At 71.8% G+C, this 55,326-nt stretch carries 52 protein-coding genes and 5 pseudogenes (1 of these 57 cut by a window edge); 32 read left to right on the top strand and 25 right to left on the bottom strand.

Annotation, left to right across the window (positions count from 1 at the left end):
• Positions 1-560, top strand: the final stretch of a protein-coding gene (locus tag ACFVYL_RS07920) for a tetratricopeptide repeat protein (protein ID WP_389713657.1). Its footprint begins 757 nt before the window's first position; the window shows 560 of its 1,317 coding nt (coding positions 758-1,317); its start codon lies off the left edge, out of view; its stop codon occupies positions 558-560.
• Positions 557-1,687 (top strand): tetratricopeptide repeat protein, encoded by a 1,131-nt coding sequence (locus tag ACFVYL_RS07915; protein WP_389713656.1) that lies wholly within the window; start codon positions 557-559, stop codon positions 1,685-1,687. The genes ACFVYL_RS07920 and ACFVYL_RS07915 overlap by 4 nt, the downstream gene beginning before the upstream one ends.
• Positions 1,688-1,711: 24 nt before the next feature.
• On the opposite strand, the pseudogene ACFVYL_RS07910 reads toward ACFVYL_RS07915, so the two are convergent.
• Positions 1,712-2,110 (bottom strand): annotated as a pseudogene (locus ACFVYL_RS07910) (ATP-binding protein); the annotation flags it as partial.
• A 126-nt stretch (positions 2,111-2,236) separates the two neighbouring features.
• Between ACFVYL_RS07910 and ACFVYL_RS07905 the strand changes: the two are divergent.
• From ACFVYL_RS07905 to ACFVYL_RS07895, 3 genes are all read left to right on the top strand, one after another.
• Positions 2,237-3,022, top strand: coding sequence for a Scr1 family TA system antitoxin-like transcriptional regulator (locus ACFVYL_RS07905; protein WP_389713654.1), 786 nt, complete (start codon positions 2,237-2,239; stop codon positions 3,020-3,022).
• Positions 3,019-3,270 (top strand): DUF397 domain-containing protein, encoded by a 252-nt coding sequence (locus tag ACFVYL_RS07900; RefSeq protein ID WP_389713652.1) that lies wholly within the window; start codon positions 3,019-3,021, stop codon positions 3,268-3,270. Before ACFVYL_RS07905 ends, ACFVYL_RS07900 begins: the two co-directional genes overlap by 4 nt.
• Before the next feature lie 100 nt (positions 3,271-3,370).
• Complete coding sequence (locus ACFVYL_RS07895) at positions 3,371-3,805, top strand: VOC family protein (protein WP_389713650.1); 435 nt, start codon at positions 3,371-3,373, stop codon at positions 3,803-3,805.
• On the opposite strand, the pseudogene ACFVYL_RS07890 reads toward ACFVYL_RS07895, so the two are convergent.
• The 3 genes and pseudogenes from ACFVYL_RS07890 to ACFVYL_RS07880 form a co-directional block, all read right to left on the bottom strand.
• Positions 3,791-4,283, bottom strand: a pseudogene (locus tag ACFVYL_RS07890) (IS5 family transposase); the annotation flags it as partial. The gene ACFVYL_RS07895 and the pseudogene ACFVYL_RS07890 sit on opposite strands and share 15 nt — an antisense overlap.
• Positions 4,250-5,071 (bottom strand): alpha/beta fold hydrolase, encoded by an 822-nt coding sequence (locus tag ACFVYL_RS07885; RefSeq protein ID WP_389713648.1) that lies wholly within the window; start codon positions 5,069-5,071, stop codon positions 4,250-4,252. The pseudogene ACFVYL_RS07890 and the gene ACFVYL_RS07885, both read right to left, overlap by 34 nt.
• A gap of 177 nt (positions 5,072-5,248) precedes the next feature.
• A complete protein-coding gene (locus tag ACFVYL_RS07880; protein ID WP_389713970.1) occupies positions 5,249-5,419 on the bottom strand; it encodes a hypothetical protein in 171 nt (56 codons plus the stop codon).
• Here ACFVYL_RS07880 and ACFVYL_RS07875 point away from each other — a divergent pair.
• From ACFVYL_RS07875 to ACFVYL_RS07845, 7 genes and pseudogenes are all read left to right on the top strand, one after another.
• A pseudogene (locus tag ACFVYL_RS07875) lies at positions 5,406-5,510 on the top strand (transcriptional regulator); the annotation flags it as partial. The gene ACFVYL_RS07880 and the pseudogene ACFVYL_RS07875 sit on opposite strands and share 14 nt — an antisense overlap.
• Positions 5,507-5,683, top strand: coding sequence for a DUF397 domain-containing protein (locus ACFVYL_RS07870; protein ID WP_389713647.1), 177 nt, complete (start codon positions 5,507-5,509; stop codon positions 5,681-5,683). The pseudogene ACFVYL_RS07875 and the gene ACFVYL_RS07870, both read left to right, overlap by 4 nt.
• Before the next feature lie 6 nt (positions 5,684-5,689).
• Entirely contained in the window at positions 5,690-6,319 is a 630-nt protein-coding gene (locus ACFVYL_RS07865) for a DUF7019 family protein (protein ID WP_389713645.1), read from the top strand.
• Position 6,320: 1 nt separating this feature from the next.
• A complete protein-coding gene (locus ACFVYL_RS07860) occupies positions 6,321-8,255 on the top strand; it encodes a HEAT repeat domain-containing protein (protein ID WP_389713643.1) in 1,935 nt (644 codons plus the stop codon).
• A gap of 29 nt (positions 8,256-8,284) precedes the next feature.
• Positions 8,285-8,668 (top strand): VOC family protein, encoded by a 384-nt coding sequence (locus ACFVYL_RS07855; RefSeq protein ID WP_389713642.1) that lies wholly within the window; start codon positions 8,285-8,287, stop codon positions 8,666-8,668.
• A 223-nt stretch (positions 8,669-8,891) separates the two neighbouring features.
• Positions 8,892-9,416 carry a hypothetical protein gene (locus ACFVYL_RS07850; protein WP_389713641.1) on the top strand — a complete coding sequence of 175 codons (525 nt, stop codon included), beginning with the start codon at positions 8,892-8,894 and terminating at the stop codon, positions 9,414-9,416.
• On the top strand, positions 9,413-9,760 hold the full coding sequence (locus tag ACFVYL_RS07845) for a hypothetical protein (RefSeq protein ID WP_389713640.1): 348 nt from the start codon (positions 9,413-9,415) through the stop codon (positions 9,758-9,760). The genes ACFVYL_RS07850 and ACFVYL_RS07845 overlap by 4 nt, the downstream gene beginning before the upstream one ends.
• 63 nt (positions 9,761-9,823) lie before the next feature.
• Here ACFVYL_RS07845 and ACFVYL_RS07840 read toward each other — a convergent pair whose 3' ends face one another.
• Entirely contained in the window at positions 9,824-10,978 is a 1,155-nt protein-coding gene (locus ACFVYL_RS07840; protein ID WP_389713639.1) for a S1 family peptidase, read from the bottom strand.
• A gap of 227 nt (positions 10,979-11,205) precedes the next feature.
• On the opposite strand from ACFVYL_RS07840, the gene ACFVYL_RS07835 reads away from it, so the two are divergent.
• Positions 11,206-11,586, top strand: coding sequence for a VOC family protein (locus ACFVYL_RS07835; protein WP_389713638.1), 381 nt, complete (start codon positions 11,206-11,208; stop codon positions 11,584-11,586).
• 115 nt (positions 11,587-11,701) lie between these two features.
• On the opposite strand, the gene acnA is transcribed toward ACFVYL_RS07835, so the two are convergent.
• The 3 genes from acnA to ACFVYL_RS07820 all read right to left on the bottom strand — a co-directional run bounded on the left by acnA (position 11,702) and on the right by ACFVYL_RS07820 (position 16,228).
• Positions 11,702-14,422 carry an aconitate hydratase AcnA gene (gene acnA / locus ACFVYL_RS07830; RefSeq protein WP_389713637.1) on the bottom strand — a complete coding sequence of 907 codons (2,721 nt, stop codon included), beginning with the start codon at positions 14,420-14,422 and terminating at the stop codon, positions 11,702-11,704.
• 206 nt (positions 14,423-14,628) lie between these two features.
• Complete coding sequence (locus ACFVYL_RS07825) at positions 14,629-15,303, bottom strand: formylglycine-generating enzyme family protein (RefSeq protein ID WP_389713635.1); 675 nt, start codon at positions 15,301-15,303, stop codon at positions 14,629-14,631.
• 16 nt (positions 15,304-15,319) lie between these two features.
• Positions 15,320-16,228: a class I SAM-dependent methyltransferase gene (locus ACFVYL_RS07820; protein WP_389713947.1), complete on the bottom strand. Its 909-nt coding sequence runs from the start codon at positions 16,226-16,228 to the stop codon at positions 15,320-15,322.
• Positions 16,229-16,364: 136 nt separating this feature from the next.
• Between ACFVYL_RS07820 and ACFVYL_RS07815 the strand changes: the two genes are divergently transcribed.
• Together ACFVYL_RS07815 and ACFVYL_RS07810 are read left to right on the top strand one after the other, a co-directional pair.
• Positions 16,365-16,958, top strand: a complete 594-nt coding sequence (locus ACFVYL_RS07815; protein WP_389713633.1) for a TetR/AcrR family transcriptional regulator — start codon at positions 16,365-16,367, stop codon at positions 16,956-16,958.
• Between the two features lie 74 nt (positions 16,959-17,032).
• Positions 17,033-17,539 (top strand): hypothetical protein, encoded by a 507-nt coding sequence (locus ACFVYL_RS07810; RefSeq protein WP_389713632.1) that lies wholly within the window; start codon positions 17,033-17,035, stop codon positions 17,537-17,539.
• A 44-nt stretch (positions 17,540-17,583) separates the two neighbouring features.
• Here ACFVYL_RS07810 and ACFVYL_RS07805 read toward each other — a convergent pair.
• Positions 17,584-17,763: pseudogene (locus ACFVYL_RS07805) on the bottom strand (transposase); the annotation flags it as partial.
• Positions 17,764-17,805: 42 nt separating this feature from the next.
• On the bottom strand, positions 17,806-18,801 hold the full coding sequence (locus ACFVYL_RS07800; RefSeq protein WP_389713631.1) for a LacI family DNA-binding transcriptional regulator: 996 nt from the start codon (positions 18,799-18,801) through the stop codon (positions 17,806-17,808).
• 94 nt (positions 18,802-18,895) lie between these two features.
• Between ACFVYL_RS07800 and ACFVYL_RS07795 the strand changes: the two genes are divergently transcribed.
• The 4 genes from ACFVYL_RS07795 to ACFVYL_RS07780 all read left to right on the top strand — a co-directional run bounded on the left by ACFVYL_RS07795 (position 18,896) and on the right by ACFVYL_RS07780 (position 24,775).
• Positions 18,896-20,806 carry an amidohydrolase gene (locus tag ACFVYL_RS07795; RefSeq protein WP_389713630.1) on the top strand — a complete coding sequence of 637 codons (1,911 nt, stop codon included), beginning with the start codon at positions 18,896-18,898 and terminating at the stop codon, positions 20,804-20,806.
• Positions 20,807-20,910: 104 nt separating this feature from the next.
• A complete protein-coding gene (locus tag ACFVYL_RS07790) occupies positions 20,911-22,440 on the top strand; it encodes a helix-turn-helix domain-containing protein (RefSeq protein ID WP_389713629.1) in 1,530 nt (509 codons plus the stop codon).
• A 291-nt stretch (positions 22,441-22,731) separates the two neighbouring features.
• Complete coding sequence (locus ACFVYL_RS07785) at positions 22,732-23,853, top strand: FAD-dependent oxidoreductase (RefSeq protein WP_389713627.1); 1,122 nt, start codon at positions 22,732-22,734, stop codon at positions 23,851-23,853.
• Positions 23,854-23,950: 97 nt separating this feature from the next.
• The gene (locus ACFVYL_RS07780) at positions 23,951-24,775 is read left to right on the top strand and encodes a class I SAM-dependent methyltransferase (protein ID WP_389713626.1); all 825 of its coding nucleotides are present in this window, start codon (positions 23,951-23,953) and stop codon (positions 24,773-24,775) included.
• On the opposite strand, the gene ACFVYL_RS07775 is transcribed toward ACFVYL_RS07780, so the two are convergent.
• The 3 genes from ACFVYL_RS07775 to ACFVYL_RS07765 form a co-directional block, all read right to left on the bottom strand.
• Positions 24,747-25,499: a hypothetical protein gene (locus ACFVYL_RS07775; protein ID WP_389713625.1), complete on the bottom strand. Its 753-nt coding sequence runs from the start codon at positions 25,497-25,499 to the stop codon at positions 24,747-24,749. The two genes, ACFVYL_RS07780 and ACFVYL_RS07775, sit on opposite strands and share 29 nt — an antisense overlap.
• A 147-nt stretch (positions 25,500-25,646) precedes the next feature.
• On the bottom strand, positions 25,647-26,048 hold the full coding sequence (locus ACFVYL_RS07770; RefSeq protein WP_389713623.1) for a RidA family protein: 402 nt from the start codon (positions 26,046-26,048) through the stop codon (positions 25,647-25,649).
• Positions 26,045-27,367 (bottom strand): acyl-CoA dehydrogenase family protein, encoded by a 1,323-nt coding sequence (locus tag ACFVYL_RS07765; protein ID WP_389713622.1) that lies wholly within the window; start codon positions 27,365-27,367, stop codon positions 26,045-26,047. The genes ACFVYL_RS07770 and ACFVYL_RS07765 overlap by 4 nt, the downstream gene beginning before the upstream one ends.
• Positions 27,368-27,476: 109 nt before the next feature.
• Between ACFVYL_RS07765 and ACFVYL_RS07760 the strand changes: the two genes are divergently transcribed.
• The 3 genes from ACFVYL_RS07760 to ACFVYL_RS07750 are packed head-to-tail and all read left to right on the top strand — an operon-like array spanning position 27,477 to position 30,505.
• Complete coding sequence (locus tag ACFVYL_RS07760) at positions 27,477-29,111, top strand: AMP-binding protein (RefSeq protein ID WP_389713621.1); 1,635 nt, start codon at positions 27,477-27,479, stop codon at positions 29,109-29,111.
• Between the two features lie 9 nt (positions 29,112-29,120).
• On the top strand, positions 29,121-29,936 hold the full coding sequence (locus ACFVYL_RS07755; RefSeq protein ID WP_389713620.1) for a PaaX family transcriptional regulator C-terminal domain-containing protein: 816 nt from the start codon (positions 29,121-29,123) through the stop codon (positions 29,934-29,936).
• Positions 29,933-30,505 (top strand): HutD family protein, encoded by a 573-nt coding sequence (locus ACFVYL_RS07750; RefSeq protein WP_389713618.1) that lies wholly within the window; start codon positions 29,933-29,935, stop codon positions 30,503-30,505. The genes ACFVYL_RS07755 and ACFVYL_RS07750 overlap by 4 nt, the downstream gene beginning before the upstream one ends.
• Here ACFVYL_RS07750 and ACFVYL_RS07745 read toward each other — a convergent pair.
• Positions 30,480-32,822: a bifunctional salicylyl-CoA 5-hydroxylase/oxidoreductase gene (locus ACFVYL_RS07745; protein ID WP_389713617.1), complete on the bottom strand. Its 2,343-nt coding sequence runs from the start codon at positions 32,820-32,822 to the stop codon at positions 30,480-30,482. The two genes, ACFVYL_RS07750 and ACFVYL_RS07745, sit on opposite strands and share 26 nt — an antisense overlap.
• 2 nt (positions 32,823-32,824) lie before the next feature.
• Complete coding sequence (locus tag ACFVYL_RS07740; protein WP_389713615.1) at positions 32,825-33,652, bottom strand: enoyl-CoA hydratase family protein; 828 nt, start codon at positions 33,650-33,652, stop codon at positions 32,825-32,827.
• 265 nt (positions 33,653-33,917) lie between these two features.
• On the opposite strand from ACFVYL_RS07740, the gene ACFVYL_RS07735 reads away from it, so the two are divergent.
• Positions 33,918-34,364 carry an ATP-binding protein gene (locus ACFVYL_RS07735; RefSeq protein WP_389713945.1) on the top strand — a complete coding sequence of 149 codons (447 nt, stop codon included), beginning with the start codon at positions 33,918-33,920 and terminating at the stop codon, positions 34,362-34,364.
• Here the strand turns inward: ACFVYL_RS07735 and ACFVYL_RS07730 are convergent.
• From ACFVYL_RS07730 to ACFVYL_RS07710, 5 genes are all read right to left on the bottom strand, one after another.
• Positions 34,330-35,784 carry an amino acid permease gene (locus tag ACFVYL_RS07730; RefSeq protein ID WP_389713614.1) on the bottom strand — a complete coding sequence of 485 codons (1,455 nt, stop codon included), beginning with the start codon at positions 35,782-35,784 and terminating at the stop codon, positions 34,330-34,332. The two genes, ACFVYL_RS07735 and ACFVYL_RS07730, sit on opposite strands and share 35 nt — an antisense overlap.
• Before the next feature lie 161 nt (positions 35,785-35,945).
• Positions 35,946-36,944: an ornithine carbamoyltransferase gene (gene argF, locus ACFVYL_RS07725; RefSeq protein WP_389713613.1), complete on the bottom strand. Its 999-nt coding sequence runs from the start codon at positions 36,942-36,944 to the stop codon at positions 35,946-35,948.
• 84 nt (positions 36,945-37,028) lie between these two features.
• On the bottom strand, positions 37,029-38,261 hold the full coding sequence (locus tag ACFVYL_RS07720; protein ID WP_389713612.1) for an arginine deiminase: 1,233 nt from the start codon (positions 38,259-38,261) through the stop codon (positions 37,029-37,031).
• Positions 38,262-38,337: 76 nt separating this feature from the next.
• Positions 38,338-40,965: a polynucleotide kinase-phosphatase gene (locus ACFVYL_RS07715; protein WP_389713611.1), complete on the bottom strand. Its 2,628-nt coding sequence runs from the start codon at positions 40,963-40,965 to the stop codon at positions 38,338-38,340.
• Positions 40,962-42,587 (bottom strand): 3' terminal RNA ribose 2'-O-methyltransferase Hen1, encoded by a 1,626-nt coding sequence (locus ACFVYL_RS07710; protein WP_389713609.1) that lies wholly within the window; start codon positions 42,585-42,587, stop codon positions 40,962-40,964. Before ACFVYL_RS07710 ends, ACFVYL_RS07715 begins: the two co-directional genes overlap by 4 nt.
• A 260-nt stretch (positions 42,588-42,847) precedes the next feature.
• On the opposite strand from ACFVYL_RS07710, the gene ACFVYL_RS07705 reads away from it, so the two are divergent.
• The 5 genes from ACFVYL_RS07705 (at position 42,848) to ACFVYL_RS07685 (ending at position 46,851) form a co-directional block, all read left to right on the top strand.
• A complete protein-coding gene (locus tag ACFVYL_RS07705) occupies positions 42,848-43,699 on the top strand; it encodes a hypothetical protein (protein ID WP_389713608.1) in 852 nt (283 codons plus the stop codon).
• Between the two features lie 238 nt (positions 43,700-43,937).
• Entirely contained in the window at positions 43,938-44,483 is a 546-nt protein-coding gene (locus ACFVYL_RS07700; protein WP_389713607.1) for a hypothetical protein, read from the top strand.
• Between the two features lie 105 nt (positions 44,484-44,588).
• Complete coding sequence (locus tag ACFVYL_RS07695; protein WP_389713606.1) at positions 44,589-45,506, top strand: LysR family transcriptional regulator; 918 nt, start codon at positions 44,589-44,591, stop codon at positions 45,504-45,506.
• A 25-nt stretch (positions 45,507-45,531) separates the two neighbouring features.
• Entirely contained in the window at positions 45,532-45,870 is a 339-nt protein-coding gene (locus ACFVYL_RS07690; RefSeq protein WP_389713605.1) for a DUF6233 domain-containing protein, read from the top strand.
• A gap of 408 nt (positions 45,871-46,278) precedes the next feature.
• Entirely contained in the window at positions 46,279-46,851 is a 573-nt protein-coding gene (locus ACFVYL_RS07685) for a suppressor of fused domain protein (RefSeq protein ID WP_389713604.1), read from the top strand.
• 91 nt (positions 46,852-46,942) lie between these two features.
• Here ACFVYL_RS07685 and ACFVYL_RS07680 read toward each other — a convergent pair.
• Together ACFVYL_RS07680 and ACFVYL_RS07675 are read right to left on the bottom strand one after the other, a co-directional pair.
• A pseudogene (locus ACFVYL_RS07680) lies at positions 46,943-47,020 on the bottom strand (AAA family ATPase); the annotation flags it as partial.
• A gap of 189 nt (positions 47,021-47,209) precedes the next feature.
• A complete protein-coding gene (locus tag ACFVYL_RS07675) occupies positions 47,210-47,737 on the bottom strand; it encodes a DapH/DapD/GlmU-related protein (RefSeq protein WP_389713603.1) in 528 nt (175 codons plus the stop codon).
• Between the two features lie 114 nt (positions 47,738-47,851).
• Here ACFVYL_RS07675 and ACFVYL_RS07670 point away from each other — a divergent pair, with 114 nt between their 5' ends.
• A complete protein-coding gene (locus tag ACFVYL_RS07670) occupies positions 47,852-48,781 on the top strand; it encodes a LysR family transcriptional regulator (RefSeq protein WP_389713602.1) in 930 nt (309 codons plus the stop codon).
• 41 nt (positions 48,782-48,822) lie between these two features.
• Here ACFVYL_RS07670 and ACFVYL_RS07665 read toward each other — a convergent pair whose 3' ends face one another.
• The 3 genes from ACFVYL_RS07665 to ACFVYL_RS07655 form a co-directional block, all read right to left on the bottom strand.
• Entirely contained in the window at positions 48,823-49,668 is an 846-nt protein-coding gene (locus tag ACFVYL_RS07665) for a SigB/SigF/SigG family RNA polymerase sigma factor (protein ID WP_389713943.1), read from the bottom strand.
• A 172-nt stretch (positions 49,669-49,840) separates the two neighbouring features.
• Complete coding sequence (locus tag ACFVYL_RS07660; RefSeq protein ID WP_389713601.1) at positions 49,841-50,788, bottom strand: VOC family protein; 948 nt, start codon at positions 50,786-50,788, stop codon at positions 49,841-49,843.
• A 207-nt stretch (positions 50,789-50,995) separates the two neighbouring features.
• Positions 50,996-51,649, bottom strand: coding sequence for a DNA polymerase ligase N-terminal domain-containing protein (locus ACFVYL_RS07655; protein ID WP_389713600.1), 654 nt, complete (start codon positions 51,647-51,649; stop codon positions 50,996-50,998).
• Positions 51,650-51,844: 195 nt separating this feature from the next.
• On the opposite strand from ACFVYL_RS07655, the gene ACFVYL_RS07650 reads away from it, so the two are divergent.
• The 3 genes from ACFVYL_RS07650 (at position 51,845) to ACFVYL_RS07640 (ending at position 55,267) form a co-directional block, all read left to right on the top strand.
• Positions 51,845-52,531, top strand: a complete 687-nt coding sequence (locus ACFVYL_RS07650) for a response regulator transcription factor (RefSeq protein WP_389713599.1) — start codon at positions 51,845-51,847, stop codon at positions 52,529-52,531.
• A 64-nt stretch (positions 52,532-52,595) separates the two neighbouring features.
• Complete coding sequence (locus tag ACFVYL_RS07645) at positions 52,596-53,234, top strand: DUF4255 domain-containing protein (protein WP_389713597.1); 639 nt, start codon at positions 52,596-52,598, stop codon at positions 53,232-53,234.
• Positions 53,235-53,245: 11 nt separating this feature from the next.
• Positions 53,246-55,267, top strand: coding sequence for an AAA family ATPase (locus tag ACFVYL_RS07640; RefSeq protein WP_389713941.1), 2,022 nt, complete (start codon positions 53,246-53,248; stop codon positions 55,265-55,267).
• The last annotated feature ends 59 nt before the right edge of the window (positions 55,268-55,326 follow it).

The raw sequence follows: 55,326 nt of genomic DNA, 5'->3' as shown, positions 1-55,326 counted from the left end.
TCCTCTTCCTCGACGAGCTGGACGCCCTCGGCGCCAAGCGCAGCCGCACCGCGCACAGCGGCATGCGCAACACCGTCAACCAGCTTCTCACCGAGCTCGACGGCATCGACGCCGGTGCCAACGAGGGCGTGTTCGTGCTGGCCGCCACCAACGTCCCCTGGGACGTCGACAACGCCCTGCGCCGCCCCGGCCGCCTCGACCGCACCCTCCTCGTGCTGCCGCCCGACGCCCCCGCCCGCGAGGCCATCCTCCGCTACCACCTGCGCGAGCGCCCCGTCGCCGGCATCGACCTGCGCAAGCTGGCCAAGGTCACCGACGGCCTGTCCGGCGCCGACCTCGCCCACCTCTGCGAAGCCGCCGCCGAGCGCGCCCTGCTCGACTCCGCGCGCACCGGCACCGTCCGCATGATCGGCATGACGGACCTGATGGACGCGGCCGCCACGATCCCGCCCTCCAGCGACCCGTGGTTCGCCTCCGCCCGCAACGTGGCGATGTTCGCCAACGAAGGCGGTATGTACGACGACCTGGTCACCTACCTCAAGAAGAAGCGGAAGCTGTGAGCACTGACACTGTGCACCCCGCCGTGGAGCGGGCCGACGGGCTCATCGAGCTCAAGCGGTACGAGGAGGCCGAGGCCCTGCTCGGGCAGCGGCTCGCCGAGGATCCCGACGACATCCGGGCCTGGGCCAAGCTGGCGCTCTGTCACGTACGGGCCGAGCAGCACGAGAAGGCCCTCGAAGCGACGGACCGGGCCCTCGCGCTCGACCCCGAGGACGTCGGCGCCCTCATGATGCGCGCCCACGCCCTGCGCGGCCTGGGCGGCGGCCGCTGGCAGGAGTCCGAGAGCGTGCTCCGCGAGGCGATCCGCCTCGCCCCCGAGTACTGGTACGCGTACGCCTTCCTCGCCGACGTCGTCTGGCGCATCCGCCTGGTCCGCATCGGACAGGCGGGCGGCGGCACGATCACCGCGGCACAGATGGAAGCCCCCCTGCGCGAGGCGGGCGACCTCGCCATGGAGGCGCTGCGCCTCGGCCCCGAAGAGGTCTACGCGCACGAGGTCGCCTGGCAGATAGCCGACCTGGCCAGCAACAGCACGGTCGCCGACCAGCTGGACCACGCCATCCTCCGCCTCGACCCCAACCACCCCTACGCGCTCGCCCGCCAGACCCAGAAGGCGGCCGCCGCACCCGGCGTCAGGGCGACCGAGGCCGCCACGCTGTACGCGGACGCCCTGGCCGCCGCCCCGGACTCCCGGACGATGCGGCAGGGCCTCGACGACGCCTCGTACCGCATGCTGCGCGGCATCCGCTGGCTCGCCCTGCTCTGCCTGGCCCTCACCGCCGCGGGCCTCGACGTCTTCGTCACCGAGGGCGAGACCCCGCGCGACCTCCCGGTGTCACTCGGTCAACGGCTCTGGTTCCTCGTGCCGATGACCGCGATCTGGGCCGTGGGCGCCCTGCTCCGGTACCGCCGCCTGCGCGCGGGCATCCAGATCAACCTGCGTTCCGTGATCCACCGCCGCAAGTGGCCCCGCGTCGTCCTCGCCCAGGCCGCCTGGGCCATGCTGTGCGCGCTGCTCCTCGCGGAGGTCCCGTGGTCCGAACGGGCCGTGCCCCAGGCGCTGTTCTGGGCGGGTCTCGTCCCGACCCTCGCCACGGTCTGGTTCGACCGCAAAAAGAAGGCGTGACGCGGAGAGGGACGACGCGAGGACGAACTCGCACCACACCGTCTTGCCGGGAAGCCGCTCCGCGACCCCCCACTTGTCGGACAGTGCCGCCACGAGCAGCAGCCCGCGCCCCGACTCCGCGTCCTCCCGCTCTTCGAGATCGAGCCGCGGCCACCCGTCACCGCTGTCGTGCACCGCGACACGGAGCACGCCCGTCTCATGGCCCAGATACAGCCGGAACCCGCGCCCCGGCGGGACGCCGTGCAGCAGGGCGTTGGTCGCCAACTCGCTCACGCAGAGCGTGATGTCGTCCGCCCGCTCGCCGTCGATACCCCAGTCCACGAGGGCGGCGGCGGTGAAGGCACGGGCCGCGGGGACGGACCGGCGTTCGCGCCGGTAGAAACTTTCTCGGTTCACGTGACGAGAGTCACTCTCCGTGCCCATGATGAAGCAGTACGTGAACCCGTACGGCTGAGCTGTACGGGTTCGCTGTGTGAAGGCACGGCCTCTGGTGGGGAGTTGCACCGTATGAGCAGCCCAAAACGACGATCACGCAGGAACGCGTCAGCGATGCGGATGGTGGGCGCGCTGCTGGCGGTCCACCGGGAGGCAGCGGGGTACACCCAGCGGTCGCTGGCCCAGCAGTTCCTCATCAGCGAGGAGCTGATCGCCTCCGTCGAGCAGGGGCGGCGGCCGTTGAAGATGGACCTGGCGGTGCAGCTGGATGACTTCCTGGGTACGAAGCGGACGTTGCAGACGGCGGTCGACCACATGCCGGAAGTGGATCTGATTCCGCGGTGGGCGGAGGAGTTCCTGGATCGTGAGCGGGAGGCTATTGCGATCTCCTCGTATGAGAACCAGGTTCTGCCGGGGCAGCTACAGACCGAGGCCTACTCGCGGGCCGTGTTCCGCAGCCGCGTACCCGTCTTCGACGAAGACGAGATTGAGCAATACGTCGCGGCCCGGATCGAGCGCCAGGAGATCCTGCACCGCAAGGTCCCGCCGACCACCAGTTTCGTGATCTGGGAGGCGGTGCTACATGACCGACTAGGCGGCCACGGCGTCTATTCCGAACAGCTTCGCCGCCTTCGCGAATACGCCGAACTACCCGGTCTCGCTCTGCAGATCCTCCCGTTCGGGCGCACCGCTCACGCAGCTCTCGATGGACCATTCGTACTCCTGGAGACCCCCGAACATCAGCGGCTCGCCTACACCGAGACGCAGCGGGGCAGCCAACTGATCGCAGACCCCGATGAGGTGGCGATCCTGACGCAAAGGTGTGCGATGCTGCGGACACAGGCCCTCAACGCTGAGGACACCAGAGGGCTGTTGGACCGCATGCTAGGAGAACAATGAGCGTCGGCACCTCACTTGGGTGGTTCAAGTCCAGCTACAGCGGCAGCGATGGCGGCAACTGCCTCGAAGTCGCCTGCGCGTGGCAGAAGTCCAGCTACAGCAGCGAACAGGGCGGCGCCTGCCTCGAAATCGCCGCCCACCCCACCGCCATCCACATCCGCGACTCCAAGAACCCGGACGGCCCGCACTTCACCGTCGCCCCGGACACCTGGACCGCCTTCCTGCCCCTCCCCCAGGCCCGCGCCTAGCGACCCGGCCCAGGTCCTGTCCGGCGGATCCCGATGGACTGGCGATAGCCGCTCCGTTGGGCCATGAAGGATTGTCAGAGGCGCGCAGTACGGTCCTGCCATGGCAGCCAGAATCGATCTGACACTTGATTGCGCGGATGCACAGCTCCTTGCTGCATTCTGGAAAACGGCACTGGGCTACGTCGACGAGCCACCGCCCGCTCCGTTCAAAACACGCGAGGAGTGGCTTGCGCAGTTCGACCTCCCGGAAGAGGACACCGAGGACGATGGTGCGTGGCTCTGCGATCCCGATGGCGCCGGCCCTCGCCTGTCCATCCTCAAAGTCCCGGAGCCCAAGACGGCAAAGAACCGGCTCCACATCGACGTCCGGGTGCCTGGACACGGCAGCCCCGAGGAGCGGTGGGCGCGGATCAAGGCAGAGTCCGGGCGTTTGGTGAAGGCGGGCGGGAGGGTCCTGAAGGAGTGCGACGGACACCACGTTGTGATGGCCGACCCGGAGGGCAATGAGTTCTGCGTTGCCTCAGCGAAGCCATAGTCGCAGCGCGACAACGGTGACCGTGCCGTGGAAGACGTATGCGCGCTTGTCGTATCTGGTGGCCACTGCCCGGAAGTTCTTGAGCGCGTTGATCGTCCGTTCAACTTCGTTGCGGCGCAGGTCAGTCCGCCCCGGGAGCGTCCGAGTCCCTCGTCGGGGCGGTGCTGCTGGGGCGTGCGTCTTTTCCCGGTACTCGTGGCGGTCTCTTGCGTGCTCCGGCGGCGTGCTGGTGGGCGCGGCAGGACGTCGAGTCCACGCTCACCATCGACCAGTCGATGCGGCCGTCCACGTCAGCGTCCGCCTGGACGGCCGCAAGGATTGTGTCCCACGTGCCGTCCGCCGGCCAGCAGCGGTGACGTTCATAGACGGTCTTCCACTTGCCGAAACGGGCGGGCAGATCCCGCCACGGCACTCCCGTCCGCTGGCGGTAGAGGATTCCGTTGATCACCCTGCGGTGGCTGTTCCAACGTCCGCCCCGTTAGCGGCCCGGCGGCCGGCGCGGTTGGCGAGCGCCGCGGCCACGGCGTGGGCGAAGGCTTGCGGATTGTCCAGCATGATGTTGTGCCCGCAGTCCGGGACCGGGACTACGGACACCCCGGCTTCGGCGAGTGCGTCGGCGCCCGGGAGCGGACCGTCGGCCGCGGGCAGCAGGTAGGTGCGGGGGATCGTCAGATCCAGCAGGAGTTCACGCATGGTGGGGACGGTGCCCCGGATGAGATGGGTGGCGCTGCGGTGCAGGGCTTCGAGGCCGGCCAGACGCATCGTGGACCACCAGTGAGGGCCGACCCGGTCGCGGACTTCCTCCCAGCCTCCTGCCAGGAACTCCTCCTCGGAGTACGCAGCGACACCGCTGCTGCCACTGGAGCCGGGTGTGCGCGGGATCGGGTCGAGGTTGGCGTCGACCAAGACCAGGCGGGAGACCAGGCAGGGGTGCCTCGCGGCCAGGACGATGGCCACGGAGCCGCCCATACTGTGGGCGATCAGCTCAGCACCGGTGACACCCGCGGAAGCAAGGGCCGCGGCGAGGGCATCGGCGTGCGATTCCAGGGTGTAGTCGAAGCCGGTCGGCCGGTCACTGATGCCGTGCCCGAGCAAGTCGATCAGCAGTGAACGGTGACCGGCCAGCAGAGGGTGGACCGCGGCCTCGGCGAAGTAGGCGGGCGACGTCGCCCCCAGTCCGTGCACGTAGACGCGCGACGGCTCCCGCCCCGGCAGCTCCACCCAGCGGATCTGGTCGCCGTCGGCCGTCACGGTGGCGGTACGCACTGTCTGCTCCCCTGCATTCAAGGTCGTTGGCGAGACGAGGGTAACCACGCGACTCAACACGTCACCGCTGGCCCCCGGCGCAGACCCGCACCCGACCCCGGCCGAGCCACACCCTCCCATTGCCCGTTTCGTCGGCGGCCCTGGGGTCGCATTCCCCAGGGCCGCCCTTTGCCTGTCTCAGATGGTGTGGGCGGTCCAGCCGATGGTCTCCGCCGCGTGCTTTCCATCAGCCGAGACGCCGCCACCGAGGATCTCGTTGAGGCGGATTTGGAACCCGGTGTTGCTCACGTGGTGCAGCCGGGCACCCGGAGTTTCGGGCCCGTTGGACGCGACGGACGAGGTGTCCATTCTGGAGCGCGAGTATGCGATGCTGCGGACACAGGCCGTCAACACCCGTGAGACCAGGCGCCTGTTGGACCGTTTACTTGGAGAGCAATGAGTGGCACCGCGCTTACCTGGTTCAAGTCGAGTTACAGCGGTAGCGAGGGCGGCAACTGCCTCGAAATCGCCGCCCACCCCACCGCCATCCACATCCGCGACTCCAAGAACCCGGACGGCCCGCACTTCTCCGTCGCCCCGGACGCCTGGACCGCCTTCCTGAAGCTCCCCTGACGCCACGTGAGGTATTACCTCTACGTCTCCGGCACCAAGCTGGACATGCTGTACGAGCAGATCCCGCCGAAGCTCCTGAAGCGGCTCGCCGTCGAGGCGAAGGTCGACCTCAAGGTACTCAGCGTGGCCTTGCAGTCGCCGCTCAGGGAGACGACCACGTACGACAGGCTGGACATCGTCGAGGCATACCTGGAGCGGGAGTTCGACGTCAGCTGGATGACGGAGCCGAGGCCCTGGTTCCGGGGTGATCTGGCGCTGCGGATCGCCGGGTACGGGTCGCCGGACGGGCCGACGTTCATGACGGGACGCGAGGGCGACACCGTCGTCGCGCTCATCGGGTCGGCGCACCACCTGCTCGGGCAGCGGACCCCGCCCGACACCATCCAGGCCTCGCACTCCATGCTGCCGTCGTTGTTCCGCCTCCTGGGGGACACCCCGTCGCACGAGGAGGAGGCGGCGGCACAAGTCCTTGAGTTCTCACGGTCGTTGAAGGAGCCGCCGGTCTACGGCGAGTTCCTCGCGCGGCGTCTGCTGCACTCCACCGCCACCGGAGAGGACGGGCGGCAGGTCGAGATCGTGGTCGGCACGCCGTTGTACGTGGCGATGGCGGACGAGGACACGGGCCGGGGCGCCTGAGGTGGAACCGGACGTCGTGGGGATGCGGCTGGAGCGGGATGTCGCGGGCCTGAGCGAGGTCATGAGGTCGGGCCCCTCTCCGTACCACGTCTGGGCTGTCGACCTGCTGGGGGACATCGGCGGACGGGAAGCCGCCGACGCGCTCCTCCACTGTGTGCAGCAGCCCGACGACCATCCCCGCTACCTGCCTCTGCACGCCCTGTCCACCCTGGCGAAGCTGCGGGACCGCCGTGCCGTGCCCATGATCCTCGGGCGGTTGAGGAGTGCGGACGAGCGGGCCCGGACGGCCCGGATGTACGAGGACCTGGGCGATGTCGGCGGGCCCGAGGCGGTCCGTGAACTCGTCCACCGGCTGGGTGACCCGAAGCCCGCGCGGGGAGTCGTCGAGGCGGTGGCCCGGCTGCGCCCGCCGGAGGCCGTGCCCGTGCTGATGGCCGCGCTCTGGTCGCTGCTGCCCGGCGACGAGATGCACACCATGGAGGCGCTGCGGGCGATGCGCGACCCTCGTACCGGACCTGCCCTGCTCTTCCTGGTGCAGTCGGAGGGAACCTCTCCCCAGCTGCGCAGGGCGGCGGTCCTGGCACTCACGGATCTCCCGGAGGACTCCTGGCCGCCCCCGGCCGGCTGGGCCCCCGAGGTCATGCTGCGGCGCGCGCTGCGCGATCCGGACGCGGCGACCGCGCGCCCCGCGGCCGCACTCCTGGCCCGGACACGCACCGGCCTGAACGAGCTGCGGGGCCACCTCGTGGACGCGTCGCCCCGGCGCCGAGCCGCCGACCGCGCCCCGTCCTGCGCCGCCGTGACGGTCTGCGCGCTCATCCAGGAGCGGCCCGAACTCTTCGGCGAGGCCGAGGACGAGCGGGACGTCGCCGCTCTGATCGACCTGCTCGACGAGGGGTCGGTGCCGCCCGTGCGCAGGGCGGCGGCGGGCGCGCTCGGCTCCGTCGGGGGCGCGGCGGCGACCGGCGCGCTCCTCGCCGCGCTCGGCGACGAACGGATCGGTGACGCGGTGGCGCGGGCCCTGGCCACCCTGCCCGAACCGCCCGTGCGGGAGCTGCTCGCGGCGCTTGCCGACACCTCGCGACCGGGCGGCGCCCGACGCCGGGGCGCGGCCGTGGCGTTGGGCCTGCTGAAGTGCGCCGACGCGGCGTCGCCGCTCCTCGCCGCGCTCGACGCGGAGAACACCGCGGGCGTACGGGCGGCCGCCGCCGACGCGCTCGGCGCCCTGCGGCACGAACCGGCTGCCCGCCCTCTCGCGCTGCTCGCGGGCGACGGCGAGGAGCCCGGCACGCTCCGCGCCCGCGCCGTGCACGCGCTGGGGCTGATCGGCGCGAGCGATTCGCTGCCGGTGCTGCTGGCCGCCGTACGCGATCCGTCCGAGCCGGTGCGGGTGCGGGCGGCGCGGGCACTGGGCCGGTTCCCGGTGGCCGAGGCCGCCGACGCGCTCGGGCAGGTCGCCTCGGGGGACGCGAGCCGGGATGTCGCGCGGGAGTCCGTTCGGGCCCTGGCCCGGGCAGGCGCCCCTGGCGCACACGTCCTCGCCTCACTGACGGAGCGGCTCCGGTGGGACGTCGCACGGGAACTGATCACCGCACTCGCCGGGTGCCCGGGGGCCGGAGCGACGGCCGCCCTGGCCAGGTTGGCGACCTCGCCCGAAACGGAAGATCTCCATCTGCCCGCGACCGAGGCGCTGGCCGACCGCCGCTCCCCCGAGTGCGCCGCGCCCCTGGCGGCCGTCCTCGCCGCCGGCCCTCCCGCCCACTGGCACGGCGTCGCGCTGCGCGCTCTCGCGGCGCTGGGCACGGACGAGGCGGACGCGCACGTGCTCGCGTACTGCCGGAAGTACGGCCTCGTCAGCGAGGACCGCCGTGCGGCGCTCCGGAGTGTCGCGGAGCGCCGGGCCGGGCGCCCGGCCCGCCCGTCGTCTCACCAGTAACTCCCGTACTGGATCAGTACACTGCCGCCATGGCATGCCGCATCAGTGAGCTCGTCCTCGACTGCGCCGACCCCGAGCGGCTCGCCGCGTTCTGGTGTGACGTACTCGGTTACGTGGAACTCGGCCGCGAGGACGACGGAAGCATCGAGATCGGGCCGCCCGGCGTCGGCTCCGGCGGTCCGCAGCCCACGCTCGTCCTCAGTCCCAGCAGCGAACCCAGGACCGGGAAGCTGCCGCTGCACATCGACGTCAACGCCACCGACCGCGACCAGGACGCCGAGTTGGAGCGGCTGCTCGCCCTCGGGGCCAAGCATGCGGACGTCGGCCAGACCGGCGAGGAGAGCTGGCACGTTCTGGTCGATCCCGGAGGCAATGAGTTCTGCCTCCTGCGGCGTCGGCTCCAGCCCCTCTGACGTCGGCCGGTGTCTCACCGGCGTGAACAGTGGTCAGACGGCCTGAACACGCCCTCGGTTGCTTCCGCACAGCGTGATGATCGACATGCCGAGGCACCGACTGATCGTCGCGCGTTCAGGAAAAGATGACCTTGCCCCTGACCACGGGGTTCTGAACGATGTCAGCAAAACGAGGGTTCATCACATGGAAAAGTCTGCGCGTCGCATCTGCTACGGCGTCGGGATGTCCGCTTCTCTCATCGGAAGCCTCCTCTTCGCCACCTCCGCGGGAGCGGTGGAAGCGGGGCACAGCGGCGGGGAACGCGTGCGCGGCGAGGGCGGTTCGGCGCAGACGGTGATCACGGAGATCGCCGCTCCCACCGCTGCGGGTGCGCCCACGAAGCGGGACGTGAAGCAGGCCTACTGCAAGGTCACGGCCGACACCCCGCACTGGTCGAAGGGTGCGAAGAGCGTCATCTACAAGACGCGGGTGCAGTGCTTCGGCAACATTCCCACGGTCCGGGTGAAGGTGACCGGGAAGCTGAAGTACTACTCGGGCCAGTTCGAGCAGACCGCGGCGACGTCCTCGGAGACGCGCAAGATGGGCACGCTCGGCAACACTGCCACGTTCTACACTCCGGTGACGAACGGCAAGAAGGTCAAGTACTCGGCGAACTTCTGGGGCCACTCGACCGCCCAGATCGTCTCCCCGTACAAGGGGACGAGCGCGAAGGCCGACAGCAAGCAGCGCTACGTGAAGGCGCCGTGACCGCAGCGGAAGAGGGTGCGCGCGTGGACGCGTGGGAAGTGCATGTCGAGCTGCTCCTGACCACTCCCGCCCCGGACGCGGCGGGGTTGTGCGAGCGGCTCATGGACATCATGGACGGGTCCCACGAGTTCGCCGCGACGGCCACGGCCCCGAGCCGCGGGCCCGCCGGGGCCGCCGCGTCGGCGGGCGGCGCCTTCCAGATCGAGTCGCGGACCCCGGGTGAGGCCGTGGACCTCGCCGTCACGAAGACGCGCAGGGTGCTGGACGAGGCGGGCGTCGGCACGCGCGGGGTGGCGGAGGTCAAGCTGCTTCCGGGCGGGGTGGATCCTCGGACGCTGCTGTAGCCGGAGAGACGGGGCGCCCGGTCGATCGCCGGGCGCCCCTGACCCGTACCCCGGTGGACGGGATCAGGCGGTGTGCAGAGTCAGCCCGTACCGCTGGAGGATCTCGTTCACCGGCTGGAACCACGTCTCGCCGCCGCTGCCGCAGTTGCCCCAGCCGCCGGACGTCACGCCCTGGGCCTGGTCACCGCTGATGAACGAGCCGCCCGAGTCGCCGCCCTCCGCGCAGACGCTGGTCTTGGTGAGCTGGTGGACGACGGTGCCGTCCGAGTAGTTGACCGTCTCGTTCTTGGCGAGCAGGGTGCCGCAGTGCCACTTCGTGGTGGAACCGGAGCGGCAGATCGACGAGCCGACCGGCGCCTCCGCCGAGCCGCGCACCAGCCGGTCGGGGATGGTGCCCCAGCCGAGCACGACCGGCACGGTCCACCAGCCGTTGCCGACGGACACCCACGCGTAGTCGTTGTCGGGGAACGAAGAGCCCTGGAACGAACCGATGGTGGAGCCGTCCCAGCCGCGCACGCCCGCGCCCGCCCGGCCGCAGTGCCCGGCCGTGACGAAGCCGCCGTGCACCGAGAAGCCGATGGAGCAGCGGACGTTGCCGGTGTAGTACGGGTCGCCGCCGACCGTCCCGGCGGCGAAGGTGCTCGGGCCCGCGGGGACCGTGCCCACCCGCACGGGCGCGGTGGCGCGGGCGCGGCGCAGGAAGGCCGTGACATCGTTGTCGGCACGGTGGCCGTCGACGACGTCCACCACGACGCGGTTGGCCCGCGCGTCGACGCGCCAACTGGCCACGCCCGAGGGCGCCTTGAGCCTGTCGACACGCGCCTTCGCCGCGTCGAGGCCCGCGGCACTGTGCTCGACGAACCGCACGTCGGCCCCAGCCTCACGGACGCCCGCGGCCGCACCCCGCCCGGTCACGGCGACGGTGAGGCGCCCACGCCCGGCATCGAACCACGACCCGCCGTAGGCCGCACCGGCCGCCTTCTTCGCCTCCCGCTCGGTCTTGACGGCCCGCTTCTCGTCGGCGAGCCGCTCGCGGGCGGCGGCGGGGCTGAGACCCATGTCGCGCTGCATGGCGTGCAGCAGGGCGTCGGAGGCGGGGGCCCGGGTCGCGCTCCCGCTGTCGGCGGCAGCGGTAACGGGGGCGAGCCCGGTACCGACACAGGCGGCCGTCAGGAGTACGGCGGACAGACCGAGGCGGGTGCTGGACTTGCGTCTCACAGGGGGGTCCTCTCGTCGTTCCAACGGTTCCAACAGGGGTGTGATGAAGGGGAGTTGAACTATTGAGAGCGCTCTCATGCCATGGTGCGGCTGAGCGTACGGAGGCCGTGCGGACAAGTCCATACCTGCCGCCGGGGGGCGCTGCTAAGATCCACGGTGACATCGCGTGCCGGTCACCGGCTGGGTGAGGCATGGAGGTGTCGGGACATGCCTGTTGGAGGCATTCCTTGTCGGTACAGCTGAATCACACGATCGTCCACGCCCGGGACAACCGGGAGTCCGCCGAGTTCTTCGCGGACCTGCTCGGGCTCGAAGTCACCGGTGAATGGGGGCCGTTCATCGCGGTGGCCCTGAGCAACGGCGTCACCCTGGACTTCGCCACCGTCCCGGCGGAGCACATCACCCCGCAGCACTACGCCTTCCTGGTCTCCGAGGCGGAATTCGACGCCGCCTACGAGAAGATCGAGGCGCGCGGGATCCGGCACTGGGCCGATCCGCAGCAGAAGCAGCCGGGCGAGATCAACCGCAACGACGGCGGCAAGGGCGTGTACTTCCTGGATCCGGCGGAGCACGCGATGGAGCTCATCACCGTCCCCTACGGCGGCTGACCGCCTCCACGGCGAGGAGCCACCGGCGAGGTGCCGCGGACAAAGGCCGAGGGCCGCACCCCGTACGAAACGGGGTGCGGCCCTCGGCTACCGCGTGCGTCCGGCTGCTGCGGCGTCAGGCCTGCTTGCGGATCAGGCTGCGCAGCACGTACTGCATGATGCCGCCGTTGCGGTAGTAGTCCGCCTCGCCGGGGGTGTCGATGCGGACGACCGCGTCGAACTCCACGCCGGTGTCGGTGGTGACCTTGACGGTGCTCGGCGTGCGGCCCTCGTTCAGCTCGGTCACGCCGGTGAAGGAGAAGGTCTCCTCGCCGGTGAGGCCGAGGGTCTCGGCGGACTGACCCTCCGGGAACTGGAGCGGCAGGACGCCCATGCCGATGAGGTTCGAGCGGTGGATGCGCTCGTACGACTCGGCGATGACGGCCTTGACGCCGAGGAGCGCGGTGCCCTTGGCGGCCCAGTCGCGGGACGAGCCCGAGCCGTACTCCTTGCCCGCGAGGATCGCGAGCGGGACGCCGGCCGCCTGGTAGTTCTGCGAGGCGTCGTAGATGAAGGAGACGGGACCGTCTTCCTTCGTGAAGTCGCGGGTGAAGCCGCCCTCGGTGCCCGGCGCGATCTGGTTGCGCAGGCGGATGTTCGCGAACGTGCCGCGAATCATGACCTCGTGGTTGCCTCGGCGCGAGCCGTAGCTGTTGAAGTCGCGGCGCTGCACACCGTGCTCCGTCAGGTACTTGCCGGCCGGGGTGTCGGCCTTGATCGCACCGGCCGGGGAGATGTGGTCGGTGGTGACCGAGTCGCCCAGCTTGGCGAGGACGCGGGCGCCCGTGATGTCGGAGACCGGGGTGGTCTCCATCGTCATGCCCTCGAAGTACGGGGGCTTGCGGACGTACGTCGACTCGGCGTCCCACTCGAAGGTGTTGCCGGTCGGGATCGAGAGCGCCTGCCACTGGGCGTCGCCCGCGAAGACGTCCTGGTAGGACTTGTTGAACATGTCCTCGCCGATGGAGTTGGCGACGACGTCGTTCACCTCGGCCTCGGAGGGCCAGATGTCCTTGAGGTAGACGGGGTTGCCGTCCTGGTCGGCACCGAGCGCCTCGGTGGTGATGTCCACCTTCATGGAGCCCGCGATGGCGTACGCGACGACCAGCGGCGGGGACGCCAGGTAGTTCATCTTGACGTCGGGGTTGATGCGGCCCTCGAAGTTGCGGTTGCCCGAGAGCACCGACGTCACGGCCAGGTCATGGTCGTTGACGGCCTTCGAGACCTCCTCGGGCAGCGGGCCCGAGTTGCCGATGCAGGTGGTGCAGCCGTAGCCGACGAGGTTGAAGCCGACCTTGTCGAGGTACGGGGTGAGACCCGCCTTGTCGAAGTAGTCGGTGACGACCTTCGATCCCGGGGCGAGGGTGGTCTTGACCCACGGCTTGCGGGTCAGGCCCTTCTCGACGGCCTTCTTCGCGACGAGCGCGGCGGCGACCATCACGTACGGGTTCGAGGTGTTGGTGCAGGAGGTGATGGCCGCGACCGTCACCGCACCGTGGTCGATCTCGTAGGTCGAGCCGTCGGGGGCCGTGACCGTGGTGGGGCGCGACGGGATGCCGTTGGTGGTGGCGGGGGCGTCGGAGGCCGGGAAGGACTCCTCGCCCGCCTCGTCCGCGGTGTCGACGTAGTTGCGCACGTCGAGGGCGAACTGCTGCGCGGCGTTGGCCAGGACGATGCGGTCCTGCGGGCGCTTCGGGCCTGCGATGGAGGGGACGACCGTGGAGAGGTCGAGCTCCAGCTTCTCCGAGAAGTCCGGCTCGGCGGCCGGGTCCAGCCAGAGGCCCTGCTCCTTGGCGTACGCCTCGACGAGTGCGACCTGCTGCTCGTCGCGGCCGGTCAGGCGCAGGTACTTCAGGGTCTCGTCGTCGATCGGGAAGATCGCGGCGGTGGAGCCGAACTCCGGCGACATGTTGCCGATGGTGGCACGGTTGGCGAGGCTCGTGGCCGCCACGCCCTCGCCGTAGAACTCGACGAACTTGCCGACGACGCCGTGCTTGCGCAGCATCTCGGTGATCGTGAGGACGAGGTCGGTGGCGGTGGTGCCCGCGGGCAGCTCACCGGTCAGCTTGAAGCCGACGACGCGCGGGATGAGCATGGAGACCGGCTGGCCGAGCATCGCGGCCTCGGCCTCGATGCCGCCGACGCCCCAGCCGAGGACGCCGAGGCCGTTGACCATGGTGGTGTGCGAGTCGGTGCCGACCAGGGTGTCCGGGTAGGCCTGGCCGTTGCGGACCATGACCGTACGGGCCAGCTTCTCGATGTTCACCTGGTGGACGATGCCGGTGCCCGGGGGGACAACCTTGAAGTCGTCGAAGGCGGTCTGGCCCCAGCGCAGGAACTGGTAGCGCTCCTTGTTGCGGCCGTACTCCAGCTCGACGTTCTGGCCGAAGGCCTCCGCCGTACCGAACTTGTCGGCGATGACGGAGTGGTCGATGACCAGCTCGGCCGGGGAGAGCGGGTTGACCTTGTCCGCGTCGCCGCCGAGCTCCTTGACGGCCTCGCGCATGGTGGCGAGGTCGACGACACAGGGCACACCGGTGAAGTCCTGCATGATCACGCGGGCCGGCGTGAACTGGATCTCCTGCGAGGGCTGGGCCTGGGAGTCCCAGCCGCCGATCGCACGGATGTGGTCGGCGGTGATGTTCGCGCCGTCCTCGGTACGGAGCAGGTTCTCAAGGAGGACCTTCAGGCTATAAGGGAGCCGTGCGGAGCCCTCGACCTTGTCCAGCTTGAAGATCTCGTACGACTCGTCGCCCACGCGCAGCGTGCTGCGGGCGTCGAAGCTGTTCGCCGACACGACAGTCTCCTTCATATTTGTGCGCGTTCGCTCACATCCTGCCGCCACGACTCCTCGTCGATCCGCTAAGGTAAGGCTTAGTTAGGTAACCCTTACCGAGTGGCGGCTTCCGGTGCGCCTCGGCAGATATCTCGATGTCGAGATAACTCTAGTACATGACCCGCACGTACGACGAGGCGCGCCCGCCCACGCCGTCGGCGGGCGGCTCAGTGCGGGCCCGAGCGGGTCAGGCGGAAGCCCACGTCGTCGACGCGGTAGGCCGGGTGGCTGCGGCGGCGGGCGGAGGCCCGGCAGCTCCAGGGTTCGTCGAACCAGCCTCCGCCGCGCAGCACCCGGTACGTGCCGTAGACCTCGGCGTCGTAGACGTCCCAGCACCAGTCCCAGACGTTGCCGAGCATGTCGTACAGGCCCCAGGCGTTGGGGCGCTTGCCGCCCACCTCGTGGAGGCGCTCCTGCGAGTTGCCGCGGTACCAGGCGATCTCGTCGAGCGGGGCGTAGTGCGGGCCCGTCGTGCCGGCGCGGCAGGCGTGCTCCCACTCGGCCTCGGTCGGCAGGCGGTATCCGTCGGCCGCCGTGTCCCACTCGACGGTCTCGCCGTCGATGCGGTAGGCGGGCGCGTGACCGTCGCGCCGGGACAGGGCGTTGCAGAAGCGGACCGCGTCCCGCCAGGAAACGCCCTCGACGGGCAGCCGGTCACCGTGGGCGGCGCCGGGCCGCTCCCCGGTGACCTCCGCGTACAGCGCCTGGGTGACGGGGAACGCCGAGAGACGACAGGGCGCGACCTCGACCTGCCAGCTGCGGCGGGTCCTGCGGTCCGACAGGGTGACCCGGCCCGGCGGGACGGAGACCATCTCGGGCTCGAAGCCCGTGTTCGCGCTCATGAGCAGGGGAGCTTAGTCAGCCGTCCTCCACGCGCTCCGCGGCGACCGCCAGCGTCGCGTACCTCATCGTGAAGGCGCCGCCCAGCGAGTCGACGGCCGCGCCGACCGCGTCCATGATCCGGGACCGGCCGTCCGGGGGGAGCCGGGTGAGGGCGCCCTGGGTCGGCAGCTGGTCCAGCCAGGTGTCCCGGGTGTAGGCGTGCTCCCAGTCGAAGCGCCACTCCTCGGGTTCGGCGAAGCCGCCCGCCCGCCGGATGCCGTCGGTGACCTTGTCGAGGATGCGGCGGTAGGCGTCGTCCGCCAGGGCCGACGTCGCCCGGACGGCGATCGGGGAATCGGGCGCCTCCTTGCGGTAGGCCTCGGCGAACGCCTCCGCCACGGCGGCCGGGGGCTCGGGCACGTTCCAGAACACCACCAGGCGGCCGCCGGGCCGCAGCACCCGCGCAGCCTTGGCCGCCCCCGCGACCGGGTCGACCCAGTGCCAGGCCTGGCCGGCGACCACCGCGTCGAACCGCCGGCCCGCGGGCTCCCAGTCCTCGATCGTCGCCACCTCGCACGCGACGCCGAGCCGCCTCGCCAGCTCCGCCATCCGCACGTCGGGCTCGACGCCGAGCACGGAGCATCCTGCCGCCCGCAGCTGCCGGGCCACGATGCCGGTGCCGCAGCCGACGTCGAGGACGGCGGGCGCGGACCCGCCGGTGACGATCCGGTCGATCAGGGCATCCGGGTAGCGGGGGCGGGCGCGGTCGTAGCGTTCGGCGTCCACGCCGAAGGACTCCGCGATCCGGCGGTGCCGGTGGGGCTCGTTCTCGGGCTCGTTCTCCGGCTCGTTCTCGGGCTCGTTCTCCGGCTCGTTCTCGGGCTCGTTCTCCGGCTCGTTCTCGGGCTCGCTGGAGGGCTCGTCGCCGGGCCCGTTCTCAGGCATAGTGGGCATGCGCCCACTATGGTGGGCACGTGCCCACTCGTCAACGGACGTGCGTGCGGCCGCAGTTCGGCAGCCTGAGCGGTCGAAGAGCCTGAGCATTCGAAGAGCCGGAGCATTCGAAGAAGGAGAGACATACGTGCCGACCGGAGTCGCCATCCGCGATGTGCGCGAGCAGCTGTTCGACGCCGCCGAACGCGTCCTGCTCCGCGCCGGGCCGAACGCCCTGACCAGTCGCGCGGTCACCACGGAGGCGGGCTGCGCCAAAGGGGTCCTGCACCGGCACTTCGACGACTTCGACGCGTTCCTCGCCGAGCTGGTGCTCGACCGCATCGCCAGGATCACCGGCCAGGGCGCCGCGCTGCGCACCGCCGCCGGGACCGGCACCGTCGTCGGGCATGTCACCGACGCGCTGACGGATCTTTTCGGGTCGGTCGCCCTGGGCATCCTCGGCCTCATCGCCTCGCGGGACGCCCTGCGCGCACGGCTGCGCCGGACCACACCGGCCGGCCTCCCCGTACTGACGGAGGCCGGCGCCGTACTCACCGCGTACCTCACGGCGGAGCGCGAGCTGGGCCGCCTCGCCCCGGACGCCGACGTCGACACGCTCGCGCTCACCCTGATCGGCAGCGGACACCTGCTCTTCGCCGGACGGGAGGGCGAGCCGCCGGAGCCCGGGACGGTCCGGAAGGTCGTGACGTCGGTGGTCGGTGGGGCCGTGCGGGAGGCATGAGCCCGCACGCACAGGGACTGAGCTTGAGATGTGACCCGTAGGAGCCTTGGGCGCGTGGCTCGCATACTTGTCCAATGAGTTCGATCTCCACGCACCACCGGTTCCGGGACCCCCGGAGCACGAAGTACGACTTCCTCACGTCGGTGCTGGTGCGCTGTCCCGGCTGCGGGAAGGTCGCGCACATCGGTACAGCACCAGGCCCGTCCGGGATTCACGACCAGGGCCTCTTCGCACGGAGGCGTCTCGTTTGTCGGAGCTGCGGGATGGCGAAGGACTGGAGCCGTGGCGGTGTGTCCTTGCACCGGGACCGGCACGCGCCGGCCACAGACCCGTACTTCGATGTGTGTCTCTGGCTGCAGACTGAGACCCGGCACGGGTGGGTATGGGCCTACAACCTGGAACACCTGGACCTGATCAGACGATTCGTGCGGGCACCGCTGCGTGAAGGAATCCCCTGGCACGACCACGGCCGAAGGATGACCGTGGTGGCGCGCCTGCCCGCATGGATGCAGCAGGCCAAGAACCGTGACGAGGTGCTGCGGGCCATCGCCCGCATCCACGCCTCGCTGCTGCGCCCCTAGCCTTGTCCTTAGCCAGTTCGGCGCGGTTTTGTGCCGAACTTGTGGTGGGCGGGGCGCGGAGCGTCGTATCCCGCGTCCAGGACGACCAGGACATGTGGGTCACCCGGCCGCCACTGGTCGGCGGCGACCAACCGCTCGACGACCTCGCGGATCTGGACCGTGGTCACGGCGGCGACGTCGGCGCCGGGCTCCAGGCGGACCGCGTCCAGCACCGCCAAGTGTGACACTGTTCGAGCCGCGTTCGACGCCGGACCATGAAGGACAAGCTAAGTCCCGTCACCCGACGACGCCCGGACCAGCAGAGCCGCCGGGACGACTACCGGGCCCGGCGGCGGCATGCCGCTGCCCTCGATCAGGTCCACGAGGACGGCGACGGCGGTGCGGGCCGTCCGTTCCGGGTCGAGGGTCACCGTGGTGACGGGCGGTTCCGTCGCCGCGTAGCCGGGGTCCTCGCTCGCGCAGACCACGCGCAGATCGTCGGGGACGCGCAGCCCGTGCCGCGCCGCCGCGGCGAGGAGCTGGCGGCCGCCGGGGTCGTAGGCGGCATAGACGGCGTCGACGCGGTCCCGGCACGTCAGCAGCGCGTCGAAGGCGTGCCCCTGGCCGTCGGCGGGGTCGAAGGGGACGACCAGCGGGGCCGCGCCGCGCTCCGCGCACCACTGTTCGTAGGCCGTCGTCACGGCGCGGGCGTAGTGCTCGTCGCCGTTGCCGGACTGCAGGGCGGTCCGGCGGGCGCCCGCGGCGGCGAGGTGGTCGAGGACTTTGCGGGTGGTCGCCTCGTGGTCGTTGTCGACCCAGTGGTCGCCGGGGCGCGGGTCGCCGGGAACGCCGTCGAAGACGAGCGGGACGCCGCGGGCGCGCAGGGCGCGGACCATGGGGTCGCCGCGCGGGCTGTCCACGATCAGCATGCCGTCGACGGCGAGCCGGTGCCAGGAGTCGTCGGCGGCCCGGTCGGCGGGGAGCGCGGTGAGGGCGTAGCCGCGGGCGTGGGCCGCCGAGGTGGCCGCCGTGACGACGCGTGAGAAGTAGGCGATCCCGGTGTAGTTCCAGGCACTGGGAAACGTGGTCACGGCGATGCCAAGGGTGCGGCTGCGCGGGGGCCCCGGGGCGCCGTAGCCCAGTCGCGTCGCGGTCTCGCGGACCCGGCGGCGGGTGGTCTCGCCGATCCTGCCGGTGCCGTTGAGGGCGTGCGAGACCGTCGCCGTCGAAACCTCCGCGGCGCGGGCTATGTCGGCGAGAGTCGGCCCTGGCACGCGGCTCATCGTACGGAATCCGTCGCCCGGGGCGGGTTCTGGTTAACGGATTACTCGTCGAGGGTTCCCTCCACTCGTAGCCGCTACGTCTTGGAGTGTGGTCATGCCCCAGCCGCCCGTCCCCGCGCCCTCCGCCCTCTCCCGGCGCGGCCTCCTCGCCGCCGCGGGAGCCGCGGGCGCCGCGGGAGCCGCCGGGTTCGCCGTCACCGCGGCGGGGCCCGCCGCGGCCTCGTCGCCCCGCGGGTCCGCCGCCCTCGTCGTGCACAACGCCCGTGTCTTCACCGGCACTTCGGGCCGCGGCCGCCCCGAGGCGGTGGCCGTCGGGCGGGACGGGCGGATCCTCGCCGTCGGCACGGACGCCGCCGTCAGGCGCTTCGTGGGGCGCGACACCGACGTCGTGGACGCGCGGGGCGGCACCCTCATGAGCGGCATCCATGACGGGCACGCCCACCCGATGGACGCCGCGAGCCGCTCGCTGCGGCCCTCGCTCGCGGGGGCCGAGCAGACCGTCGAGGAGCTGCACAAGACGCTGACCGGGTTCCTCAAGGACTCCGCCGAGCAGGAGCCCGACGGCTGGCTGGTGGTGGAGGACTGGAACCCGGTCGGGCTGCTCCCCCACGGCACCGCCCCGCACCACGCGATGCTCGACGCCTTGGCGACCCGGCGCCCCATCGCCCTGCGCGGCGGCGACGGCCACAACCTGTGGGCCAATCAGCGCGCCCTGGACATCGCGAAGATCACCGCGAGCACCCCCGACCCGCCCGGCGGCACGATCGTCAAGGGCGCGGACGGCAAGCCGACCGGCGTCCTCAAGGACGACGCCCAGCCGCTCGTCTCGCGGCACATCCCCGAACCCGACGCGACCCAATTGGCCGATGCCGCCGGGAAAATCCTCGCCGAGGCCGCCGCGTCCGGGATCACCACCTTCATGGAGGCCGTGGTGGGGCACGAGGAGCTGAAGCTCTATCAGCGGCTCGCCGCGTCGGACCGGCTGCTCCAGCGCATCGTGCCCGCCCTGCGCCTCGACACCGGCCTGACGAAGGACCCGGCCGCCGCGCTCGCGTACGCGAAGGGGCTGCGGGCCGAGTTCAAGGACGTACGCGGACTGCGCTTCGGCACGGTCAAGGTCTTCCTCGACGGTGTCATCGAGCATCCGGCCCAGACCGCTGCCCTGCTCGACCCCTACCTGGACGAGGACGGCAGGCCCACGGACCACCGCGGCGAGCTGTACGTGAGCGCCGCCGACTACGGACGCCTCAGCGCCGCCTTCAACGCCGAGGGCTGGCAGATGCACGCCCACGCCATCGGCGACCGCGCCGTGCGCACCTCCCTCGACGGATACGCGTACGCCCTGCGCAGGACCGGCCGCCGCGATGTCCGCAACACCACCGCCCACCTCCAGCTGGTCCACCCCGCCGACCTGCCGCGCTTCGCCGCGCTCGGCGTGGTGGCGTGCATGCAGCTCCAGTGGGCCACGCGCAACACCTGGACCATGGAGGCCCTGCTGCCCTACATCGGCGCCGCGCGCCACCGGCGGCTGTACCCGGCGCGCAGCCTGCGCGAGGGGCGCGCGGCGCTCGCGGGTGGCTCGGACTGGCCGGTCGACCCTCTGCAGGTCTGGAATCAGATCCGCACCGCGGTCGACCGCGAGGGGATCGAGGGCGAGGGTGATCTCTACCGCGCGCAGGAAGGGCTCAGTCGGACGTCCTCCCTGCTCATGCACACCTTGGGCACCGCGCGTCAACTCCGTGCGGAGCACATCACCGGGACCGTCGAGAGGGGAAAAGCAGCCGATCTCGTGCTGCTCGACCGCGATGTGACGCGGTGTCCGGTGGCCGATATCAGCTCGTCCGAGGTGCGCCTCACGCTTGTCGGAGGCACAGTGGTGCACGACGCGGAGTCGTCGGCAGGACGCGCGGCCGCCGCCCGAGTGACGCGGGCGGCGGCGGGGCCCCGGCCCACGTCGTACGCGTCGGTGCACGGCGGGCGGCACGCCCCGTGCGGCTGCGGCTGAACCCCCGGGCGGCGCACCGGGCGGGAAAAGCCACCGGACGGCCGAGCCCCATATGGCCTACCCCAGCGCGTGCTTCATCTCATATCTGAGATAACCTTCGACACATGGCAGACGACTACCTCGTACGCATCGGCAAGCTCATCCGTGACGCCCGTCAGCACCGGGGCTGGACACAGACGCAGCTCGCCGAGGCGCTCTCCACCAGCCAGAGCGCCGTGAACCGCATCGAGCGCGGCAACCAGAACATCAGCCTTGAGATGATCGCCCGGATCGGTGAGGCGCTCGACAGCGAGATCGTGTCGCTCGGCTATGCCGGGCCGATGCACCTGCGGGTGGTCGGCGGCCGCCGGCTCTCCGGCTCCATCGACGTCAAGACGAGCAAGAACGCGTGCGTGGCGCTGCTCTGCGCGTCCCTCCTGAACAAGGGCCGCACCGTGCTGCGCCGCGTCGCCCGCATCGAGGAGGTCTACCGGCTCCTGGAGGTGCTCAACTCCATCGGCGTGCGCACCCGTTGGATCAACGACGGCGTCGACCTGGAGATCGTGCCGCCCGCCAGGCTGGAGATGGAGGCCATCGACGCGGAGGCCGCCCGTCGCACCCGCTCCATCATCATGTTCCTCGGCCCGCTGCTGCACCGCCTCGACCACTTCAAGCTGCCGTACGCGGGCGGCTGCGACCTCGGCACCCGCACGATCGAGCCACACATGATCGCGCTGCGCCGGTTCGGCCTGGACATCGCGGCGACCGAGGGGCTGTATCACGCCGAGGTGGCACGCGACGTCAGCCCCGACCGCCCCATCGTCCTCACCGAACGCGGGGACACGGTCACCGAGAACGCGCTGCTCGCCGCGGCACGCAGCGCCGGCACCACCGTCATCCGCAACGCCTCGTCGAACTACATGGTCCAGGACCTGTGCTTCTTCCTCGAGGCGCTGGGCGTCGAGGTCGAGGGCATCGGCACGACCACGCTGACCGTGCACGGCGTCCCCACCATCGACGTCGACGTGGACTACTCCCCCTCCGAGGACCCGGTCGAGGCGATGAGCCTGCTGGCCGCCGCCGTCGTCACGGAGTCCGAGCTGACGGTCCGCCGGGTGCCGATCGAGTTCCTGGAGATCGAGCTCGCGGTACTTGAGGAGATGGGCCTCGACCACGACCGCTCGGCGGAGTACTCCGCCGACAACGGCCGTACGCGCCTGATCGACCTCACCGTGCGCCCCTCCAAGCTGGAGGCGCCGATCGACAAGATCCACCCGATGCCGTTCCCCGGCCTGAACATCGACAACGTCCCCTTCTTCGCGGCCATCGCGGCGGCGGCACAGGGCAAGACGCTGATCCACGACTGGGTGTACGACAACCGGGCGATCTACCTCACCGACCTCAACCGCCTGGGCGGCCGCCTCCAACTCCTGGACCCGCACCGGGTGCTGGTGGAAGGCCCGACCCGCTGGCGCGCCGCCGAGATGATGTGCCCGCCCGCACTGCGCCCCGCCGTGGTCGTACTGCTCGCGATGATGGCGGCCGAGGGCACGTCCGTGCTGCGCAACGTGTACGTGATCAACCGCGGTTACGAGGACCTGGCGGAGCGCCTGAACTCGGTGGGCGCGCAGATCGAGACGTTCCGGGACATCTGACCGGCACGGGACGGCACGGCACGGCCGCCGTATTCCTGCCCCGTTCGGGGCGGGGGTACGGCGGCTTTTCCGTGGGCTGGCTGCTGTGTCGGCTTGCTGCTTCGTGGGCTTGCTGTTCTGTCGGCTTGCGCGAGGTGTCCGGGGCGCTGTCGGACCGCTGTCGGTGGCGTCGGTGAGCTGTCGGTGGGCTGTCGACGGCTGCCGGGAGATTGGGGTTCGTCGGCGATCCGCCGACAGACCTCGATCAGACCTCGACAGGCCTCGGCAGTCCTCGATCAGGAGAGAAGCCCCATGACCACTCACGTCACCATCATCGGCGCCGGACTCGGCGGTCTCACGCTCGCCCGTGTCCTGCACGTCCACGGAATACCGTCCACGGTGTACGAGGCGGAGCCCTCCCCCGCCGCGCGTTCGCAGGGCGGGCTGCTCGACATCCACGAGAACAACGGCCAACTCGCCCTGGCGGAGGCCGGTTTGACGGACGAGTTCCGTGGCCTCATCCTGCCGGGCCGCCAGGCCATGCGGGTCCTCGACCCCGAGGGGACCGTCCTGCACGAGTCCCCCGACGACGGCGCGGGAGGCCGCCCCGAGGTGCAGCGCGGCGAGCTGCGGGAGGTCCTGCTCGACTCGCTTCCGGCCGACACCGTGCGGTGGGGCCACAAGGTCAGCGGCGCGCGGAGTCTCGGCGAGGGACGTCACGAGGTGACCTTCGCCGACGGCGGCACCGTCGTCACCGGCCTGCTGGTCGGCGCGGACGGCGCGTGGTCACGGGTCCGGCCGCTGCTCTCCGCCGCCACCCCCGCGTACATCGGCAAGTCCGTCGTCGACACGTACCTGTTCGACGCCGACACCCGGCACCCGGCCGCCGCGAAAACGGTCGGCGGCGGCATGATGATCGCGACCGGGCCCGTGCCCGAGCTGGAGATCTTCGCCCACCGGGAGAGGGGCGGCACGCTGCACGCCTACGTGGGGCTGCCCAGGCCGCAGGAGTGGTTCGCCGCGATCGACTTCACCGACTCCGCCGCGGCCACCGCGCGGATCGCCGCGGAGTTCGCCGGGTGGGCGCCGGAGCTCCTCGCGCTCCTCACCGAATGTGACGTCCCGCCGGTCCTGCGCCCTCTCTACACACTGCCGACCGGGCACCGGTGGGGCCGGGTGCCCGGCGTGACCCTGCTCGGCGACGCCGCCCACCTCGCACCGCCGAACGGCGAGGGCGCCAACCTGGCCATGCTCGACGGCGCCGAACTCGGCAAGGCCATCGCCGCGCACCCCGACGCCATCGAGACCGCGCTCGCCGCGTACGAGCGGGACATGTTCCCCCGCAGCGCCGAAGCGGCCTCTTCCGGAGGCCTCGACGGTATCGAGGAGTTCAGGGTTCCGGATGTCCCGGCCGGTTCGCCGACCGGCCGGTGAGGCGACGCCGTGGGCATTGGGCGTCAACTGGACCGTTTCTTAAGGGACTTCACTTCGTTGGCCTGGTGTTCCAGCGGCCTAAGACCTAGAGATCCCCATGACGAATTCCTGGACCACGCCTGCCCGCCCCGGTGAACCGCTCGCCGACCGCTACGCCCACCGCAGCGGCACGCTCCGCGGCACCGTCCGCCACCGGCTCGTCGACCGCGCTCTGGCCGAGCACCTGCCGGCCGCGCCGCCGCAGCGCGTGCTCGACGTCGGCGGCGGCACCGGCGTACAGGCCCGGCTGCTTGCCGAGCGCGGTCACCACGTCACCGTGCTCGACCCCGACGCGACCATGCTGGCCCGGGCCCGCGCCTCCTGGCTGCCGTACGCCTCCGACGCGCCCGGCAGTGTCGCCTTCTGCCGCGGGTTCGGCGAGCAGGCGCCGCTGTTGGTCGGCACCGGGTGGGACGCGGTGCTGTGCCACGGCGTCCTCATGTACCTGGAGGACCCGGCCCCGCTGCTGCACGCGCTCGCACAGTGCCCGCGCCCCGGCGGCATCGTCTCCGTCCTCGCCTATCAGGCCGATGCCCTGGCCATAAGGCGAGGACTGACGCGTGACTGGAGCGGCGTGCTGCGGGCACTGCACGACCCGGTGGAGGACAACAGCATCGGCACGGTCAGCCGCGGCGTGGACCGCGCCACGGTCCTGCGGATCCTCGCCGAACACCGCATCGACCTGCTGCAGTGGTACGGAGTGCGGGTGTTCACCGACCACTTGGAGGACGAGTGCGCCGGTGATGACCTCGACGAGGTGCTGCAGGCGGAGTGGGAGGCCGGGCGCATCGATCCGTACCGGCGCGTCGCCCGGCACTTCCACCTCATCACCCGCGCCGGACAGGACCGGGAGGCTACTGACCCGAGGCCGCCAGCTCCTTGAGGTCCACCGTCTCGCCCTTGCCCGGCGCCTTCGGGCTCACCGGCTTGTTGTAGTCGCTGAACGTCGCCTCGTTGGGCTTGTCACCGCCCTTGACCGAGCTGCGCAGGATGTACGGCTTGCCCTCCGTGGCGACGTACAGGGTGTGCGTCTCGCCGCCGGAGGCCTTCTTCGTCAGCATGATGGCCTCCTTCCCGTCGACGGACGTCGTGTCGCCCTTCTTCAGGCCCTTGCGGCTGGACTTGTCCTCGTCCATCGAGGCGACCAGGCCCTGCTTGTCGCACATTCCGGAGGTCGAGGCGTCGTCGGCGGGCATCTTGACCCACTTGTCGGCGACCTTCGCAAGGACCTTGTCCGAGCCGGGCCGGTTCTTCAGCGCCGTCTTCCAGTACTGCTCGTTGCCGCGTACGTACAGCGTTCCGTTCGTGTGCCGCAGCTCCGCCTTGGAGCCCGCCGTGTCGACGGTCCCCTGACAGTTCTTCTCCTGGTCGACCGCGAGGTCCAGGCTCACCGACTTCCCGTCGGGCTGCTTCATGTCACCCTTGAGGCGCATCGAGTCGGCGCCCTTGGTGGCCGCCACCGCCTTGGCCGCGATCCGGTCGGCGCTGTCCTTGGCGAACGGCTTGTCTGAACCGCCCCCGCCGTCGTCCCCGTCACCACAACCGGTCAGCAGAGCCGCCGAAAGCACCGTGATCCCGATGACACCCGAAAGCTTGGTCGTCCGCACGTGGTCACCCTCCCGCGGGACGCTGGAACGTCCCGTTCGTCCACGGCCCGGGTGGCCGCGGTCGTCACCAGGTACCCGCTGATCCCCCGTCCTCACCCGGTATCCGGCATTCCGCCTGGCGCACCGGTCGCCGCCCGCGACACACACTCAGTCGAGCACGGCCGTCCCGTCGATCTCCACGAGCGCCGAGTCGTCCCACAGGCGCACCGCCCCCACCACTGCCATCGCGGGGTAGTCGCGGCCCGCCAACCGCCTCCAGATGCGGCCCAGTTCGGGGGCGCAGGCGCGGTAGTCGGCCACGTCCGTGGCGTAGACGGTGACCCGGGCGAGGTCGGCGGGGGTGCCGCCCGCATGGCGCAGGGCGGTGAGGAGGTTGGTCAGGGCCCGCTCGAACTGCTCGGGCAGGGTCGCCCCGGTGACCTTGCCCTCGCTGTCCAGCGCGGTCTGTCCCGCGAGGAAGACGAGGCGGGAGCCGGTGGCGGCGACGGCGTGCGAGAAGCCGGTGGGCGGGGAGAGTTCGGCGGGGTTGACGCGGTGCAGGCTGCTCATGCGGACGGCTCCTTCAGGTGGGCGTACAGCTCCTTGGCGATGACCGTGCGCTGGACCTCGCTCGCGCCCTCGTAGATGCGGGGCGCGCGCACCTCACGGTAGAGGTGTTCGAGGAGGTGGCCGCGGCGCAGGGCACGGGCGCCGTGCAGTTGGACGGCCGCGTCGACCACGTACTGCGCGGTCTCGGTGGCGATGAGCTTGGCCATGGCGGCGCGCCGGGCGATGCCGGGGCCCTGCGGTCCTTCGCGGTCGTACGCCTCGGCCGCCGCGTACACCATCAGGCGGGCCGCCTCGGTGCGCGTGGCCATCTCGGCGACTTGGTGGGCGACGGACTGGAGGTCCTTGAGCGTGCCGCCGAACGCGGTCCGCCCGGCGGTGTGGGCCAGCGTGGCGTCGAGTGCGGCCTCGGCCATGCCGACCGCGAAGGCGCCGACGCTGGGCCGGAACCGGTTCAGGGTGGTCATCGCGACCCGGAAGCCGCGGTCCACCTCGCCGAGCACGTCCTCCCTGCCGACCGGCACACCGTCGAAGGCGAGTGCGCCGATCGGGTGCGGGGAGAGCATGTCGAGGGGGGTGCCGGTGAGGCCCGCGCGGTCGGCGGGGACGAGGAACGCGGTGACGCCGCGGGCGCCCGCGCCCGGTGTGGTCCGGGCGAAGACGGTGTAGAAGTCGGCCTCGGGGGCGTTGGAGATCCAGCACTTCTCACCGGTGAGGCGCCAGCCTTCGGGGCCGTCCGGTGCCGCCGTGAGGTCGAGGGCCGCCGCGTCCGAGCCCGCGCCCGGCTCGGAGAGCGCGAAGGCCGCGATGGCCTGGCCGGCGATGACGGGTGGGAGCCAGCGGTTCCGCTGCGCGGGCGTGCCGTGGGCGTGTACGGGGTGGGCGCCGAGGCCCTGCAGGGCGAAGGCGGTTTCCGCCTCCGTGCAGGCGTACGCGAGGGACTCGCGGGTCAGGCAGAGGTCCATGGCCAAGGCCCCGCCGGTCCTCCCGGTGCCGGATGCTCCGATGGGCCGGCTGTGTGGCGTCTGCGGGTCGGGGGTGGCTGGTCGCGCAGTTCCCCGCGCCCCTGAGGGAGCGCCATCTGAGCCCGCGCCCTCGCCTCGGCCCGCGCCATCGCCCGAGCCCGCGCCCTCGCCTGGGCCCGCGTCTCCGCCCTCGAACAACGCGCCCAGCAGCCCCAGTTCACCCAGTGCCGCCACCAGTGGCCGGTTCACATGGCCCGGTTCGCCCTTCTCCGCCAGCGGGCGCAACCGCTCGGCGGCCAGCGTGCGCAGCTCCGCACAACGGGCGGTTTGTTCGGGATTGAGCGAGAATGCCGTCACCGCGGACCCCTCCTTTATCGCGCACCGTTGACTGTCGTCACCATCACGATACGCTCATGGAGCGAGCCCACCACAGCGCCCGACCGGCAGGCAAGGGGGCAGAGCCGCCATGGAATCCACCGGCAAGCCGGGGCTGACACCATCCGGCCACATCGACACGTTCGCCAGGGACCGTCTCCCGCCGCGCGGACAGTGGCCCGCGCTGGTCCACGACCGCCCCGAGCTGCACTACCCCGACCGCCTCAACTGCGGCGCGGAGCTCCTCGACCGGACCCTCGAACGGTTCGGCGCCGGACGCCCCGCCTTCCACGCGGCCTCCGGCCCGACCTGGACGTACGGCCGGCTGCGGCAGCACGTCGACCGGATCGCGCACGTGCTGACCGACGAACTCGGCGTCCCGCCCGGCGGGCGCGTGCTGCTGCGCGGGCCCACCACGCTGTGGCTCGCGGCGTGCTGGCTCGCCGTGATGAAGGCGGGCGCGGTCGCCGTGACCGTCCTGGCCCAGCAGCGCGCGCAGGAGCTGGCCACCATGTGCGAGATCGCCGAGGTGCGCCACGCGCTGTGCGACATCAGGTCGGTGGACGACCTGATCAAGGCCGGGGTGCCCGGCCTGAGCGTCACCACGTACGGGGGCGAGGGGCCCGACGACCTCCTCGCGCGCGCCGCCGGGCAGCCCGAGCGGTACGAGGCGGTGGACACGGCCGCCGACGACGTCGCGCTCATCGCGTTCACCTCCGGCACGACCGGCCGCCCCAAGGGCTGCATGCACTTCCACCGCGACGTGCTCGCCATCGCCGACACCTTCGCCCGGCACATCCTGAAGCCGGTCCCCGACGACGTCTTCGCGGGCAGTCCCCCGCTCGGCTTCACCTTCGGGCTCGGCGGCCTCGTCATCTTCCCGCTGCGCTTCGGCGCCTCGTCCGTCCTGCTCGAACAGGCCGCGCCCAAGCAGCTGTTGCCCGCCATCGGCAGGCACGGGATCACGGTGCTCTTCACCGCGCCGACCGCGTACCGCACGATGCTCGACCAGCTCGACGGGCACGACGTCTCCTCCCTGCGCCGCTGCGTCTCGGCCGGCGAGAACCTGCCCGCGGCCACCTGGCAGGCCTGGCACCGGCGCACCGGGCACCGCGTCATCAACGGCATTGGCGCGACCGAACTGCTTCACATCTTCATCTCCGCCGCCGACGACGCGATCAGACCCGGCACGACGGGCCGGGCCGTACCGGGGTGGCACGCGTGCGTGGTCGACGACTCGGGTACACCGGTGCCGGACGGCGAGCCCGGACTGCTCGCCGTGCGCGGCCCGGTGGGCTGCCGCTACCTCGCCGACGACCGTCAGACGCAGTACGTGCGCCGCGGCTGGAACATCACCGGCGACACCTACATCCGCGACGCCGACGGCTACTTCCACTACGTCGCCCGCGCGGACGACATGATCATTTCGGCCGGGTACAACATCGCGGGACCGGAGGTGGAGGAGGCTCTGCTGCGCCATCCCGACGTCGCGGAGACAGCGGTCGTGGGACGCCCCGACGAGCTGCGCGGACAGGTGGCGGTGGCGTACGTGGTCCCTCGCGCGGGAACGACGCCGGACGCGGACCGGCTGCGCGACTTCGTCAAGGCGGAACTCGTGCCGTACAAGTGCCCGCGCGAGATCGTCTTCCTGGACGCGCTCCCGCGGACGGCCACCGGCAAGCTGCAGCGGTTCCGGCTGCGGGCGGCGGGTCCCGGACGCCCGTAGAGTGATCACGTGTCCGAGCAGCACACTCCACGGTCCCTGATCGTCACCTTCTACGGCGCCTACGGGCGGGCCGCGTCCGGCCCGGTCCCGGTGGCCGAACTGGTGCGCCTCCTCGCGCCGGCCGGCGTGGACGCGCCGTCCGTGCGCTCTTCGGTGTCCCGTCTCAAGCGGCGCGGCCTCCTGGTGCCCGCGCGCACCGAGGCGGGCGCCGCGGGGTACGCGCTCTCGCCCGACGCCCGCCAGCTCCTGGAGGACGGCGACCGCCGCATCTACGGCACCGAGGCCGCGCGGCAGGAGGGCGGCTGGGTCCTCGCCGTGTTCTCCGTCCCCGAGGCGGAGCGCAACAAGCGCCACGTGCTGCGCTCCCGCCTCGCGGGCCTCGGCTTCGGCACGGCGGCGCCGGGCGTCTGGATCGCCCCCGCCCACCTCTACGAGGAGACGAGGCACACCCTGGAACGGCTCCAACTCGCCCCGTACGTCGACCTGTTCCGCGGCGAGCACCTGGGCTTCGCGGCGACGGCCGAAGCGGTCGCGCGCTGGTGGGACCTGTCGTCCCTGGCCAAGCAGCACGAGGCGTTCCTGGACCGCCACGAGCCGGTGCTGCGCTCCTGGGAGTCCCGCGAGGGCGCTCCCCCGCGCGCCGAGGAGGCGTACCGCGACTACCTCCTCGCCCTGGACTCCTGGCGGCAGCTCCCCTACGCCGACCCGGGGCTGCCCGCCGACCTGCTGCCGCAGGACTGGCCCGGCGCCCGCTCGGCGGCGGTCTTCGCGGCCCTGGACGAGCGGCTGCGGGAGGCCGGGGCGCGGTTCGTGGGCCCCACATGACGGACGCGGACGTGCTGCGCTGGAGCGCGTACCGCAGCGTGCCGTGGAAGAACGGCGGCGGTACGACCAGGGAGGTCGCAGAGGGCGCCGACTGGCGGGTGAGCGTCGCGGACGTGGCCGGGGACGGCGCCTTCTCGTCCTTCCCCGGGATCGACCGCGTGATCACCCCGGTCGAGGGCGAAGGCATGGTGCTGACCGTGGACGGGGCCTCGCACCCGGTCGGTTCCCTGAGTCCTTTCACCTTCCCCGGCGACGCGGAGACGGACTGCCGACTGACGGCGGGCGAAGTCCGCAACATGAACGTGATGACCCGCAGGGGCCGGGCAACGGCAGAGGTACGGATCATCCCGGTCACCGCCGCGCAGGCGACGGAGGCCGCGTGCGCCGCGGGCGAGACGCTGCTCGTCATGGCAGTCACCGAGGGCATCACCGTCGGCGGACCGAACGGCCGGGAGACCGCCCTTGGCCGTCTCGACTGCGTGCGCCGGGACGGTCCGGGCGCGCTGACGCTGCGGGGCGACGGCACGGTGGCCCGGATCACGATCAGCCCGCTCGGTCGCCCAGTGTGAGCCGCTGCTTGGGGGCGTCCGTGCGACCGGTCTGAGGCCTCCGGCTGCCCGCGCGGTACTGGAGGGGCCACGTCGCGCCCGGACCCGAGTAGCCCTGTTCGGCCGCGGCGTGCAGGGTCCAGTGCGGGTCGTAGAGGTGCGGGCGGGCCAGTGCGCAGAGGTCCGCGCGGCCCGCGAGGAGCAGGGAGTTGACGTCGTCCCACGAGGAGACGGCGCCGACCGTGATCACGGGGATGCCGGTCCGGTTGCGGATGCGGTCGGCGTACGGCGTCTGGTAGGAGCGGCCGTAGTCGGGGCGTTCGTCAAAGACCACCTGACCCGTCGAGACGTCGATCGCGTCGGCGCCGTGCGCGGCGAAGGCGCGGGCGATCTCGACGGCGTCCTCGGCCGTGGTGCCGCCGTCGGCCCAGTCGGTGGCGGAGATGCGGACCGTCATGGGCTTGCCGTCCGGCCACACCTCGCGCACCGCGTCGAAGACTTCGAGGGGGAAGCGGAGGCGGGCACGGAGCGGGCCGCCGTACGCGTCCGTGCGGTGGTTGGTGAGCGGGGAGAGGAAACCGGAGAGCAGATAGCCGTGCGCGCAGTGCAGTTCGAGGAGGTCGAACCCGGCCTGCTCGCCGCGGCGCGCCGCCGCCACGAACTGCTCGCGGATCGCGGTCAGTCCGGCCCGGGAGAGTTCGTGCGGGGTCTGGCTGCCGGGCTTGTACGGGAGCGGGGAGGCGGCTTCCAGCGGCCAGTTGCCGTCGGGCAGCGGGTCATCGATGCCCTCCCACATCAGCTTCGTCGAGCCCTTGCGGCCCGAGTGGCCGAGCTGCAGGCCGATGGCCGTGCCGGGCGCCTGGGCGTGCGCGAAGTCCGTGACGCGGCGCCAGGCCTCGGCCTGTTCGTCGGTGTAGAGACCGGCGCAGCCCGGCGTGATCCGGCCGCGCTCGCTGACGCACACCATCTCGGTCATGACCAGGCCCGCGCCGCCGAGCGCCCGGGCGCCCAGGTGCACCAGGTGGAAGTCGCCGGGGACGCCGTCCACGGCGGAGTACATGTCCATCGGGGAGACGACGACGCGGTTGCGCAGGGTCAGTTCGCGCAGTCGGAAAGGCGTGAACATGGGCGGCGTACCGTCCGGGCAGCCGAATTCGCGCTCGACGGAGCGGGTGAAGCGGTCGTCGCGCAGCCGGAGGTTGTCGTGGGTGACGCGGCGGCTGCGGGTGAGCAGGTTGAACGCGAACTGGAGCGGCGGCTGGCCGAGGTGGTCGGGCAGCCCCTCGAACCACTCCAGGCTGGCGCGGGCCGCGCGCTGCGTGGAGGCGACGACGGGGCGGCGCTCCGCCTCGTACGCCCGGAGCGCGGCCGGGACGCCGGGCTGTTCCTCCAAGCAGGCCGCGAGCGCGAGGGCGTCCTCGACGGCGAGTTTGGTGCCGGAGCCGATGGAGAAGTGCGCGGTGTGGGCCGCGTCGCCGAGCAGGACCGTGTTGCCGTGCGACCAGCGGGAGTTGACGACGGTGCGGAAGTTGATCCAGGAGGACTTGTTGCCGCGCAGGGGGCGGCCGCCGAGCGCGTCCGTGAAGATCTTGGCGCAGCGTTCGGTGGACTCCCGCTCGTCGAGCCCGGCGAAGCCCGCGGCTTCCCAGACCTCCTCGCGCATCTCGATGATGACGGTGGACGCTCCGGAACCGGCCGCGGAGAAGGGGTATCCGTGCAGCTGCATCACGCCGTGCTCGGTCTCGGCGATCTCGAAGCGGAACGCGTCGAAGGCGAAGTCGGCGGCGAGCCAGATGTAGCGGCAGCGGTGAGTGGTCAGGCTCGGCCCGAAGACGTCGGCATGTGCCTCGCGGGTGAGGCTGTGCACGCCGTCCGCCGCGACGACCAGGTCGTACGCCGAGGAGAGCTCGGCGGCGGGCGGCGCCTCGGTGCGAAAGCGCAGCTCGACGCCGAGGTCGCGACAGCGTGCGTGCAGGATCTCCAGGAGCCTGCGCCGCCCGAGCGCCGCGAAGCCGTGGCCGCCGGAGGTGTACCGCCGGTCGCCGTGCACGATGTCGATGTCGTCCCACCGCACGAACTCGGCCTGCAGGGCGGCGTAGACGGCGGGGTCGGCGTGCTCGATGCCGCCGAGGGTCTCGTCGGAGAGGACGACGCCGAAGCCGAAGGTGTCGTCGGGGGCGTTGCGCTCCCAGACGGTGATGTCGCGGGCGGGGTCGAGGCGCTTGAGCAGGGCCGCGGCGTAGAGGCCGCCGGGGCCGCCGCCGATGACGGCGATGCGGTGGGCCGCGGCCGGCGCCGTGGGGGCGGGCGAGGTCGTGGGGGCGGGCGTCGTCGCCATGGTCACCGCCCCTGCCACTTCGGCGGGCGCTTCTCCGTGAAGGCCGCGTGGAATTCGGCGTAGTCCTCGCCGTTCATGAGCAGCGCCTGGGTCGAGGCGTCCAGTTCGACGGAGGCGGCGAGCGGCATGTCGAGTTCGGCGGTGAGCAGGGCCTTGGTCTGGGCGTACGCGAGGGCGGGGCCTTCGGCGAGGCGGCGGGCCAGCGACTGCGCGGCCTCGGCCGCCTTGCCCTCCTGCGTCAACTCGCTGATCAGGCCGATCCGTTCGGCCTCGGGGGCGCGCACCGGTTCGCCCAGCATGAGCAGCCGGGTGGCGTGGCCGAGCCCGACGACACGCGGCAGGAGGTAGGCGGCGCCCATGTCGCCGCCGGAGAGGCCCACCCGGGTGAAGAGGAAGGAGAAGCGGGCCGAGGGGTCCGCGACGCGGAAGTCGGCGGCGAGGGCGAGCACCGCACCGGCGCCCGCGGCGACCCCGTGCACGGCGGCGACGACCGGGAAGGGGCACTCGCGGACGGCGCGCACGACCTGTCCGGTCATGCGGTTGAAGTCGAGGAGCTGGGCGGTGTCCATGGCGAGCGTGGCGCCGATGATCTCGTCCACGTCGCCGCCCGAGCAGAAGCCGCGCCCCTCGCCGCCGAGCACGAGGGCGCGCACGGACTTGTCGCGGGAGAGCTCGGCGAGCAGGTCGCGCAGGTCGGCGTAGGCACCGAAGGTGAGCGCGTTGAGCTTGTCGGGGCGGGCGAGGGTGACCGTGGCGACGCCCTCGTCGACGGTGAGGCGCAGGTGCCGCCAGTCGGGGGTGCGGGTCGCGGAGCCGGTGAAGGGACTCATGGAGGTGCGGCCTCCTCGGCCTGGGGGCTGGAGTGCGCTGCGTGGGCTACCTGACGAAGTTATCACCGTTCCGTGACTGCCGTCACGAGTACGCGATACGGGTCGTCGCGTTCCTCCGTCCCGCGGGGAACGGGCATCCCTGAATGGGCGTCTTGTCTCATGTGACACCACAGGGACGGACGTCCCGGGGATGCCCGACCGTCGACCCTGTCGACATAGCGCTTAAGATTCGTACGGTTGAAAGCAGGACCGCTCGCCTGCTGCCCTGAACGGACCCGCCTTGCCCGAACCTTCCTCTCCCGCCTCGTGGCGCATCGCGCTGCCGCACACCACGGCAGCCGTGCCGGTGGCGCGCGCACTGGTCCGTACCGCACTCACCGACATCGAGTCGTCCGCCGACACCGACACCGCCGAGCTACTCACCGCCGAACTGGTGGCCAACGCCGTCGAGCACACCTACGGGCAGGACCCCATAGAGCTGGTGATCGAGCTGCTGCCGACCGGCTGCCAGGTCGAGGTGCACGACTCCAACCCGCTGCCGCCCGGCGACCTCACCGACCCCGACGCGTCCTGCGAGCCGGACCCCTGGCAGGAGCACGGCCGCGGCCTGCTCCTGATCCGCACCCTCAGCTCCTCCTGCGGCCACCGCCCCACCGCGTCCGGCAAGGCGGTCTGGTTCACGCTTCCCGCGAGGCCCCCGCACCGGCACTGACCGGGGCCCCGCCCCGGCCGAGCCGCGAGTGGCCGCGTCCGTAGAGCGCGTAGACGACGGCGCCCACCACGAGGAACACGGCGAACTGCAGCCACGTCGTCCAGCCCGTGCCCCAGATCAGATAGAGGCAGAAGCCCACGCCGATGACCGGGCTCGCCGGATAGAGCGGCACCCGGAAGGTGCGCCGCAGCCCGGGGGCGGAGCGGCGCAGCGCGATCACCGCGACATTGACCACGGCCATGATCGCCAGGGTGCCGATGGTGGTCAGGCCGACGACGACGTCGAGCGACGAGAAGGCGGCGGGCACGGCGACGACCGCCGCGACGATCCAGGTGTTGGCGACCGGGGTCGCGGTCCGCGGCGAGACGCGTTCGAAGACGCGCGGCATGAGGCCGTCGCGGGACATCGACATCAGGATGCGGGTCTGGCCGTACATCACGGCGAGCACCACGGACGCGATGGCGACGACCGCGCCGAAGGCGATGATGCCGCCGCCGACGGTCGAGTCGGTGACCTGGTTGACGATGAGCGAGAGCGCGGCGGGTTTGCCGGCGACCGCGTCCGAGCCGAGCGCGCCGATCGCGGCGAGCGCCACGGCCACGTAGAGCAGCGTGACGACGCCGATGCAGATCATGATCGCGAGGGGGATGTTGCGCCGCGGGTCGCGCACCTCTTCGCCCGCCGTGGTGACCGCGTCGAAGCCGATGAAGGAGAAGAAGGCGAGCGAGGCGCCCGCGGTGACGCCGGAGACGCCCGCGCCCGCGAAGGGCGTGAGGTTGCCGTCCTCGAACGCGGTGAACGCGACGGCCAGGAAGAGCAGCAGGATGGCGATCTTCAGCACCGCCATGGCCGCCGTGGCCCCGGCGCTCTCCCGGATGCCGCGCACCAGCAGGACGGCGGCGAGCAGGATGACCACCACCGCGGGCAGGTTCACCGCGCCGCCCTCGCCCGGTCCCGCGGACAGTGCGGCGGGCAGCTCCCAGCCGGTGAGGCTGTGGAGCAGCTCGTTGAGGTACTGGCTCCAGCCGACGGCGACCGCGGAGACGGAGACGCCGTACTCCAGGAGCAGGCACCAGCCCACGAGGAACGCGGTGCGCTCGCCCAGGGATGCGTACGCGAAGGAGTACGAGCTGCCCGAGACGGGGATCGCGCCGCCCAGCTCGGCGAACGAGAAGGCGGTGAAGACGCAGGTCACGGCCGCCAGGACGTAGGAGATGGCGACGGCGGGACCGGCCTTCGCGACGGAGTCGGAGAGGCCGACGAAGATGCCGGTGCCGACGATGGCACCGACGCCGAAGCACACGAGCTGGAAGAGCCCCATGGTGCGCTTCAGGCCGTGGCCTTCGAGGTCCGCCCCCGACTCGGCGACGAGCTGGTCGGGGGACTTGATGCGAAGCCCGGTGGTACGCGTGGGGCTCATGGGGTGGTTCTCGTTTCTGGTGGTGCTGGTGCGGCGAGGGGTGGTGCCGCGTACCGGTGGCGCCGGATGTGGTGTTCCGGCCCCTCCAGTCTGTGCTGGTTGCGCGTGTACGGCAGGTCAGGCGCGGTGTGCCTGCGGGTCAGGCGCGGTGTGCCCGCGGGTCAGGCCAGTGTCGCGACCAGGACCGCCTTGATCGTGTGCAGCCGGTTCTCGGCCTCGTCGAAGACCACGGAGTGGGCCGACTCGAAGACCTCGTCGGTGACCTCCAGGGACGACAGGCCGTACGTCTCGTGGAGCTCCCGCGCGACCTGGGTGCCCAGGTCGTGGAAGGCGGGCAGGCAGTGCAGGAACTTCACGCCGGGGTTGCCGGTGGCGCGCAGGACGTCCATCGTCACCGCGTACGGCGCGAGGGCGGATATGCGCTCGGCCCAGACCTCCGGCGCCTCCCCCATCGACACCCACACGTCGGTGCCGACGAAGTCGGCGCCCCGGACGCCCTCGGCGATGTCCTCGGTGAGCGTGATCCGGGCGCGGCTGACCTCGGCGAGCGCGCGGGCCCGCACGATGACGTCCTCGGCCGGCCAGTAGGCCCTGGGCGCGACGATACGGACGTCCATGCCGAGCAGGGCGCCGGTGACCAGGTAGGAGTTGCCCATGTTGAAGCGGGCGTCGCCGAGGTAGGCGAAGGCCGTCCCGTGCAGGGGCTTGGTGGTGTGCTCGGTCATCGTGAGCACGTCGGCGAGCATCTGGGTGGGGTGCCAGTCATTGGTCAGGCCGTTGTAGACGGGCACGCCCGCGTGGGCGGCGAGCGTCTCGACCGTGTCCTGCGCGTCCCCGCGGAACTCGATGGCGTCGAACATCCGGCCGAGCACACGGGCGGTGTCCTTGGCGGACTCCTTCTTGCCGATGTGCGAGCCGGACGGGTCGATGTAGGTCGTCGACGCCCCCTGGTCGGCGGCGGCCACCTCGAAGGCGCAGCGGGTCCTCGTCGAGCTCTTCTCGAAGATCAGCGCGATGTTCTTGCCGTGCAGCCGCCGCGTCTCCGCCCCGGCCTTCTTGGCCGCCTTCAGCTCCGCGGCCAGGCCGACGAGACCGCGGAACTCGTCGGCGGTGAAGTCCAGCTCCTTGAGGAAGTGGCGGCCGGTGAGGTCTGTGGCCATGAGGCGCTCCAGGGATGCGGAATCAGGGGTCGGGACGCGGTGACCTTGAAACTATATACGACCTTCCACATTTATATACAGCGGTCACGCCCCGGGGACCGCGTCGCGCTCCACCGGGCAGCTCATGCACCGCGGCCCGCCACGGCCGCGCCCCAGCTCGCTCCCCAGGATCTCGATCACCTCGATGCCCTGCTTGCGCAGATAGGTGTTGGTCGTGGAGTTCCGCTCGTACGCGAGGACGACACCGGGCTCCACGGCGAGGACGTTGCACCCGTCGTCCCACTGCTCGCGCTCGGCCGCGTGCACGTCCTGCGTGGCGGTGAGCACCCGGATCGCGTCGAGGCCGAGCGCGGCGGCGATGGCCCGGTGCATGTTCTCCGGCGGTTGATCGGTGACCTTCAACTCCCGGTCGCCGACGCCCGGTTCGATGGTGTACGAGCGGAGCATGCCGAGCCCCGCGTACTGCGTGAAGGTGTCGCCGTCGACCATCGTCATGACCGTGTCGAGGTGCATGAAGGCGCGCCGCTTCGGCATGTCGAGGGCGACGATCGTCTGCGCCGAGCCCGCCGCGAACAGCTTGTGCGCGAGCATCTCGACGGCCTGCGGGGTGGTGCGCTCGCTCATCCCGATGAGCACCGCGCCCTTGCCGATCACCAGGACGTCGCCGCCCTCGATGGTCGAGGGGTAGTCCGCCTGGCCCTGCGACCAGACGTTGAAGTACTCGTCCCGGAACAGCGGGTGGTGCCGGTAGATCGCCTCGAAGTGCACGGTCTCGCGCTGCCGCGCCGGCCAGCGCATCGCGTTGATGGAGACGCCGTCGTAGATCCAGGCCGAGGTGTCGCGGGTGAAGAGGTGGTTGGGCAGCGGGCCGATCAGGAAGTCGTCCAGGTCCATGCAGTGGAAGCGCACCGAGGCCGGCTCCGGGTGCGCCGCCAGGAACTCCCGCTTGGTCATGCCGCCCACCAGCGCCTCGGCGAGCTCCACCGACGGCATCGTCTCGAACGCGGCCCGCAGGTGGTCGGTGGCCAGCGGGCCGTACTCCTTCTCGTCGAAGACCCGGTCCAGGACGAGGAGGCGGGCCGCGGGCACGTCCAGGGTCTCGGTCAGCAGGTCACCGAAGAGGTGGACCGCCACGCCCCGGTCGCGCAGCACGTCCGCGAACCCGTCGTGCTCCTGGCGGGCCCTGCGCACCCACAGGACATCGTCGAAGAGGAGCGCGTTCTTGTTGCTCGGAGTCAGCCGCTTGAGCTCCAGATCCGGGCGGTGCAGTATGACGCGGCGCAGCCGCCCGGCCTCGGAGTCGACATGGAATCCCATGGGACCCATCTTTCCCCGGCCGGACGGCCGACGCCCGTCTTTGCGGCCAAAGCCGCGGCACTCAAAGCCGCCGTACTCAGAGGCGCGGGTCCACCGGCTCCGACTCCAGGGCGAGGACCGCGAACACCGCCTCGTGCACGCGCCACAGCGGCTCGCCCTCCGCGAGCCGGTCCAGGGCCTCCAGACCGAGCGCGTACTCGCGGACGGCGAGCGAGCGCTTGTGGCCGAGGAAGCGGCCGCGCAGCTTCTCCAGGTTCTCCGGCCGGGTGTACTCCGGGCCGTAGATGATCCGCAGGTACTCGCGGCCGCGGCACTTGATGCCGGGCTGGACGAGCCTGCCCTGCCCGTTCCTGACCAGCGCCGCCACCGGCTTGACGACCATGCCCTCGCCGCCGCGGCTTGTCATCTCCAGCCACCAGTCGGTGCCCGCCCGCACGGAGGCATCGTCGCCGGTGTCGACGTAGAGCCTGCGGGTGGTCTGCAGCAGGTCGGATCCCTGGCTGCTGTCGTGCTCCACCATGCGGTCGATCAGGGCCAGTTGTTCGTCGTGCGGGAGCCCGGCGAGGCTGCGGCCCCGGACCGCCAGGATCTGGAACGGCGCGAGCCGTACGCCCTCCAGGCCCTCGGTCGGCCAGCAGTAGCGGCGGTAGGCCTCGGTGAACGCGGCGGCGTCCGCGGCCCGGCCGCGCTGCCTGTGCAGCAGGTCACCGGCGTCGACGCCGCGCGCCGCCGCGGCCTCCAGGGCGGCGATCGCGCTGGGGAACGCGGCCCCGGACGCGGCGCCCACGGCCGCGTACTGCGTGCGGAGCAGCCCCGACGCCTTCAGCGACCACGGCATCAGCTCCGCGTCGAGCAGCAGCCAGTCCGTCTCAAGATCGTCCCACAGGCCCGCCTCCGTGACGGCGCCGCGCAGCCGGCCGAGCAGCTCCTCGGTGACGGCCGGATCGGCGAAGAAGGGACGGCCCGTGCGGGTACAGAGGGAACCGGTCGGGCCCCCTTCCACCCCGAAGCGGTCGCGGGCCACCTCCGCGTCGCGGCAGACAAGGACCACCGCGCGCGAGCCCATGTGCTTCTCCTCGCACACGACGCGGGCGACACCGTCCGCAGCGTAGGCGGCGAAGGCCTCGGCCGGGTGCTCCAGGTAGCCGTCCCGCTGCGACGTGGCCGTGGGCGCCATCGTGGGCGGCAGGTACGGCAGCAGCCGCGGGTCGACGGCGAAGCGGCTCATGACCTCCAGGGCCGCGGCCGCGTTCTCCTCGCGCACGGCGACGCGGCCCGCGTGCCGGGTCTCCACCGTGCGGCGGCCGTGCACGTCGGCCAGGTCGAGGGGACGTCCGTCGTGCCCGCCCGGCGCCTCGGTGCGCAGCGGCTTGGACGGTTCGTACCAGACCCGCTCCGCCGGTACGTCGACGAGCTCACGCTCCGGCCAGCGCAGCGCGGTCAGGCTGCCGCCGAAAACGGCGCCGGTGTCCAGGCAGATGGTGTTGTTGAGCCAGGTGGCGGTGGGCACCGGGGTGTGGCCGTAGACGACCGCGGCCCTGCCCCGGTAGTCCTCCGCCCACGGATAGCGCACCGGCAGGCCGAACTCGTCGGTCTCGCCGGTCGTGTCGCCGTACAGCGCGTGCGAGCGCACCCGCCCGGAGGTGCGCCCGTGGTACTTCTCGGGCAGACCGGCGTGGCAGACGACGAGCCTGCCCCCGTCCAGGACGTAGTGCGAGACAAGACCGTCGACGAACTCCCTCACCTGCGTACGGAATTCCTCGCTCTCCCCGGCCAGCTGCTCGACGGTCTCGGCGAGACCGTGCGTGTGCTGGACGCTCCGGCCCTTCAGGTACCGGCCGAGCTTGTTCTCGTGGTTGCCGGGCACGCAGAGCGCGGTGCCCGCGGCGACCATCGACATCACGCGGCGCAGCACGCCCGGGGTGTCGGGGCCGCGGTCGACGAGGTCGCCGACGAAGACCGCCGTACGGCCCTGCGGGTGGACGCCGTCGACGTAGCCGAGCTTGCCGAGCAGGGTCTCCAGCTCGGCGGCGCAGCCGTGGATGTCGCCGACGATGTCGAAGGGTCCCGTGAGGTGGGAGAGGTCGTTGTAGCGCTTCTCGGTGACGATGGCGGCGCCCTCGACCTCGGCCACGCCCCGCAGGACGTGCACCTTCCGGAAGCCCTCGCGCTCCAGGTGCTTCACCGAGCGGCGCAGTTCGCGCTGGTGGCGCTGGATGACGCGGCGCGGCAGTCCTGCCCGGTCCTCGCGTGCGGCGTTGCGCGCGGCGCAGACCTCCTCGGGCACGTCGAGCACGATCGCGATGGGCAGCACGTCGTACTGCCTGGCGAGCTCGATCAGCTGCTTGCGGCTGTCGCTCTGCACGTTGGTCGCGTCGACGACGGTGCGGCGGCCCGCCGCCAGGCGCTTGCCCGCGATGTAGTGCAGCACGTCGAAGGCGTCGCGGCTCGCGCTCTGGTCGTTCTCGTCGTCGGCGACAAGGCCGCGGCAGAAGTCGCTGGATATGACCTCGGTGGCCTTGAAGTGCCGGTGCGCGAAGGTGGACTTGCCGGAGCCGGTGGCGCCGACGAGGACGACGAGGGAGAGGTCGGTGACGGGGAGGATGCGGGGCGCGGGGGTGGGGGTGGCTTCGGGGCTGGTGGTGGTGTCGGTACTCGTGCCTGTGCTGTAGCTGCCGTTCCCGGCGCCGGTGTCGTTCGTCATGCGGCCCGCACCTCCTTCCTGGTCGTCTCGGTCCTGCCGGGCTTGCCGGTCGTCTCGGTCCTGCCGGGCTTGCCGGTCGTCTCGGTCCTGCCGGGCTTGCCGGTCGTCTCGGTCCTGCCGGGCTTCTCTGCCTTCTCTGCCTTCCCTGTCCTCTCCGTCTTCTCCGTCTTCTCGCTCCGGGTGAAGACCGCCATCTGCGTCGGCGGTCCCACTTCGGGGTCGTCGTCCCCCACGGGCACGAACTCCGCGCCGTAGCCGTGCCGTTCGGCCACCCGGTGGGCCCACGCCCGGAACTCCTCGCGCGTCCACTCGAAGCGGTGGTCCCCGTGGCGCACGTGGCCGGCGGGGAGCGACTCCCAGCGGACGTTGTACTCGACGTTCGGCGTCGTCACGAGGACCGTGCGGGGCCGCGCGGAGCCGAACACGGCGTACTCCAGGGCGGGCAGGCGCTCCAGGTCGAGGTGTTCGACGACCTCGCTGAGCACCGCGGCGTCGTACCCCTTGAGCCGCTTGTCGGTGTACGCGAGCGAGCCCTGCAGGAGTTTGACGCGCGCCGCCCTGCGCTCGCCCATGCGGTCCAGCTTCAGCCGCCGCGAGGCGACGGTCAGCGCGCGCACGGACACGTCGACCCCGACGATCTCCGTGAAGCGCGCGTCGTCGAGCAGCGCCTGCACCAACTGGCCCTGTCCGCAGCCCAGATCGAGCACCCGGCCGGCCCCCGCGGCGGTCAGCGCGGCGAGGATCGCCGTGCGGCGCCGCACGGCGAGCGGCACCGGACTCTCCTCCGTGTCGGACTCCTCGTCGACGGCGTTGTCGATCTCCTCGACGTCCGTGTCGTCCGCGTCGGCGAGCCGCGCCAGTTCGAGCCGCTCCGTGGCCTCCCGGGTCAGGGACCGGCGCCGCGCGAGGTAGCGGCTGGTGATGACCTCCTGCTCCGGGTGGCCCGCGAGCCAGCCCTCACCGGCCCGCAGCAGCTTGTCGACCTCGTCCGGCGAGACCCAGTAGTGCTTGGCGTCGTCGAGGACGGGCAGCAGCACATACAGGTGCCGGAGCGCCTCGCCCAACGTCAGCTTCCCGTCGGGCACTTCGAGTACGAGCTGTACGTACCGCGAGTCGCCCCACTCGGGAAAGCGCACGTCCAGCGGGACCGGCGTCGCCGTCACCGTCCAGCCGAGCGGCTCGAAGAGCGCCCGTACCAGCTCGGGGCCGCCGCGCGCGGGCACGGCGGGCACCTCGACGCGGAGCGGCAGCGGCCGCGCGGCCCGCTCGGGGAGCGCCTTGCACACCCCGCGCATCGCGCTGGAGAACACCGAACTCAGCGCCACGGCAAGCAGCGAAGAGGCCGCGTACGGACGGTCGTTGACGTACTGCGCCAGTGCCGCGTCGGGCGCGCCGCCGCGCCCCTTGCTCTTCCCCTTGCCGCGCCGCACGAGCGCGATGGGATCGACCTCGAGCAGCAGCGCGGCGGTGCAGCGCTCGGCGGTCGCCTCTGGGTAGACGACATGGGCGGTCCCGTGGGACAGCTTCCCGAGATAGCTGCGGTCCGGATGCTTGTGCAGCAAGAAGCCCAGGTCAGTGGCCGGGTTCTGCGCATCGCCTGTAGTCGAGATCGTCAAGAACACAGGGTCGAGTATCGCGTTCCCGCACGGCGAAGGCCACGGAGTTTGCGGGCGGCGGGCTCAAGAGCGGGGCTTTGGGGGGCCAAGATTCCGTGACGGGGCGTCGCGGGTCGATCGCCGGTTGTATTGAGATAAACGCACGCCATAACCGTTACGTACCTTATGGGTGGTCTTGATGTGAGGTGCGTAACTTCGTAGATGTCGCCGCGACGAAGTGGCGACACCCCCCACACCGAAACCGACCCGAGAGGGCCTTTTTCATCATGCGTACCGCCCGTACCCTGCGCACCACCGCCATCGCCGTCGTCGCCACCGCCGGTATCAGCCTCGGCGCCGCCTCCGGCGCCCTGGCCGCCACCGCCCCCCACGCGGCCGCCCCCACCGGCGTCAGCGTCGAGTCCGCCGCCCCCGCCCAGGGCAAGAAGGCCAAGACGGTGAAGCTGCGCGACGGCTCCACCGCCAAGGTCTACAAGCTCGGCAAGAACAAGGCCAAGGCCGTCATCTCCGGCCCCAAGGGCGGCACGCTGATCGCCCACGGCAAGAACGCCTACGCCAACCACAACGGCCTGCACATCAAGCTCACCCCGGGCGGCACGCTGACCTCCTGGATGGACAAGGCCAAGCCGAAGCCCAAGCCGAAGCCGAAGCCGGACCCGGGCAAGCGCGTCCTGGTCGCCTCCCCGAAGCTCGCCGACGGCTCCACCGCGAAGATCTACAAGCTGTCCGCCAACCACTACCAGGCCGACATCATCGGCGCCGGGGCCAAGCTCGGCAGCCTGGACGCCAACGGGCGCGCCGCCTACGGCCAGAACAACGGTCTGCACGTCGTGCTGCAGCCCGACGGCCGGCTCAGCTCGTGGGTGGACAAGGCCGGACAGGACGAGCCCGCCCCGCAGCCCACGCCGGACGACGACACCCAGCCGGAGCCCCAGCCGACCCCGGACGACGTGAAGCCGGAGCCCCAGCCCACCCCGGACGACGTGAAGCCGGAGCCCCGGCCCACCCCGGACGACGTGAAGCCGGACCCGCAGCCGCAGCCGGACACCGACGCCGTGCAGCCGCCCGCCCCGCGGTCCGCCCCGCAGTCCGCCCCGGTGGCGCACCCCGCCGCCTGATCGCGGGACACGAGCACACCGCAGGGCCCGCCCACCGGCACCTCCGGGCGGGCCCTCACCCGTGCGGCGCCCGCGACTCACCGTGCGACTCGCCGCGCGGAACCCGGTCGGCCGCACCCGGCGGGCACCCGCCGCGCCACCGGTGTCGGATGGCAGCAGCGCGGCGGGCGCCCCCTCTCCTCCCCCGACAGGGGCCTCGCCGCGCGTCGACCACCCGCACGGCCCCGGAGACCCCGACATGCGCCGCATCGTCTGCACCCTCACCGCGTCCGCCGCCCTGACCCTCGCCCCGGCCGCCACGGCGTCGGCCTGGGAGGGAGCCACCGCCTCGGTCTCGCCGTCCACCGCCGCCCCCGGCGCGACGGTGGAGATCACGGTGTCCTGCCCCAAGAGCGACCAGGAGTCCATCTCCGCCGACAGTCAAGCGTTCTCCGGCGGGTCCGTGCAGCTCGACATGTACGGGGGCGGCGGCGCGGACCCGCACGGCGGGCAGACCCAGTACCGCGGCTCGGCCGTGCTGGCCGGAGCCTCCGGCTTCGACGGCGGCGGCCCCGACGCCGTGGGCGGGCAGTCGTCGTGGGGCATCGACGGCACGTGCCCGGACGGCGAGCAGTGGAACACCGGCGTCACCGTCGCCCGGCACGCCTGGCACGGCTCCAAGGCCGGGCGGGGCGGCAGCGTCAACGCCGGAGACGCCGGACAGATCGCCCTGGGTACCGCCCTGATCGCGGGCGTCGGCTACGTGGCGTGGCGGCGCGTCAGGAACCCGGCCGCCGGGAGCTAGGACCTGCCGGGACAGGGCTGGCGGAGTCGGTACTACCCGCCGAGCCAGGGCCAACCGCCGCTCGGCGAGCCACAACCATCGGTTGTGCGTGCTTAAGGTGGACCGATGGACACCGAGGCAGTGCGATCGTTCGTCCGGGCGGCCGAGCTCGGGCAGTTTCAGCACGCGGCCGACGAGCTGGGCGTGACACAGCAGGCGGTCTCGAAGCGGATCGCGGCGCTGGAGCGAGAGCTGGCGGTCCGCCTGTTCACCCGTACCGCCCGGGGGGTGGAGCTGACCCTCGACGGCCGGGCCTTCCTCCCGCACGCGCGGAGCATCGTCACGGGCGTCGACCGCGCCACCGCCTCGGTCGGGCCGGGCTCACGGGCCCTGCGGATCGACGTCCTCGGCCTGCGCAGCGCACAGGCCGTCATCCTGCACGACTACTGGCGCGCACACCCTGGGACCGACCTCGACGTGGTGACTCTGAGGGTCGACGACCCGCGGGTGGCGGCCGCCGCCGTCCGGGCGGGCGAGGTCGACGCCTCGTTCCGCACCGTCACCGATCCCGCCGCGCTCCCGCCCGACGTACGGATGATCCACGCCTTCGACTCCCCGCTGGAACTCCTCGTCGGCCCCCGGCACCCGCTCGCCGACTCCCGCAGCCTGACCCCGGACCGGCTGCGCGAGCTGCTGATCCGGGTGCCGGGCATCGTGCCCCGGAGCGAATGGGCGGAGTTCTACGACCAGCTCGTCACCGCCTTCGGCCTCCAAATCGACGCGGCGGGCCCCAACTTCGGCAACGAGGTGCTGCTCGACGCGCTCGCGGACTCCGCCGATGTGGCCACCCTCGTCGGCGCGCGCGACCGGTACATCTGGCCGGCCGGCCACGACCTGCGGCGCATCCCGATCGCGGGCCCGACGCTCGCCTACCCGCTCTCCCTCCTGCTCCCCCGCACCACTCCGCACCCGGGGCTCCGGGCGGTCGTCAAGCACTTCGCGGGCCTGCCGCCGCTGCCCGGGCAGGTCTGGCGCCCGGCCTAGCCGACCGGGCACTAGACTCGAACATGTGAACGAACCGCGTCCGCCGACCCGCCTCGACCTGCTGCGCTTCCTGGAACGCGTCCAGGTGGGCGACCTGAAGCGCACGCGCAGATGGATCGCGGACGAGGAGCGGCGCGAGGCCGAGCGGCGCCGCGGCGAGCAGGCCAGGCCGCCGGTCCCCGACTGGGTGATCGAACAGGGCCTCGGCGGGCGCGCCCCGGTGTACGTGCACGTCGGGGGCTGTCACATGGCGGGCAAGCGCGTACGCGGCGTCGCCCGTGAGGCGGCCCGCCGCGCCCTCGCCGAGAACGTCGACCCGCGCCCGCACTGCCGCCCCGACACCGGGCTCGGCGTGCTGGACTGAGCCGCGGCTGTCCCGGCACCCGTGCCCGGCGCCGCGGTTCTTGTAGGCCACCGGATCGAAGTTCGACGGACGCCCTCCTGCTGAACCGCGGCGGCGACGGTGCTCCTGCTGGTCACGCCGCTCAGGGACGACCGCAGTGATCCCCCGGGCCTTGAGCGTCGCTCGGATCGCGCGGGAAGAGTATGTGGCTCTGTCGACGGCTGAGGGAGGCGTTTATTGCTGAGCTCGGATGGCACCTGTGGCGCGGGAGGCCGGGAAATGTCGTTGAGATTTGATGTCACGGAGCGGCTGACTGCGGGTGGTGACAGCTGGGGGCCTGGATTCGGTTCGGCCTTGCCAGGGCTACTGTCTGGAGATCATCGCCAACGCGAGTGGCGCGGACAGCGAGTGCCGGATGAGGAGTGCCCGATGCCTGAGCTGATAGATCACCTTGAGGGCCGGCTCGGCCGCATGGGCGGTGCCTGGCCGGCCCGTGACGGGGCTCCTGAGGGCAGTCCCCAGGTGGCGTGGTTCCGGGATGGCCAGCTCCCGCGGGTCCAGGCGTTCGCCACGATCGGGCTGTTTCGGACTCCGTTGCGAGTCCGGACGTCGGATCGTCACTGCCACCTGGAACTCCTGGCCTGCGACTACTTGAAGGACGGGCAGGAGTCCGGCCCGTTGCCGGGGGTGGTGGAATTCGTGGCCGAGCGCATGGTGCAAGGTGGCCATGCAGTGTTGCGCGGGGACGTGATCCCTCTGCCGGTCCCTCTCCCGGGCGGGAGCAAGACGGCTCTCTATGCCGCCCTGCCGGTCTACTTCGACGACGACTTCTTCTCCGTGACGATCGAGAACGGCAGCGACGTCGTAATCGTCTGGTTGGTCCCCATTACTTCAGTCGAAGCCGACTTCGTCCGGGTCCAGGGCTGGCAAGCCTTCGAGCAGGCGCTCGCGGCTCAGGACCCGGACCTGGTCGACATCAACCGGGCGGGTCTCGATCTTTGACCGCTCTCCTTGGGTCGACTTCGTTCGCATGCTGACCGGGACCGATTGCCTGCTCATCCCGTAGACGCATGTTCGGCACGGGCTCGGGTGGGGTGTGGATGGTGGCCGCGTCGATGTTCGGGTTGGCGTCAAAGTCGAAGGCGCGCAGGGACTTCTCCCGCGGGACCCCGTGCTCCTCGACCAGCCGGTGAAAGATCCGGGTGACGGTGTGCCGCTGCTTGCGGGGCGCGTCCAGATCAGCCCGCAGGATCTCGTCGATCACCGCCTTGTACGGGTCCAGCGTGGTGGCTCGGGGAGGCAGCTTCATACGAGGCTCCGGCCAGGACGAATCCAACGCCTTCCGCACCGTGCGCCGGGATCAGTCAATCGTCTTGATCACCTGGGCGGGCACTCCCGCGACCACGGTGCCGGCTGGAACATCACGAGTGACCACCGCACCGGCAGCGATCACCGCACCGGCGCCGATGGTCACCCCCTGCGTGATCACGGCAGCCGTCCCGATCCAGACGTCGTCCTCGATGACGATCGGGGCGAAGGAGAGGTACTCGCGGCGCTCAGCCAGGGGTGTTGGATGGCCTCCGGTGATGAGGCTGACCTTCGGAGCGATCATGACGCCGTTCCCGATACGGATGCCTCCCTTGTCCATGAAGGTGCATCCCTGGTTGACGAAGACGTTCTCCCCGAACGTCGTGTTGAGCCCGTGCTCGGTGAAGAACGGCGGGTAGATCACCACCGACTCCGGCAGCGGGCCACCGAACACAACAGAAAGCAGTTCCGCGCGGCCTTCGCTGTCGCTGAACGGAAGCACGTTCAGTCGAGACGTCGCATCGGTCACCTCCATGATGCGGTCCGCATGACGTGCGAACTCAGGCGTCTGGACGTACATGACCTGCTCTGTGCGGGTAGACATGCGCTGATCCCACCACCGCGCAGAACGCTTGATCAAACAACCCCACACCACACCCGACACAACCAAAGGTTGTAGAAGTAGGGTAGAAGCGTGGATGTTGCAGCGCTGCGGACGTTCGTGGCCGTCGCGGAGACCGGCCAATTCCAGGCTGCGGCCGACGAGCTGGGGATCAGCCAGCAGGCGGTCTCCAAGCGGATCGCGGCCCTGGAGCGGCACATCAAGGTCACGCTCCTGGTGCGGACCTCCCGAGGCTCCCGGCTGAGCCTGGACGGGCAGGTCTTCTTGCCGCACGCCAAGAAGGTGCTGGCGGCCGTCGAGCAGGCCGAGCAGGCCGTGCACCCCGGAAGTCGTCCCTTGCGGGTCGATGTCCTCAATCGGCGCATCTCCCCGGCCCAGGTCGTCTACCGGTTCTACCGCTCCCGCCCCGGGACGGAGCTGAACGCGGTCACGCTGAGCCAGGAGAACGCCGCCCAGACTGCCCAGGCGGTGCTCGAAGGGACCGTCGACGCGTCCTTTCGTGCCCTGCCGGCAGACCAGGTCCCAGCCGGGATCAGCGCCGAACGGCTCCTGGACACACCCCTGGAGCTCCTGGTCGGACCCGGCCACCCGCTGGCCGACGTGTCCTGGGTCAGTCCTGCGGACCTGGGCGGTCACCGCATCTGGATCCCCGGGATCAGGCCGAGCACGGAGTGGGCGGCGTTCTACCAGGCGCTGTCCGAGGCCTTCGGTCTGAGCATCGACGCGCTCGGCCCCCACTTCGGCGACGAGGCCCTGATGGACACGCTGGCCGACTCGGCCTCGCTGGCCACCCTCGTCGGCAGCGGGGACCGGTATCTGTGGCCGCAGACCCACGACCTGCGGCGCATCCCGTTGCACGACCCGACCCCGGTCTACCCGCACGTGCTGCTTTCCCGCAGCGGAGACCAGCACCCCGTTCTGACCGCGCTACGCGACCATCTGCGCACCGCAGGCCCGCCCAGCCCGCATGACGTGTGGGCACCGGACTGGGTGGCCCGCTGACCGGATGACCGATTTAACAGACATGAATTAACAGACATGCCCTAGTCGCGCGTGAGCAGCCCCGCGCGCAGCCGCGCCAGGGTGCGGGCGAGGAGGCGGGACACATGCATCTGCGAGATGCCCAGGACGTGGCCGATGTCGGCCTGGGTCATCTCCTGGCCGAACCGCATCTCGATGATGCGGCGCTCCCGTTCGTCCAGCTCCGCCAGGAGCGGTGCCAGGGCGTGGAGGTGTTCGACGACCTCGATCGCGGGGTCCAGATCGCCCATCACATCGGCGAGCGAGCGGCCGCCCTTGTTCACGTCCCCGTCGTCGCCGAGGTCGTGCGGGGCGTCCAGGGATCCGGCGGCGTAACCGTTGGCGGCCACGATGCCCTCCAGCGCCTGCTCCTCGCTCACGCCCATGTCGGCCGCGAGCTCCTTGACCGTCGGTTCGCGGCCGAGCACGGACGACAGCTTCTCCTGGGACTTGGCCAGCTCGGTACGGAGCTCCTGCAGCCTGCGCGGGACGTGCACGGCCCAGCTGGTGTCCCGGAAGTACCGCTTGATCTCACCGAGGATGCAGGGGACGGCGAACGAGACGAACTCGAAGCCGCGGTCCATGTCGAACCGGTCGATCGCCTTGATCAGACCGACGGTCCCCACCTGGACGATGTCCTCCAGCTGGCCGTTGCCGCGGTTGCGGAAGCGGCCCGCCACGTAGTGCACCAGGGAGAGGTTCATCTCGATGAGGGTGTCGCGCGTGTACGTGTGGTCGGGCGATCCCTCCTCCAACGTCTTGAGCTGCTCGAAGAAGAGCTTCGACAGCTCCCGGGCGTCCTTCGGCGCGACCTGGTCCGCGTCCTCGATCCGCAGCGGTACGGCGTCCTCGCCGCGCCGCGGCCCGATGAACTCTCCCCGGTGCGGTCCGCGCAACCCGCCGCGCTGCGGTCCGACGACCTCGCCGCACCGCGGTGCCACGAACCCGCCCCGTACCCTCCTGTTCGGCTCAGTGGCCTCGTTCACGCCGACTGCCCGACGACCCATCGTCCGATCCCCTCTTGCGCTTGATCTGCACTGTTCAGCTCGCGACGACCGTGAAGGGGATGCCTTCCCGGTCCCCGAGCACCGCCTGCCGCCGGGGCCGGGGCCCCGACGGCGGTGAGATCACGCGCCCACCCCACTCCACGGCCGCGGCGGCCGCCGCGTCGACGTCGGCCACGTGGAAGCCCGTGTGCCAGCGGCGTCGGCCCTCGGAGCCCGGCGCCGCCCCGCTCCTGAGCGCGGCGACCGCGCGCCGCCCGTCCCGCACCGCGACGTGCTCGTCGACGTACTCCACGTCGCAGCCGGCGTCCGGCTCACCGGCCCAGCCGAGGACGCCGCCGTAGAAGAGGGCGGCGGCGAAGATGTCCCGCGTGTGCAGATCGAGCCGGGCGACCGGACCGCGCCCGACCGCCCAGCGGAGGTCGGGGGTCTTCTGGCGCAGGCCGAACACCGCGTCCTCCGGCCCCGCCACCACGGCGACCCGTCCGGTGCCGGTGGTCAGCGGTCCGACCGCGACGGTGGCGCCGCGCTCCCGGAGCCGGGCCACGGCGACGTCCACGTCGTGGACGAGGAAGTACGGCATCCAGCTCGCGTAGCCGCCGAGTTCGCTCGCGGACTCGCTGACGGTCCCCACCGGCGCCCCGGCCTTGAGCGCCAGGGAACGCGGCCGGCCCGCCGAACCGAGCAGCGGCACGTGGCACCAGCCGAGGACCCGGCCGTAGAACTCCTCGGCGGCCCGGAGATCGCGCGAGACCAGGCTCAGCCAGCACGGCGCTCCGTACGCCGGGCCCGAAGCTCCCGGTGGCGGGCTGCCTCCGAGGGCGGCGGGCCCGCGCTCGCCGGGCGGGACCAGGCGGAGCGCCCTGGTCTTCCAGAACGCCCGGCTCTGCGCCCACGGACGCCGGGCCTCCCGGCCCCGGTGCCCCGTATGCGAAGGGCCCCCCTCCCGGCGGGCCGTCCGTTCCCATTCGTTGTCCACACTCATGTCCCGCGGCACAGCCCACTCCCTCAACCGGTTCCTGGCGTCTGAGGTGTGGTTCCGCAGCCCGGACCCGACATACCGGGACCTTCCTCACTCACCCGGGGGGCAAAGGTCCTTGGTCCTTGTGTGGTCGCGGTCGTGGGCGCGGGCACGGGCGCGGGCACGGGCGCGGGCGCTGGGCACGGGCGCCGGGAGACGGCCGGGAGGAGGTCAGCCGGGCGCGTCCTGGGATTCGGCGACCTGGCGCAGAGTGCGGCCGCTGCGCGCGGAGCGGGCCCGCCGCGGGTCGGGGGTGCCACTGCCCTTGCCGCGCGCAGAGCCGGTCCGTACGAGCAGCCAGGTCGGCTTGGCGGACCCGCCGTCCTGCTCCTCGCGGCCGTGGAACCGGGTGAGCGCGTACTGCCCGCGCAGCTTCTCGCCGTGCAGCTCGAACGTGGCGTGGCCGTTCTCCAGGGACCGGGCGAAGGGTACGGGCCGCTTCTGCTTGTCGTGGCTGGTCGGCCGGTAGGTGCCACGGTCCCAGACGATGACCGTCCCGCCGCCGTACTCGCCCTCGGGGATCACCCCCTCGAAGTGCCGGTACTCCATGGGGTGGTCCTCGGTGGGGATGGCGAGCCTCTTGTCCCGCGGGTCGGTGGACGGCCCCTTGGGGACCGACCAGGACTTGAGCACGCCGTCGACCTCCAGGCGGAAGTCGAAGTGCATCGTGCTCGCGTCGTGGATCTGCACCACGAACACGGGCTCGTCGTCCCGCGCGGCCCGCGCGGCTCCGTCCGTCCGCGCCGCACCCTCGCCGCTCGGTTCGGCCGTCCTGTCGAAGCGCCGCTTGCCCCGGTAGGTCCGCAGACCGTCCTTCTCGCCCACGCCAGGCCCCTTCGCTTCGGGTCGCTCCTCGGTCCTCCCCTGGCGACGGTACGGGAGACCGCGACGACCGGCACGGTGTCGGTTCCCGCCCGGCTCACGTCGGTAAACGACCGCGTTGATCCGGCGACAATCGTTTATTGATCGGGGCTGGGCACCCTGTGCCCGTCGCTATTCGGGGGAAGACAGGGAACTTCAGTGTCCGATACACGCATATCGGTGGTCGTGCACGCCACCGACCCCCTCAGCCGGGCCGGAGTGATCAGCCATCTCCGGCACGAGCCCACCGTCGAGCTCCTGGAGCGGGCCGGGGACGCCCCGCAGGCGCCCGAGCCCGGCCGGGCGGCGGCGCCGTCCCCGCCCGGCCGGGTCGCCGTCATGCTCGTGGACCGCCTCGACGACCCGGCGGGCGCCGAGCTGCGCCGCCTGACCAGAGCCACCGAACAGCGCGTCGTGCTGATCGCGAGCGAACTGCGCGAGCCGGAGCTGCTCTCGGTCGTCGAGTACGGCGTACGGGCCATCCTCTGGCGGCACCAGGCGACCCCGCAGAAGCTGCTGCGCGCCGTGCACAGCGCGGCGCGCGGCGAGGGGGAACTGCCGCCCGATCTCATCAACCGGCTCATGACCCAGCTGGGCCGCCTGCGGCTCTCGGCGCTCGACGGCCCGCCGTCCTCCGCCGGTGCCCTGCCCACGCTGGGCATGGCGCCCCGCGAGGTGGACGTCGTGCGGCTGATCGCGGAGGGTCTGGACACCAAGCAGATCTCGGAGAAGCTCGCCTACTCCGAACGCACCGTCAAGAACGTCCTGCACGCGCTCATGACGCGCCTGCAGCTGCAGAACCGCGCGCATGCCGTCGCGTATGCGCTGCGGGAGGGATACATCTGATGCGACCGAACCACCTCCCCTTGCGGGCCCCCGGGTCCGGACCACGCACGCGGGGAGCCCGGCCGTGATCCACGAAGTGGACGAGGCGCTGCGCGCGCTGCTGCGCGGGGCGCTCCCTGAGGGCAGCGGCGAGGTCGTCTTCGAGGCGCCGACCCGCGACTGGGCGGCGCGCCGCAACGCGCCCACCCTCAACTCGTACCTGTACGACATCCGCGAGGACGTGGCCCGGCGCGAGCGCGGCGCGTACGCCGAGCGGGGGCCGGACGGCACCGTGCTGCGCAGGCGGCAGCCGCCGCGCTGGTTCCGGCTCTCCTACCTGCTCACCGCCTGGACCAACCGTCCCGAGGACGAGCACCGGCTCCTGTCGGCCGCCCTCGGCACCCTGCTCGCGCACGAGCTGCTCCCGCCACAGGACCTGCCCGACGCGCTCGCCGCGCTGCAGGTCACCCTGCCGCTGTCCGTCGCGGTGCCGCCGACCGAGTCCCGGTCCATCGCGGACGTCTGGTCGGCGCTCGGCGGTGAGCTGAAGCCGTCCCTGGACGTGGTGATCACCGTGCCGTTCCCGGTGTCGCCGACGTACGAGGTGGCACCGCCGGTCACCGAGGGCGCGGTCGTGGCCGTCCGCGACATCGAGGGCGAACTCGGCGAGCCGCGGCCCCGCATGCTGCGCAAGCAGCGCGAGGACGGGGCGGGGACCCGGTGAGCGCCGCCGACATGATGCTGGCGCGCCTGGAGTCGCTGCGCGGCCGCGTGGCCACGCTGGTCGAACGGCGCGGCGCGGACGACCCCACGGCGGCGGACCCGCTGCGCGGCCTCTACGTGACGCCCGAGACCGCGCACCGCCTCGCCACGGCTCCCGCGCCGGAGCCGGCCCCCGCACCGGACCCGGCCGAGACGGCGTCGCAGCCGGAGGAGGACGGGGACGCGGCCGATCCGCTGGCGGAACTGGCCCGGCGGTTCGGGCTCAGCCCGCTCGACCGGCACATCCTCCTCACCGCCCTCGCACCCGACGTCGACCGGCGCTTCGAGCCGCTGTACGGCTACCTCAACGACGACGTGGGGCGCCGCCGGGCCACCGTGGCGCTGGCCCTCGACCTGTCGGGCACCGGCCCGCACGACCCGCTCGCCCGCACCCGCTTCCACCCGCAGGCGCCCCTGCGCGCCGGTGGCCTCATCGTCATCGAGGACGAGGAGCGGCCACTGCCGGGACGTGCCCTGCGCGTGCCGGAGCGGGTGGTCGCCCAGCTGCTCGGCGACGACACGCTCGACCCGGAACTGGTCGGCCAGGACGTCGAGTTGCTGACCGGCGAGGCCGCGGCTCCGGCCCATCCGCTCGCTACCCGCATCGCCGACCTGGCCACCGGCCGGCCGCTCCTCGTCCACCTGCGCGAGCGCAGGGAGGGCACCGCGGCGGGGCCGGTGGTCGACGCGCTCCGGTCGGCCGGGCTGCCCGTCCTGCGGCACCGTCCCCCGGCCGGGCCCGGGGACGGCGCGGCGGCGACGGCCACCGCGACCGCGCTCGTGCGCGAGGCGCGGCTGCGGCGGGCCGCGCTCGTCGTGGGCCCGCTGCCGCCCGAACCCGGCGCCCTGGTGCGGTCCCTGGCGACCGGCGACATACCCGTGGTGTTCTTCGGCAGCGAGCCGTACGACCCCGGCTGGGCGCCGGACGCCGGGCTGCTCGCGCTGGACGCGCCGCAGGACGGCATCGACACGCCAGGTGCCTGGCAGGCCGAACTCGCCCGGCACGTCCCCGCGTACGAGCCGGACTTCGACCTCGGCGAGGCCGTCGCGCCGTACCGGCTCAGCGGCACACAGATCAGCCGTGCCGCGCGGGGCGCCGCCGGCCTCGCCGCCTTCGAGGGCACCCCGCCGACCGCCGCGCACCTCCAGCGCAACGCCCGGCTGCAGTCCGCGCCCCTGCTCGACAAGCACGCCCGGCGCATCCGGCCCGAGGTCGGCTTCGGCGATCTCGTCCTGCCGGACGAACCGCTCGGCCTGCTCCGTGAGCTGACCCTGCGCGCCCGGCACCGCGACAAGGTGCTCGGCGAGTGGCGGCTGCGGACCGGCGGCGGGCGCGGGCGCGGTGTCGTCGCCCTGTTCGCCGGGGACTCCGGCACCGGCAAGACGCTGTCGGCCGAGGTGGTCGCCGGTGAACTCGGCCTCGACCTGTACGTGGTGGATCTGTCGGCCGTCGTCGACAAGTACGTCGGGGAGACGGAGAAGAACCTGGAGAAGATCTTCGTCGAGGCGGACCGCACGGACGCGGTGCTGCTCTTCGACGAGGCCGACGCCGTCTTCGGCAAGCGCTCGGAGGTCAAGAGCTCGCACGACCGGTACGCCAACCTGGAGAGCGCGTACCTGCTGCAGCGCCTGGAGGCGTTCGACGGGATCGCGGTGCTGACCACGAACCTGCGGGCCAACATCGACGACGCGTTCACCCGGCGGCTCGACCTGGTCGTCGACTTCCCCTTCCCGGACGCCGAGCAGCGCGTCGCCCTGTGGCGGACCTGTCTGGCCGACACACCCTGCGAAGCGGACATGGACGAGGAACTGGCCCGGTGCGCCAAGGAGTTCGAGCTCTCCGGCGGCGCCATCCGGTCGGCCGCCGTGACCGCCGCGTATCTGGCGGCGGGGCGGGGCGGGCCGGTCAGGGGCGAGGACGTGCGGGCCGGCGCGCTGCGGGAGTACCGCAAGATGGGCCGCCTCGTGCCGGGCGGGTCGCTGCCCTGGCAGTGATCCTGAAGTGACCCACCCAAAGGCCCACCAAAAGGGGGGGCGGGTGGCGTGCTGAGCAC

Source organism: Streptomyces sp. NPDC058308, from assembly GCF_042880275.1.
Lineage (GTDB): Bacteria > Actinomycetota > Actinomycetes > Streptomycetales > Streptomycetaceae > Streptomyces.
The sequence above is the reverse complement of the archived record's forward strand: the minus strand, read 5'-3'. Positions and strand labels throughout refer to the sequence as shown.

Bases quoted from the DNA above. Each gene is read 5' to 3' on its own strand.
- ACFVYL_RS07660 (WP_389713601.1), bottom strand. From the start codon at position 50,788: ATGAGTGTGGACAACGAATGGGAACGGACGGCCCGCCGGGAGGGGGGC.
- ACFVYL_RS07820 (WP_389713947.1), bottom strand. From the start codon at position 16,228: ATGCCTGAGAACGGGCCCGGCGACGAGCCCTCCAGCGAGCCCGAGAAC.
- ACFVYL_RS07895 (WP_389713650.1), top strand. From the start codon at position 3,371: ATGGCAGCCAGAATCGATCTGACACTTGATTGCGCGGATGCACAGCTC.
- ACFVYL_RS07675 (WP_389713603.1), bottom strand. From the start codon at position 47,737: ATGTACGTCCAGACGCCTGAGTTCGCACGTCATGCGGACCGCATCATG.
- ACFVYL_RS07850 (WP_389713641.1), top strand. From the start codon at position 8,892: ATGTCCGCTTCTCTCATCGGAAGCCTCCTCTTCGCCACCTCCGCGGGA.
- ACFVYL_RS07905 (WP_389713654.1), top strand. From the start codon at position 2,237: ATGCGGATGGTGGGCGCGCTGCTGGCGGTCCACCGGGAGGCAGCGGGG.
- ACFVYL_RS07760 (WP_389713621.1), top strand. From the start codon at position 27,477: ATGGAATCCACCGGCAAGCCGGGGCTGACACCATCCGGCCACATCGAC.
- ACFVYL_RS07880 (WP_389713970.1), bottom strand. From the start codon at position 5,419: ATGGACACCTCGTCCGTCGCGTCCAACGGGCCCGAAACTCCGGGTGCC.
- ACFVYL_RS07685 (WP_389713604.1), top strand. From the start codon at position 46,279: ATGCCTGAGCTGATAGATCACCTTGAGGGCCGGCTCGGCCGCATGGGC.
- argF (WP_389713613.1), bottom strand. From the start codon at position 36,944: ATGGCCACAGACCTCACCGGCCGCCACTTCCTCAAGGAGCTGGACTTC.
- ACFVYL_RS07795 (WP_389713630.1), top strand. From the start codon at position 18,896: ATGCCCCAGCCGCCCGTCCCCGCGCCCTCCGCCCTCTCCCGGCGCGGC.
- ACFVYL_RS07750 (WP_389713618.1), top strand. From the start codon at position 29,933: ATGACGGACGCGGACGTGCTGCGCTGGAGCGCGTACCGCAGCGTGCCG.
- ACFVYL_RS07695 (WP_389713606.1), top strand. From the start codon at position 44,589: ATGGACACCGAGGCAGTGCGATCGTTCGTCCGGGCGGCCGAGCTCGGG.
- ACFVYL_RS07810 (WP_389713632.1), top strand. From the start codon at position 17,033: ATGAGTTCGATCTCCACGCACCACCGGTTCCGGGACCCCCGGAGCACG.
- ACFVYL_RS07720 (WP_389713612.1), bottom strand. From the start codon at position 38,261: ATGGGATTCCATGTCGACTCCGAGGCCGGGCGGCTGCGCCGCGTCATA.
- ACFVYL_RS07825 (WP_389713635.1), bottom strand. From the start codon at position 15,303: ATGAGCGCGAACACGGGCTTCGAGCCCGAGATGGTCTCCGTCCCGCCG.
- ACFVYL_RS07780 (WP_389713626.1), top strand. From the start codon at position 23,951: ATGACGAATTCCTGGACCACGCCTGCCCGCCCCGGTGAACCGCTCGCC.
- ACFVYL_RS07800 (WP_389713631.1), bottom strand. From the start codon at position 18,801: ATGAGCCGCGTGCCAGGGCCGACTCTCGCCGACATAGCCCGCGCCGCG.
- ACFVYL_RS07700 (WP_389713607.1), top strand. From the start codon at position 43,938: ATGCGCCGCATCGTCTGCACCCTCACCGCGTCCGCCGCCCTGACCCTC.
- ACFVYL_RS07855 (WP_389713642.1), top strand. From the start codon at position 8,285: ATGGCATGCCGCATCAGTGAGCTCGTCCTCGACTGCGCCGACCCCGAG.
- ACFVYL_RS07715 (WP_389713611.1), bottom strand. From the start codon at position 40,965: ATGACGAACGACACCGGCGCCGGGAACGGCAGCTACAGCACAGGCACG.
- ACFVYL_RS07640 (WP_389713941.1), top strand. From the start codon at position 53,246: ATGATGCTGGCGCGCCTGGAGTCGCTGCGCGGCCGCGTGGCCACGCTG.
- ACFVYL_RS07770 (WP_389713623.1), bottom strand. From the start codon at position 26,048: ATGAGCAGCCTGCACCGCGTCAACCCCGCCGAACTCTCCCCGCCCACC.
- ACFVYL_RS07790 (WP_389713629.1), top strand. From the start codon at position 20,911: ATGGCAGACGACTACCTCGTACGCATCGGCAAGCTCATCCGTGACGCC.
- ACFVYL_RS07705 (WP_389713608.1), top strand. From the start codon at position 42,848: ATGCGTACCGCCCGTACCCTGCGCACCACCGCCATCGCCGTCGTCGCC.
- ACFVYL_RS07785 (WP_389713627.1), top strand. From the start codon at position 22,732: ATGACCACTCACGTCACCATCATCGGCGCCGGACTCGGCGGTCTCACG.
- ACFVYL_RS07900 (WP_389713652.1), top strand. From the start codon at position 3,019: ATGAGCGTCGGCACCTCACTTGGGTGGTTCAAGTCCAGCTACAGCGGC.
- ACFVYL_RS07745 (WP_389713617.1), bottom strand. From the start codon at position 32,822: ATGGCGACGACGCCCGCCCCCACGACCTCGCCCGCCCCCACGGCGCCG.
- ACFVYL_RS07730 (WP_389713614.1), bottom strand. From the start codon at position 35,784: ATGAGCCCCACGCGTACCACCGGGCTTCGCATCAAGTCCCCCGACCAG.
- ACFVYL_RS07740 (WP_389713615.1), bottom strand. From the start codon at position 33,652: ATGAGTCCCTTCACCGGCTCCGCGACCCGCACCCCCGACTGGCGGCAC.
- ACFVYL_RS07870 (WP_389713647.1), top strand. From the start codon at position 5,507: ATGAGTGGCACCGCGCTTACCTGGTTCAAGTCGAGTTACAGCGGTAGC.